The organism is Nocardia higoensis NBRC 100133 (assembly GCF_000308595.1).
GTDB lineage: Bacteria > Actinomycetota > Actinomycetes > Mycobacteriales > Mycobacteriaceae > Nocardia > Nocardia higoensis.
The window spans coordinates 1-46,597 of record NZ_BAGA01000057.1 but is presented as its reverse complement, the minus strand read 5'-3'; the positions used below and the strand labels follow the sequence as shown (position 1 = coordinate 46,597).

Annotated in this window: 44 protein-coding genes, 1 tRNA gene and 2 pseudogenes; 21 read left to right on the top strand and 26 right to left on the bottom strand. The window is 69.7% G+C overall.

The annotated features are described in order from the left end of the window. Positions 1-233: pseudogene (locus ON26_RS07155) on the top strand (hypothetical protein); the annotation flags it as partial. 93 nt (positions 234-326) lie between these two features. Here ON26_RS07155 and ON26_RS07150 read toward each other — a convergent pair. Genes ON26_RS07150 through ON26_RS07125 form a run of 6 tightly spaced genes read right to left on the bottom strand, consistent with a single transcriptional unit; the run spans position 327 to position 6,447 of the window. After that, complete coding sequence (locus ON26_RS07150) at positions 327-803, bottom strand: nucleoside deaminase (protein ID WP_040795198.1); 477 nt, start codon at positions 801-803, stop codon at positions 327-329. Next, entirely contained in the window at positions 800-1,783 is a 984-nt protein-coding gene (locus ON26_RS07145) for an ornithine cyclodeaminase family protein (RefSeq protein ID WP_040795197.1), read from the bottom strand. Before ON26_RS07145 ends, ON26_RS07150 begins: the two co-directional genes overlap by 4 nt. Before the next feature lie 24 nt (positions 1,784-1,807). Next, complete coding sequence (locus tag ON26_RS07140) at positions 1,808-2,734, bottom strand: ABC transporter permease (protein ID WP_040795196.1); 927 nt, start codon at positions 2,732-2,734, stop codon at positions 1,808-1,810. Then, a complete protein-coding gene (locus tag ON26_RS07135) occupies positions 2,731-3,834 on the bottom strand; it encodes an ABC transporter permease (protein WP_040795210.1) in 1,104 nt (367 codons plus the stop codon). Before ON26_RS07135 ends, ON26_RS07140 begins: the two co-directional genes overlap by 4 nt. A 38-nt stretch (positions 3,835-3,872) precedes the next feature. Then, a complete protein-coding gene (locus ON26_RS07130; RefSeq protein WP_040795209.1) occupies positions 3,873-5,423 on the bottom strand; it encodes an ABC transporter ATP-binding protein in 1,551 nt (516 codons plus the stop codon). Between the two features lie 31 nt (positions 5,424-5,454). Continuing rightward, positions 5,455-6,447 (bottom strand): BMP family ABC transporter substrate-binding protein, encoded by a 993-nt coding sequence (locus tag ON26_RS07125; protein WP_040795195.1) that lies wholly within the window; start codon positions 6,445-6,447, stop codon positions 5,455-5,457. Positions 6,448-6,612: 165 nt separating this feature from the next. On the opposite strand from ON26_RS07125, the gene ON26_RS07120 reads away from it, so the two are divergent. Further along, positions 6,613-7,332, top strand: a complete 720-nt coding sequence (locus ON26_RS07120; RefSeq protein ID WP_245545755.1) for a GntR family transcriptional regulator — start codon at positions 6,613-6,615, stop codon at positions 7,330-7,332. Positions 7,333-7,414: 82 nt separating this feature from the next. Continuing rightward, entirely contained in the window at positions 7,415-7,756 is a 342-nt protein-coding gene (locus tag ON26_RS07115) for a hypothetical protein (protein ID WP_040795193.1), read from the top strand. 11 nt (positions 7,757-7,767) lie between these two features. Here the strand turns inward: ON26_RS07115 and ON26_RS07110 are convergent. Next, a tRNA-Ile gene (locus tag ON26_RS07110) sits at positions 7,768-7,841 on the bottom strand. Between the two features lie 221 nt (positions 7,842-8,062). Between ON26_RS07110 and ON26_RS33190 the strand changes: the two genes are divergently transcribed. From ON26_RS33190 to ON26_RS07100, 3 genes are all read left to right on the top strand, one after another. Further along, entirely contained in the window at positions 8,063-8,359 is a 297-nt protein-coding gene (locus tag ON26_RS33190) for a hypothetical protein (protein ID WP_157171809.1), read from the top strand. A gap of 489 nt (positions 8,360-8,848) precedes the next feature. After that, positions 8,849-9,367 carry a glycine-rich domain-containing protein gene (locus ON26_RS07105; protein WP_040795208.1) on the top strand — a complete coding sequence of 173 codons (519 nt, stop codon included), beginning with the start codon at positions 8,849-8,851 and terminating at the stop codon, positions 9,365-9,367. A gap of 24 nt (positions 9,368-9,391) precedes the next feature. Beyond that, entirely contained in the window at positions 9,392-10,789 is a 1,398-nt protein-coding gene (locus tag ON26_RS07100) for a WS/DGAT/MGAT family O-acyltransferase (RefSeq protein WP_040795192.1), read from the top strand. 42 nt (positions 10,790-10,831) lie between these two features. Here ON26_RS07100 and ON26_RS07095 read toward each other — a convergent pair whose 3' ends face one another. From ON26_RS07095 to pcaH, 14 genes are all read right to left on the bottom strand, one after another. Further along, positions 10,832-11,737, bottom strand: a complete 906-nt coding sequence (locus ON26_RS07095) for an alpha/beta fold hydrolase (RefSeq protein WP_051026772.1) — start codon at positions 11,735-11,737, stop codon at positions 10,832-10,834. A 236-nt stretch (positions 11,738-11,973) separates the two neighbouring features. Further along, the gene (ppnP, locus tag ON26_RS07090; RefSeq protein WP_040795191.1) at positions 11,974-12,285 is read right to left on the bottom strand and encodes a pyrimidine/purine nucleoside phosphorylase; all 312 of its coding nucleotides are present in this window, start codon (positions 12,283-12,285) and stop codon (positions 11,974-11,976) included. Between the two features lie 83 nt (positions 12,286-12,368). After that, positions 12,369-13,049, bottom strand: a complete 681-nt coding sequence (locus ON26_RS07085; protein WP_040795190.1) for a response regulator — start codon at positions 13,047-13,049, stop codon at positions 12,369-12,371. Continuing rightward, positions 13,046-15,592: a sensor histidine kinase gene (locus ON26_RS07080; RefSeq protein ID WP_373280927.1), complete on the bottom strand. Its 2,547-nt coding sequence runs from the start codon at positions 15,590-15,592 to the stop codon at positions 13,046-13,048. The genes ON26_RS07085 and ON26_RS07080 overlap by 4 nt, the downstream gene beginning before the upstream one ends. Then, positions 15,585-16,241, bottom strand: coding sequence for a potassium-transporting ATPase subunit C (locus ON26_RS07075; protein WP_040795189.1), 657 nt, complete (start codon positions 16,239-16,241; stop codon positions 15,585-15,587). Before ON26_RS07075 ends, ON26_RS07080 begins: the two co-directional genes overlap by 8 nt. 6 nt (positions 16,242-16,247) lie before the next feature. Further along, positions 16,248-18,368 carry a potassium-transporting ATPase subunit KdpB gene (kdpB, locus tag ON26_RS07070; RefSeq protein ID WP_040795188.1) on the bottom strand — a complete coding sequence of 707 codons (2,121 nt, stop codon included), beginning with the start codon at positions 18,366-18,368 and terminating at the stop codon, positions 16,248-16,250. After that, positions 18,365-20,065, bottom strand: a complete 1,701-nt coding sequence (gene kdpA / locus ON26_RS07065) for a potassium-transporting ATPase subunit KdpA (protein ID WP_040795187.1) — start codon at positions 20,063-20,065, stop codon at positions 18,365-18,367. The genes kdpB and kdpA overlap by 4 nt, the downstream gene beginning before the upstream one ends. 7 nt (positions 20,066-20,072) lie before the next feature. Next, the gene (kdpF, locus tag ON26_RS32110) at positions 20,073-20,171 is read right to left on the bottom strand and encodes a K(+)-transporting ATPase subunit F (RefSeq protein WP_083883841.1); all 99 of its coding nucleotides are present in this window, start codon (positions 20,169-20,171) and stop codon (positions 20,073-20,075) included. Then, complete coding sequence (locus tag ON26_RS33185) at positions 20,168-20,338, bottom strand: hypothetical protein (RefSeq protein ID WP_157171808.1); 171 nt, start codon at positions 20,336-20,338, stop codon at positions 20,168-20,170. Before ON26_RS33185 ends, kdpF begins: the two co-directional genes overlap by 4 nt. Positions 20,339-20,517: 179 nt before the next feature. After that, the gene (locus ON26_RS34880; protein WP_281032369.1) at positions 20,518-20,646 is read right to left on the bottom strand and encodes a hypothetical protein; all 129 of its coding nucleotides are present in this window, start codon (positions 20,644-20,646) and stop codon (positions 20,518-20,520) included. Further along, positions 20,643-21,992 carry a bifunctional 3-oxoadipate enol-lactonase/4-carboxymuconolactone decarboxylase PcaDC gene (gene pcaDC / locus ON26_RS34445; RefSeq protein WP_040795186.1) on the bottom strand — a complete coding sequence of 450 codons (1,350 nt, stop codon included), beginning with the start codon at positions 21,990-21,992 and terminating at the stop codon, positions 20,643-20,645. The genes ON26_RS34880 and pcaDC overlap by 4 nt, the downstream gene beginning before the upstream one ends. Next, on the bottom strand, positions 21,989-23,296 hold the full coding sequence (locus ON26_RS07055; protein WP_083883839.1) for a lyase family protein: 1,308 nt from the start codon (positions 23,294-23,296) through the stop codon (positions 21,989-21,991). The genes pcaDC and ON26_RS07055 overlap by 4 nt, the downstream gene beginning before the upstream one ends. Next, positions 23,296-23,853 carry a protocatechuate 3,4-dioxygenase subunit alpha gene (pcaG, locus tag ON26_RS07050; protein WP_040795185.1) on the bottom strand — a complete coding sequence of 186 codons (558 nt, stop codon included), beginning with the start codon at positions 23,851-23,853 and terminating at the stop codon, positions 23,296-23,298. Before pcaG ends, ON26_RS07055 begins: the two co-directional genes overlap by 1 nt. Continuing rightward, positions 23,850-24,638 (bottom strand): protocatechuate 3,4-dioxygenase subunit beta, encoded by a 789-nt coding sequence (gene pcaH, locus ON26_RS07045; protein ID WP_040795184.1) that lies wholly within the window; start codon positions 24,636-24,638, stop codon positions 23,850-23,852. The genes pcaG and pcaH overlap by 4 nt, the downstream gene beginning before the upstream one ends. A gap of 83 nt (positions 24,639-24,721) precedes the next feature. Between pcaH and ON26_RS07040 the strand changes: the two genes are divergently transcribed. The 12 genes from ON26_RS07040 to ON26_RS06985 all read left to right on the top strand — a co-directional run bounded on the left by ON26_RS07040 (position 24,722) and on the right by ON26_RS06985 (position 37,151). After that, the gene (locus ON26_RS07040; protein ID WP_040795183.1) at positions 24,722-25,483 is read left to right on the top strand and encodes an IclR family transcriptional regulator; all 762 of its coding nucleotides are present in this window, start codon (positions 24,722-24,724) and stop codon (positions 25,481-25,483) included. 65 nt (positions 25,484-25,548) lie between these two features. Then, positions 25,549-26,745: a 4-hydroxybenzoate 3-monooxygenase gene (locus ON26_RS07035; protein ID WP_040795182.1), complete on the top strand. Its 1,197-nt coding sequence runs from the start codon at positions 25,549-25,551 to the stop codon at positions 26,743-26,745. Further along, a complete protein-coding gene (locus ON26_RS07030) occupies positions 26,742-27,437 on the top strand; it encodes an HD domain-containing protein (protein WP_245545754.1) in 696 nt (231 codons plus the stop codon). The genes ON26_RS07035 and ON26_RS07030 overlap by 4 nt, the downstream gene beginning before the upstream one ends. A gap of 48 nt (positions 27,438-27,485) precedes the next feature. After that, the gene (locus ON26_RS07025) at positions 27,486-28,271 is read left to right on the top strand and encodes an IclR family transcriptional regulator (protein WP_040795181.1); all 786 of its coding nucleotides are present in this window, start codon (positions 27,486-27,488) and stop codon (positions 28,269-28,271) included. 119 nt (positions 28,272-28,390) lie between these two features. Beyond that, complete coding sequence (locus ON26_RS07020) at positions 28,391-29,650, top strand: cytochrome P450 (RefSeq protein WP_040795180.1); 1,260 nt, start codon at positions 28,391-28,393, stop codon at positions 29,648-29,650. Positions 29,651-29,654: 4 nt separating this feature from the next. Then, positions 29,655-30,740, top strand: coding sequence for a PEP/pyruvate-binding domain-containing protein (locus ON26_RS07015; protein ID WP_040795179.1), 1,086 nt, complete (start codon positions 29,655-29,657; stop codon positions 30,738-30,740). 25 nt (positions 30,741-30,765) lie between these two features. Next, entirely contained in the window at positions 30,766-32,583 is a 1,818-nt protein-coding gene (locus ON26_RS07010; protein ID WP_040795178.1) for a PEP-utilizing enzyme, read from the top strand. Between the two features lie 4 nt (positions 32,584-32,587). Then, a complete protein-coding gene (locus tag ON26_RS07005; RefSeq protein ID WP_040795177.1) occupies positions 32,588-33,328 on the top strand; it encodes an SDR family NAD(P)-dependent oxidoreductase in 741 nt (246 codons plus the stop codon). A 32-nt stretch (positions 33,329-33,360) separates the two neighbouring features. Continuing rightward, positions 33,361-33,681: a 2Fe-2S iron-sulfur cluster-binding protein gene (locus tag ON26_RS07000; protein WP_040795176.1), complete on the top strand. Its 321-nt coding sequence runs from the start codon at positions 33,361-33,363 to the stop codon at positions 33,679-33,681. Between the two features lie 6 nt (positions 33,682-33,687). Beyond that, complete coding sequence (locus ON26_RS06995; RefSeq protein ID WP_040795175.1) at positions 33,688-34,956, top strand: NAD(P)/FAD-dependent oxidoreductase; 1,269 nt, start codon at positions 33,688-33,690, stop codon at positions 34,954-34,956. Between the two features lie 9 nt (positions 34,957-34,965). Continuing rightward, the gene (locus tag ON26_RS06990; RefSeq protein WP_040795174.1) at positions 34,966-35,637 is read left to right on the top strand and encodes an HD domain-containing protein; all 672 of its coding nucleotides are present in this window, start codon (positions 34,966-34,968) and stop codon (positions 35,635-35,637) included. Between the two features lie 59 nt (positions 35,638-35,696). After that, on the top strand, positions 35,697-37,151 hold the full coding sequence (locus ON26_RS06985) for an aldehyde dehydrogenase family protein (RefSeq protein ID WP_040795203.1): 1,455 nt from the start codon (positions 35,697-35,699) through the stop codon (positions 37,149-37,151). A gap of 31 nt (positions 37,152-37,182) precedes the next feature. On the opposite strand, the gene ON26_RS31505 is transcribed toward ON26_RS06985, so the two are convergent. Further along, a complete protein-coding gene (locus tag ON26_RS31505) occupies positions 37,183-37,833 on the bottom strand; it encodes a HutD/Ves family protein (protein WP_083883837.1) in 651 nt (216 codons plus the stop codon). A gap of 116 nt (positions 37,834-37,949) precedes the next feature. Here ON26_RS31505 and ON26_RS06975 point away from each other — a divergent pair, with 116 nt between their 5' ends. Next, positions 37,950-39,101 carry a PQQ-dependent sugar dehydrogenase gene (locus ON26_RS06975; protein WP_083883835.1) on the top strand — a complete coding sequence of 384 codons (1,152 nt, stop codon included), beginning with the start codon at positions 37,950-37,952 and terminating at the stop codon, positions 39,099-39,101. Between the two features lie 28 nt (positions 39,102-39,129). On the opposite strand, the gene ON26_RS06970 is transcribed toward ON26_RS06975, so the two are convergent. Then, positions 39,130-39,987, bottom strand: coding sequence for an SDR family NAD(P)-dependent oxidoreductase (locus ON26_RS06970; RefSeq protein ID WP_040795173.1), 858 nt, complete (start codon positions 39,985-39,987; stop codon positions 39,130-39,132). Positions 39,988-40,156: 169 nt separating this feature from the next. On the opposite strand from ON26_RS06970, the gene ON26_RS06965 reads away from it, so the two are divergent. Both ON26_RS06965 and ON26_RS33180 read left to right on the top strand, forming a co-directional pair. After that, positions 40,157-41,035: a helix-turn-helix domain-containing protein gene (locus ON26_RS06965; protein WP_040795172.1), complete on the top strand. Its 879-nt coding sequence runs from the start codon at positions 40,157-40,159 to the stop codon at positions 41,033-41,035. Positions 41,036-41,279: 244 nt separating this feature from the next. Beyond that, positions 41,280-41,446: pseudogene (locus tag ON26_RS33180) on the top strand (aldehyde dehydrogenase family protein); the annotation flags it as partial. A gap of 234 nt (positions 41,447-41,680) precedes the next feature. Here the strand turns inward: ON26_RS33180 and ON26_RS06960 are convergent. The 3 genes from ON26_RS06960 to ON26_RS06950 form a co-directional block, all read right to left on the bottom strand. Next, the gene (locus tag ON26_RS06960; protein ID WP_083883833.1) at positions 41,681-42,901 is read right to left on the bottom strand and encodes an amidase; all 1,221 of its coding nucleotides are present in this window, start codon (positions 42,899-42,901) and stop codon (positions 41,681-41,683) included. Positions 42,902-43,008: 107 nt separating this feature from the next. Further along, on the bottom strand, positions 43,009-44,829 hold the full coding sequence (locus ON26_RS06955) for a hydantoinase B/oxoprolinase family protein (RefSeq protein WP_040795171.1): 1,821 nt from the start codon (positions 44,827-44,829) through the stop codon (positions 43,009-43,011). Then, positions 44,826-46,597, bottom strand: a 1,772-nt coding sequence (locus tag ON26_RS06950) for a hydantoinase/oxoprolinase family protein (RefSeq protein ID WP_040795170.1), incomplete at its 5' end; no start/stop codon positions are given. The genes ON26_RS06955 and ON26_RS06950, both read right to left, overlap by 4 nt.

Sequence of the window (46,597 nt, the reverse complement as noted above, 5' to 3'; positions counted from 1 at the left end):
TGCGCGTACTCGCCGGGCGACGCACCGACCGCTTCCGTATCGGCACCGACCAGCAGGTGATCGACGCAACCGGCCGCAGCCGCATCTCCATGGAGGACGCCGCCGTGGCGCTGGTGGACGAGGCCGAACTACCCCGGTTCGTCCAACGCCGCCTCACCATCGGTTGCCAGCGGCTCCCGACCTGGCTGGGATCTCGACGGGTTCGTCATCGCCCGACGACCGGACCGAAGTGAGCGGAGCGGTAACTTCGCGGGTGCTCCTCCACCGATTCTCCAGCGCGGGAACAGTATTAGGACCATCACCCCGGAGAGTCCGACTGTCTCGGGCTACCCGGAGGTGATCGAGCTGCGCATGGCCGCGAGCGCTTCCTGCTCGTGGACGGGTCCGGTGACGTCGATTTCGGCATCGGTGGCGGCGACGAGATCCGCGCAGCCGAGGGTGAAGTGGGGGCCGTCGGTGAGGATGGCGGAGAACGCCTCGGTCGATGCCGCGAACACGATCCGGGTGACACCCGCCCACACGCACGCCGCCGCGCACATGGGACACGGCTCGCCGCTGGCATACATCGTGGAGCCCGCGAACCGGTCGGCGTGGCCGTCGGCGGTGGCGCGGCGGATGGCGGCGAGTTCGGCGTGCGCGGTGATGTCGCCCGCGGAGGCCACTTCGTTGCGGCCTTCGGCGAGCACGGTGCCGTCGGCCGCGACCATGACCGCGCCGAACGGGCGGTTGCCCGCCGCCGCGGCTTCCACGGCTAGTGCGATGCTGCGGGTGAGGAAGCCGAATTCGGCTGTGGGGACGGTCATGCGCTCATCTCTACTCGGGTTCCGAGGTCGGCGGCGAGTGCCGCGTCGACGAGGGTGCGGGCGGTGGCGAGATCCTGCAGGCCGATGCCCACGGAGTTGAACAGGGTGATGTCCTCGTCGTGCTCACGGCCGAGTCCGGGATCGAGGATGACGTCGCCGAGTTCGACGGTGATCGCTTCCTCGGTCAAATGCCCTTCGCCGATGGCGAGCAGGACGTCACCGGACTTCGTCAGCGCGGTGGGGCGGCTGTCGACGACGAGCCGGGCCGAGCCCATTCCCGGGCCGTCGATCTCGCGGTGGTCGGCGCGCGGCGGGGCGCCGACGGCATTGAGGTGCAGGCCGGGACGGAACCACGCGCCCTGGACGATCGGGTCCTTCGACGGTGTCAGCGTGCAGACGATATCGGCGGCCCCGAGCACGTGGCGAGGTGATTCGGCCGGCTCGACGCACAGGTCGAGGTCCCGGACGCGGCGGCGGAACTCCTCGACGGTCGCCTCGCTGCGCGACCAGACGAGCACTTTGTCGATCGGCCGGATACGGGCGATCGCGCGGGTGTGCTCGACCGCGAGCGTGCCCGCGCCGATCAGGCCGAGGGAGGTGCTCGAGGTCCGGGCGAGGTGGGCGGTGGCGACGGCACTGGCGGCGGCGGTGCGGATGGCGGTGATGAGCCTGCCGTCGAGGACGGCTTCGCATTCGCCGGTCAGCGCCGACATCAACACGATGGTCGAGCGTTGGGTGGGCAGGTCCGCGGCTCGGTTGCACGGCATGTCGGACAGCATTTTCACCGAGCTGGCTCGCTGCCGTGTCGAGGCGGCGACCATCGGCAGCACCGCTCCCCCGTTGTCGAGCGGGAGGACCGGTGGCGCGGGATTGCGGGCGATGCCGGTGGACAGGTCGGCGTGCGCGCGTTCGACGGCCTCGTAGACGGTGGGCCGGTCGATCAGTGCGGCGATGTCGGAATGGGTGAGCACGAGGGTCATCTGCGTTGCCTCTCGGATAAGTGGTCAGACGCGGCCGACGTAGGGGACGGTCAGGCACGAGGGGGCCTTGCGTCCGCCGACGAAGCCGCTGATGGCGACGATCGCGATGAGGTAGGGCAGCATCACGAGCACGGCGTAGGGGATGTTCACCCCGACCGCGGGTAGTGCGAACTGCATGGCCCTGGCGATGCCGAAGAACACCGCGGCCCAGAGGATTCCGGTGACGCGCCAGCGGCCCGCGATGACCGCGACCACGGCGAGATAGCCCATGCCCGCGGTCATGTTCTCGCTGAACGACCGGACCTCGGAGAGCGCGAGCTGGGCGCCCGCCAGACCACCGGCGCCGGAGGCGATGAGCACGCCGACGACGCGGGTGCGGTTGACGGCCAGTCCGGTCCAGCCCGCCGAGACGGCGTCCTCGCCGACGGCGTCGAACCGGATGCCGATCATCGTGCGCTTGGCGAAGATCACCGCCAGGGCGGCGATGACCGCCAGGCAGAAGTAGCCGAGCACGGTTTGGCCGAACAGTGCGGGCCCGATGATCGGCAGATCGCTCAGGACCGGGATCTCGATATCGGCGAAGGCGGGCACGTTCTGGCCCTTGCCGCCGTCGAGCAGCACCCGCGCCCCGAAGGTGGTGAGCCCCAGCGCGAGTGCGTTGGCCGCCACGCCGACGACGATCTGGTCGGCGCGCAAGCGCACGCTCAGCAGCGCTTGGACAACTCCGAAGATCAGTCCCGCGACGATTCCCGCGACGGCGCCCAGTACGGCCGATCCGGTGCTCACCGAAGAGAGCACGGCCGCGAACGCGCCGGTGAGCATCATCCCCTCCATGCTCAGGTTGAGCACCCCGGCGCGCTCGGAGACCGATTCGCCGGTGGCGGCCAGCAGCAGGGGGATGGCGAATGCCACTCCGCTGGTGACTACTTCGGTGATCATGTCGGTGCTCATGCGAGGACCTCCTGGGCGGGGGTTCCGGTGCGAGCCGCACGGCCGGCTCCGCGTCGAGGTTCGGCCGTGCTCGTCCACCACGCGGCGCCTGCGATGAGGATGATCAGCACGCTCTGGACCACGGTGATCGTGGCGGCGGGCACGCCGGCGGCGAGCTGGAGGTTGATGCCACCGGAGACCAGGAAGCCGAACAGCAGGGAGACCGCGATGACGGCGGTCATCGATCCGCGGGCCAGCAGCCCGACGACCAGTCCGCTGAAGCCGAATCCGGAGGAGAATCCGTCGGCGAGGATGAACGGCGCCGAGGCGACCAGCAGTCCGCCGGACAGCCCGGAGAACCCTCCCGCCGCGGTGAGTCCGAGGAACGCCGTGCGATCGACCGGGATGCCCAGGCGAGCCGAGGCAGTGCCGGACAGCCCGACGCTGCGCAGCCGCAGGCCGGTGGCCGTGTGGCGCAACATGATTCCCACCGTGATCACCGCGATCACGGCGATCACGATCGCGATCGTGGCCGGATTCTTGTGGAGGCCGAGCAGCGGCAGGTGCGCGGAGGCGGACAGCGGTTGCGATTGCGGCAGCGTCTCCGAGGAGGTCATCGGCTGACGCAACAGCGACGGTTCCTGGACCATCAGCACCACCAACGCCAGGCCGACGAAGTTCAGCAACAGGGTGGTGATGATCTCGCTGGTGCCGCGGCGGATCCGCAGCCAGGCGGCGATCGCGGCCCACCCCGCACCGGCGAGGACGGCGGCGAGCAGGGTCACCGTGAGACCGACGGGCAGTGGCACGGAATCGGGAACCGACACACCGACAGCGGTGGCGGCGATTCCGCCCAGACATATCTGGCCTTCGCCGCCGACATTGACCGGTCCGGCCCGGTAGGCGACGGTGAATCCCGCTGCCACCAGCATCAGCAGTGCGGCATTGTTCAGGGAGGTGCCGATCGCGAACGGCGATCCCAGGGTTCCTTCGACGAGCGCGTCGACGACCGATGCCGGGTCGGCTCCGGCCGTGGCTGCCAGGGCCAGGCCGACGACGGCCGAGACGGCCAGGGCGGCCGAGGCGATCACCAGGGGGTGGCGGGCGTGCAGGTTCGGCATCGACGCGGCGATGCGCAGCCGGGGTGCGAGGGAGTCGGTCATGCTGGTACTCCGGTCATGAGGACGCCGATATCGGTCGCGGCGGTGGGCGAATCGGTGCTCACCGACCCGAGTAGCGCGCCGCGGTAGGCCACGACGATCCGGTCGCACACGGCGAGCAGTTCGTCGATCTCGCTGGAGGTGATCAGGACCGCGGCGCCGTCGTCGGCCGCGGCGCGCAGCCGGTCCAGGACGAACGCGACCGCACCGGCGTCCAGGCCGCGGGTGGGTTGCGCGGCGACCACGGCACGGAGCCCGACGGTGGACAGTTCGCGGGCGAGCACGACTTTCTGCTGGTTGCCACCGGAGAGCGAACCGATCGGGGCGTCCGGGCCGGGCGCGCGGATCGAGTAGTCGGCGATCACGGCGGCGGCGTCGGCGCGCATCCGGGCTCGATCGAGCAGGCCCCACCGGCGGTAGTGCGACAGCCGGGGCAGCGCGAGGTTCTCGGCGATCGACAGCTCACCGACCATCCCTTCGGCGTGGCGGTCCTCGGGGATCACCGCCAGGCCCGCGGCGGTCCGTTGCGCGGGCGAGGCTCCGGTGAGATCGGCGCCGTCGAGTGTCACCGTGCCGCGGTCGGCGGCCAGCGCGCCGGACAGCACGGCGGTCAGTTCCGACTGCCCGTTGCCCTCGACGCCCGCGATTCCGACGATCTCGCCGCGCCCGATGCTCAGTTCCACCTCCGACAGTGCGGTACTGCCGTCCGGGCGGGTGACATCGAGGCCGCTCACCCGCAGGACCGCCGCGGTGCCGGTGCTCGTGCGCCTGCGCGGGGTGGCGGTTCGGGCGATCGGCCGGTTGTCGCCGAGCATGAGTTCCAGCAGCGAGGACAGCGGTACATCCGCGAGCCGTCCCCCGCCGACGACGGTGCCCCCGCGCAGGACGGTGGCCTCGTCGGCGGCGCGGGACACCTCACCGAGTTTGTGGGTGATGAGCACGACCGACCGGCCGTCGGCGGCCAGGGCGGCGCAAGTGGCGATGAGCGCGTCGATCTCGGTGGGATCGAGCACCGCGGTCGGTTCGTCGAGCAGGATCAGCCGGGGATCGCGCAGCAGGGCCTTGACGATCTCGACTCGCTGGCGCGCGCCGACGGTCAGCTCGCCGACGACGGCTTTCCGGTCGACGCGCAGGCCGTAGCTGTCGGCGATGCGGTCCAGGTCGGCCGACAGCCGGCCGCGCGGCGGACGGAAACCGTCGCGTCCGAGCAGCAGATTGTCGGCGACGGTCATCGTGGGGATCAGCGAGAAGTGCTGGTGCACCATCGCGACCCCGGCCCGCAGCGCGTCGGCGGGATTGCGTGGCCGATAGTCGGCGCCCGCCAGGGTCATGCTGCCGGTGTCGGGCGAGACGGTGCCGTAGACGCTGTTGCACAGCGTCGACTTCCCCGCGCCGTTCTCCCCCAGGATGCAGTGCACCGAGCCCGGTTTCACGGTCAGCGTCACCGCGTCCAGGGCGCGCACCGTGCCGAACGACTTCCCGACCCCGTTCATCGACAGCAGTGCGGTGGTGGTGGCGGCGGAGATCGCGGTGTCTTCGGTGATGGTCATCGTCATCGCCTCTCGTCTCGGCCCCGGTGCGTCAGTAGGGTTCGACCGCGCCGGAGACGATGGCCGCCTCCGCGTTCGCCAGCGCGGCGGTGACGGCCGGATCGGTCGAGCACACGATGAAGTCGCTGCCGCCCTTGTCGGTGGTCACGCCGAAGGGCACCTGCGCGGCCGTCCACGTGCCGTCCAGCACCGCGGACACGGCGTACTCGATCTCGGTGCCGATGTCGGTGCGCACGAAGCCGGCGTAGACGGTGTTGGCGCAGTCGCCCGGGATGGGCCCGCCGTTGAGTCGTTTGCCCGATTCCTGGGCGGCCTGCTCCATGCCCTGCTTGCCGAGGTTGACGATCTGCCCCAGCACATCGGCGCCGCCCGCGTATGCGGCGCCCGCGGCCTGCTTGGCCTTGGCCGGGTCGTTGAAGTCACCGACGTACTGCGGCGCGAGCACCTTGGCGTCGGGCCGAACGAACCGGGCGCCGTTGCCGAAGGCCTTGGCGGCGTTCACGATCGCAGGCAGCTCCACTCCGCCGACGAATCCGACGGTCCCGCTCTTCGACGACATCGCGGCCGCGGCGCCGGACAGGAATTCGGCCTCGGCCTGCTGCGGGTCGTAGTAGGCGAGGTTCGGCAGCGGCTCGGCATCGGCGGGTCCGCCGATCTCGACGAACTCGACATCGGGGAACTGCGGGGCGATCGCGCGGACATCGGCGTCGGTCTGGCCGCCGACCGAGATCACCAGATCGTTCTGTGCGGCGAAGCGCTGCAGCGCCTGCTGGTAGTCGGCCGCGGCGACCTGCTCGACGTAGCTGATGTCGACCCGGTCGCCGTACGCGGCCCGGATGCGCTCCACACCGGCGTATCCCGACTGCATGAATCCGGTGTCGTTGATCGATCCCGGCAGGAAGACGCCGACCGACAGGGCTCCGTCGGCCGAACCCGAATCCGACGCCGTGCAGGCACTCAGCCCCAGCGCCAGCAGACCGGCGGCTGCGGCGGACAGAACCTTGGTGGCGGTGGTGACCTTCATAGGACTTCTCCCGAATCAGGGCTACCGATTAGCGGTATACCGTTATGAGAAGGGTCGGCCCGCTCTATTTCCATCCCGTTGCCCGCCGGTAATGATCCGATTACCGGTATACCGCTATATCCGGGGTGTCTATGCTGGTGAGACAGCGCCGAGAGGAAGAGGTCGATGGTGACACCCGTGATGGCCGGGGCGGATCGGAAGTCCTTACGCGATGTCGCCTACGACGAATTGCGCTCGCGCATAGTCAATCTGCAGCTCGCACCCGGCACCCGCCTGATCGAGCGCGACTTGGCCGAAGACCTGGCGGTCTCACGCATCCCGCTGCGCGAGGCGATGCAGCGGCTGCAGCGCGACGGTCTGGTCGTGGTGGTGCCGCGCCAAGGCGCCATCGTCTCCCCCTTCACCGCCGACGACGTCCGCGACCTCTTCGACGTCCGCGAGAACCTCGAAGTACTCGCCGCGCGCCTGGCCGCCGAACGCGCCGACGACGAGGGCCTGGCCGCCCTGACCGCCCAACTCGACACCGCCCGCCGCGCCACCGAACGCCGCGACGAGGCCGCCATCGCCGCCGCGAACGCCGGATTCCACGCCATGATCGTCGAACTCGCCGCCAACCCCCTGCTCGAGTCGCTCCTCCAGCCCCTGGAAGCGCGCACCCAGTGGCTGTTCCACCTCACCAAAGACCGCGACGCCGCCGTGCAATGCCGCGAACACGAAGAACTCCTGGCCGCCATCGCCGCCCACGATCCCGACCGCGCGGCCGAATCCGCCTTCCACCACGTGCATTCCGGGCGCGAGGCCAGCGTGCAGATGGCCGCGCAATGGTCGAATACCGACATCGACCCGATCCACCTCACCAAGAGCCGCCGCCGCGGCGGAGCGTAAGGCCCGCCGCCTGATCGTCGGCCCGCCCGGCCGGCTCTCGTGGACCTTCGAGGGGACCTTCGACCAGGACGGGCACGGGGCGGTGGATCAGGTCGAGCCGAATCAGGGCCCCTGGGGGTTCCTGGTCGAAGAACTGGCCACCGACATGGCGCATCAGGACCCCTTTCCCGACACTCGGGCACTGGCGGCCTGCCTCCACCTCGCCGAGGGCGGCGGCTGGGGCCACGTGAGCAAGGAGGACTGTGCCGAGATGGCGGACGAGTGGGAGACCGGCCTCGGCGAAGAGCCCGACGACCGCGATTGGTTCGGCCAACCGATCGCCGATTGGGTTCGTGAATCGAAGCGGCCGACAAGGACCTCATCGGCTTCCGGGTCGGAGGATCGGCAGACACGCACGGAAGCGCTCGGGCATAAACGCAGGTGAAAGGCTATTTGTGGGGCGGGCGGGGCTCGAACCCGCGACCAATGGATTATGAGTCCACGGCTCTAACCGACTGAGCTACCGCCCCGCTTCCGCGGCGGGACCGCGGCGTCTGGATGTTACCGGCTGCGGCGGGGCGGGCACCACTCGACCACCGTCGAGACCGGGACGGGCAGGCGACGCGGGGCGCGGGAAATGGCGTACGGCGGCATTGACGTACGCGCTCGTTACAGAGGGGCGGTGGCGGATGGACGCCGGGAGCCTGTGCGGCGAATGGTCGCCGGGAATCGTTGCGCGGAGGGTTTTCCGATGCGGATCACGCTCGAAGAGCGCAGTTCGGCGAACCGGCTCGCGCATATTCAGGCTTGTCGAGCGGTCGGATCAATCGGCGCGATTGCCGACGGTCGTGCCGGCGCGGGAAGCGGCGGCGGTGTAGCGACTTTCGTCGCGCGGGGGTCTGCTGGCGAATTGGACTACGGCGAACACGAGCATGAGGACGAGGGCGACTACGGCGACAACGATCAGCGTTTCCACGCAGAGACCATAACCTCACTCACGTTCGGGAGCGTCATAGAGCGGGCCAAGTCACAGTTTACAGGTGATTGAAACTTGAACAGCTCCAAAACCATTGCGGCGCACGGTTGGTCGATTTCAGCTATGGCGGCCACGAATGCGGTCGTCGCGGCTGGTCACGAGCCTCCGCCGCAACCTCCGCCGCCACCGCAACTGCTTCCTCCGCCACAACTGCTACCCCCGCCGCAGCCGCTCGATCCACCGGAACATCCGGTCGCACCCGAACATCCACTGTCGCCGAAGTCGGAGCCGCTGCCACCACTCCCGTCGCCGAAGTCGTGGTTGTGATGGTGGCCGTCTCCCCCACCGATATCGGCGGCCGACCACAGCGCGGGGTCGTATCCGCCGCCGCCGCTTCCGTAAGGAGGTGGCGGGAGTTGCCCGTTGAAAGAATTGATCATTCCGACGACGAACGCGACTATTCCCCCGCCGATGAGCAGAACGAGAACGACGACCAACACGATCACGGCCACTGTCATCGGTGAATCGTAGCGGCGCAGCGCCGTACAGTGAATCGTGCGGATTTTTCCCTTCCGGGCCCGGCAGGCCGCTCCGATCGACCTGCGCGATGTGGAGCAAGTGGTGGCCGCGCTCGAACTGCCCGAGGCGGTGTTCAAAACCTGCCCGTGGCAGCCGCGGGAACTGGTGGAGTCCGGGCTTCGGCAGTGGTTGCGCTGCTGCGGCGCGGCGATGCGCGACGGCCAGGTGATCGGGATGCCCTCGCACGCGGTCGACGAGGCGTGGCACGGATTGATCTTGTGCACCGAGCGGTATGCGGATTTCTGCGACAAGGCCTATGGACGGTTTCTGCATCACTATCCGGACGGCGGCGGGGCACCCCCCGGCGTCTCGCACGGCTCGATGGCCGAGCAGTTGGGGCGCACGGTGGTGGCCTGGTCGATGGTCGCACAGCCCGGCGAGCGATGCGTGTTGTGGGATCTGGATCGCGCGGTCGACGTGGAGCACCCCTGGGGCATTCCGGCGGAGCGGGTCGCGGCGATCGAGGCGGAACTGCACAAGGTGGCGCCGAGCGGCGACTAGAACAGGTTCTAGTAGCATGTCGCTATGGAACGCCTGACCGGATTGGATGCCAGCTTCCTGTATCTCGAGACGAGGACGCAGCATCTGCACGTATGCGCGCTGATCATCCTCGACCCGACGGCCGAGGGGTGCGACTACTCCTTCGAGTCCTTCAAGGCGGAGTTGGGGCGGCGCATCGCCCACGTGCCGCAGATGCGCAGGCGGCTGCGGACCGTGCCGCTGAATCTGGACCATCCGCTGTGGGTGGAGGACGCGGATTTCGATCTCGACTATCACATCCGCCGCTACGGGCTGCCGCGACCGGGCGGCCGCAAGGAGCTGGCCGACCTGGTCGGCGACATCGCGGGCACCCCGATGGACCGCGACAAGCCGCTGTGGCAGATGCGGGTGGTGGAGGGGGTCGACGGCGACAAAGTCGCGGTGATCGCCAAATACCACCACGCGGCCGTCGACGGGATCACCGGCGCCGACATGATGATGCACCTGTGCGATCTGGAGCCGGGCGTGACGGAGGCCCCGCCCGCCGAGCCGCCACGCGCCGATGCCGAGCCGGGCGATCTGCGATTGATGGCCGAGGCCGCGATCCGGTTTCCGGCGCGAGCGGGCGTGCTGGGCATGGTGCCGAAGACGGTCGGGATGCTCGCCGGGTTCGCGCGGCGGCGGCGCAACGACGAATCGGGCATGGCGCTGCCGTTGACCGCGCCGCGCACGCCGTTCAACAGGACGATCACGCCGCACCGGGCGGTGGCGTTCACCGAGGTCGATCTCGACACCGTCCGCGAGATCAAGGACGCGTTCGGGGTGAAGGTCAACGATGTGGTGCTCGCCGTGGTCGGCGACGCGCTGCGCGATTATCTGATCGCCCGCGATGCGCTGCCGGACCGCTCGCTGCTCGCCTCGGTCCCGGTCTCGGTGCACGAATCGACCAGGCACACGAAGGGCACGAACAAGGTCTCCTCGCTGTTCTGCGCGCTCGGCACCGATATCGCCGATCCGGTCGAGCGGCTGGCCACGGTCGCGGAGGCGAACAAGGACGCCAAGGACGAGCACGAGCACGTCGGCTCCGATTTCCTGCAGGACTGGACGCAGTACGTGCCGCCGAACACCTTCCGGCTCGCGATGCGGCTCTATTCGTCATTCAAACTGGCCGAACGCCATCCGGTGGTGCACAACCTGGTCGTCTCGAACGTGCCCGGACCGCCGATGCCGCTGTACTTCCTCGGGGTGAAGATGGTCAGCATGTTCCCGTTCGGGCCGGTCTTCCACGGCGCGGGGCTGACCATCACGGCACTGTCGACCAACGGTCGGCTCGACTTCGGGCTGATCGCCTGCCGCGAGCTGGTGCCGGACGTGCAGGAGCTGGCCGACGCGATTGCGGAGGCGGTGCAGCGGTTGCGAGTGGCCGCCGCCCAGCACGATTGAGCCTTGTCGCGCGGGCAGGGCCGGACGCCGGGAAAGACCTGCTCACAGCCGCGCCGCGACCGCATCGGCGGCCACGAGCACCGCGGGCACGAATCGGTCGGCGCCGAAGACGCAACCGGTGTGACCGGTGCGGGCGAGGTGGATGGTGGCGCCGGGGATCATGGTCGCCATCTCGACCTGCCGGTACACCGGGACGGCACGGTCGCGGGTCGTGATGACGACGGCGGTCGGGGTGTCGAGGGTGTGCAGCCACGCGCTCGCGTCGAAGCGGCCGATCTCGGCGATCACCTGGGTCAGCGCCCAGGGGCTCGTGCTGCGGAATTCGGCCATCGCCCAGCGCTCGAAATCGCCCGGCACCCACGGGTCGCCGGCCGCTTCGGGCAGTCGCCGGGCGAGTTTCTCCGCTCGGCGCAGCGAGAACGGCGCGACCAGGTCGGCGGCGAGACCGAACACCTGATGGAACACCTTCTCGCGCCGGGTCTCCCGGAACTTGTAGGGCGTCGCGCACAGGACGAGTCCGGCGACGCGGTCGGGGTACAGGTGTGCGGCGTTCAGGGCGACCGCGCCACCCAGCGAGTAGCCGGCACAGATCGGGTTCGGGAGGTCCAGCGCGTCGGCGACGGCGATCACGTCGTCGGTGCAGTCGGCGATCCGGAAGGCGCCGGAGCGGATGCCACGACCGTGCCAGCGCTGGTCGAACAGGATCAGCCGGAATTTCTCCGACAGCCCTTCCAGGACCGGGAACCAGTTGAGCAGTGCGGTGCTGGCGGTGCCGTGCAGCAGGATCATCGGCGGCGCGCCCCTGGGGCCGGGGATGTCGACGATGTAGGTACTGCCGCGCCCCGGCAGGTCCAGCTCACGGCCGCCGGGCACGCCCGCGATGTCGGGCACGCCCACCCGCCGCACCAGCCGGTGGATTCGCCGCGCGCGCACATCGGGTCCGGCCATCGTCGTCCACCTTCCGCCGCACGATCCGGCACCGGAAATAGAACACGTTCCACCAGCCAGCGTAGCGCCTCACCCCCGGTGTGAACGGCGGCGTCGCCGTCGGCCGGGCCGGCCCGGACTGCTGTAGGCGGGAACACGCCGCTCCCGGGCTTCGGCGGCGCGCGCCCGGACACGAGAGCGGCCCGGACTCCGACGAGTCCGGGCCGCATCGTGCGGGCTTCTCCTGCGTGCGGGTATCAGCCGTAATGGCAGACGTAGTGCAAGGTTTCGAGCACCTCGATCTCGAAGGAGCTGTCACCCGGCACGCTGAACGACTGGCCGCCGGAGTAGGTGACGGCCTCGGTCTCACCGTCGAGCGTGACGCGGCAGCTGCCCTCGATCAGTTCCATGGTCTCGGGCGCGGCGGTGCCGAAGGTCAGGCTCGCGGGCTGGATGACGCCGACGGACTTCGACGTGCCGTCGGGCAGCTCGAGGCTGTAACTCACGCACTTGCCGTCGAAGTACACATTGGCCTTCTTCGCGACGGTGACGTTCTCGAACTTCGACATGCGCCTTCTTTCTGCTCACCGGTCCGGGGGATTCGCAGCGTACTGGAGGCCGTGCTGCGACCGGGGTCACAGGTCGGCGGCCGTCACGGCTCGAAACGGTAGCCGCGTCCTGATTCGGTGATGAGGTAGCGCGGGCGGGAGGGTTCGGGTTCGAGTTTGTGGCGCAGCTGGGTCAGGTAGACCCGCAGGTAGTGGGTCTGGTCGACGTAGGCGGGCCCCCACACCTCGATGAGCAGGTCGCGCTGGGTGACGAGCCTGCCCCGGTTGCGGACCAGCATCGCCAGCATCCCCCATTCGGTCGGGGTCAGGTGCACGTCCACACCGTCGCGGGTGACCTTCTTGGCCATCAGGTCGACGACGAACGCGTCGGTCACCACCCGGGGCTCGGAGAGCTCGGGTGTGGCGGTGGCGCGCCGGACGGCGGCTCGGATGCGGGCCAGGAACTCTTCCATCCCGAACGGCTTGGTGACGTAGTCGTCGGCGCCGGTGTCCAGCGCCGCGACCTTGTCCGCGGCGTCGGTGCGGGCGGACAACACGATCACCGGCGCCGCGCACCAGCCGTGCAGACCGGCCAGCACCTCGATGCCGTCGATATCGGGCAATCCGAGATCGAGCACGATGACATCCGGGTGCTGCTGCGCGGCGGCGCGCAGTGCGCCACGACCGTCGGCAGCGGTGACGACCTCGTAACCGCGGGCGGTGAGGTTGATGCGCAGCGCCCGCAGCATCTGCGGTTCGTCGTCGACGACGAGAATGCGCGTCATGGCCGCACTGCCCTCGGGGCGGGCAGGTCGATCACCATAGTGGTTCCGCCGCCGGGAGTTTCGACAGCGGTCAGGGCACCGCCCATCGCTTCGACGAACCCGCGGGCGACGGTCAGGCCGAGCCCCGCTCCCCCGGTGCGCTGGTCGCCGGTGCGGGGGAAGGCCGCGAAGACCGTGTCGGCGACGGCGTCACCGAGACCGGGCCCGTGATCGGCGACGGTGATGACGGTGCGCTGACCGGAGGTGTCGGCGCACACCCGGATCGGACCACTCGGCGCGTAGCGCAGGGCGTTGTGGAACAGGTTGGCCAGTACCCGTTCCAGCAGCGCGCCGTCGGCACTGACCAGGGTGTCGTCGTCGACATCGATCGCGAATCGGGCGATCACCGACGGCTCGGGCCGGGCGCCGGTGAGGGTCAGCAGCGCCGAATGGACGACTTCGTCGACGTAGACCGGCCGCGGGTGAGCGGTGACCACCCCGGCGGCCAGCCGGGACGAGTCGAGCAGATTCGCCACCAACCGGGAGAGCTGGTCGGTGGATTCCTCGATGGTCGCCAGCAGTTCGGCGGTGTCCTCCGGGGAGAAATCGACGTCGGTGCTGCGCAGGCTGGAGACCGCCACCTTGACCGCGGCCAGCGGGGTGCGCAGATCGTGGCCGACCGCGGAGAGCAGCAGCCTGCGCAGGCGGTCCGTCTCGACGAGCTCACGCGCGCGGGCGGCTTCGGCGGCGAGTTCGCGTTCGCGCATCAGGCCGGCGGCCTGACCGGCGACGGCGAGCAGGATGCGCCGGTCGCGGGGGCGCAAGCGCGGACCCGACAGCAGCAGCGCGTACGAGCTGTCGTCGAGTTCACCGACGGTATCGGCGGTTTCGACGGTCGCCGGGGGCGAGGCGCCCGCCGTGCCGAGCACCTCCGGGCCGTTCTCACCGGTGCGCACCAGCGCCACCCCGCGCTGGGCATAGGTTTCGCGCACCTTCTCCAGCAGGGCGGGCACATCGGCGCCACGCAGCACGGCTTCGGCGAACACGGTGAGCAGGTCGGCCTCCCTGGCGGCGATCCTGGCCTCGCGCGCACGGGCGGCGGAGGTGTCGACCAGTGCGGCAACGGCGACCGACACCACCAGCAGGACCACGGTCGTGACGAAATTGGCCGGCTCGGCGATCGTGAGGCTGTAGCGCGGCTCGGTGAAGAAGAAGTTGAGCAGCAGACCCGACAACAGCGCCGCCACCATCGCCGGGCCGACGCCGCCGAACATCGCCACGGCCAGCACCGCGATGAAGAACAGCGCGGTCATCCCGACCATCTCGGTGAAGTGCACCACCGCGGCCATCAACAGCGTGACCGCACAGGGGATGACGAACGCCGCGACCCAGGCGGTCAGCCGGTGGTCCCGGCGGCCGAACAGCGCCGGACGCGGTCCGCGCATGCGGTGCTCGTGGGTGACCATGTGCACGTCGATCCGCCCCGACCGGCGCACGACGGCCGCGCCGATGCCCTCGTCGATCATGCGGGCCCAGCGTGAGCGCCGCGAGGTGCCGAGCACCAGCTGGGTGGCGTTCACCTGCCGCGCGAAATCGAGCAGCGTGGCGGGCACGTCGTCGCCGACCACGGTGTGCAGGCCCGCGCCGAGGCTGATGGCGAGCTCGCGCACCTTGCCCATCTCCGGCGCCGATACCCCGGCCAGGCCGTCGCCGCGCACGACGTGCACCACCAGCAGTTCGGCGCTGGCCTTGGCCGCGATCCGGCTGGCGCGGCGCACCAGCGTCTCCGATTCCGGGCCACCCGTCACCGCCACGACGACACGTTCGCGGGCTTCCCAGGTGGCGGTGATGGCGTGTTCACCGCGGTACTTCGCCAATGCCAGGTCGACCTGGTCGGCGAGCCACAGCAGGGCGATCTCGCGCAGGGCGGTGAGGTTGCCCTCGCGAAAGTAGTTGCGCAGCGCGGCATCCACTTTCTCCGGCGCGTAGACATTGCCGTGGGCGAGGCGGCGGCGCAGCGCCTGCGGGGTGATGTCGACGAGTTCGATCTGGTCGGCGCGGCGCACGACCTCATCGGGGATCTTCTCGCGCTGCACCACGCCGGTGATCTGCTCCACGACGTCGACGAGCGATTCGAGGTGCTGGATATTGACCGTGGACAACACGTCGATGCCCGCCGCCAGCAGTTCCTCGACGTCCTGCCAGCGTTTGGCGTACCTGCTGCCGGGGATGTTGCTGTGGGCGAGTTCGTCGACCAGCGCGACGGCGGGCTTGCGGGCCAGCACCGCGTCGAGGTCGAGTTCGTCGAACGTCACCCCGCGGTAGGTGATCCGGCGCGGTGGGACGATCTCGAGACCTTCGAGCTGTTCGGCGGTGCGCGCCCTGCCGTGGGTGTCCACGATGGCGACCACCACATCGCCGCCCCGGCTGCGCCGCCGATGCGCTTCACCCAGCATCGCGTAGGTCTTGCCGGCACCGGGCGCGGCGCCGAGATAGATCCTCAGCTGCCCGCGCCGCGGTGCGGACACCTCCCGGTCGGCAGTGCTCACCCCGACATCATCCACCCGAACGGCTACCGCAGTCAGGAGCTGTCCGTCCCAGCGCAGCGTTGAGCGTGGGCACCGTGACCCGCTCGGCCCCGAGGAAGCCCCACTGGCGGCCCTCGGTGTGTTCGGCGACCAGCTCGCGCACCCGGTCCTCGCTCAACCCGTTGGCCCGGGCGACCCGCGGCACCTGCAGGGCCGCGTAGGCCGGTGAGATGTCCGGATCGACACCGGAGCCCGACCCGGTGACCGCGTCGACCGGCACCTGGTCCGGACCGACGCCCTCGCGTGCCGCGATCGCCGCGCGCCGCTGCTCGATCCAGCTTGCCAGCAGCTCGCTGCTCGGCCCCTGGTTCGAGGGCAGCGCCGCCGCCGGGTCACCGGTGGCGAAGGCATCGCCGGCGGCGACCGAGCCGACCGAACGCGGGTGGAAGTACGGGTCGGGCCCCTTGGCCGGCGCCGCCGGATCCACCCCGATCAGCTCGCTGCCGATCACACAGCCCGCGGTGTCGGTCAGCGCCGACCCCTCGGCGGAATCGGCGCCGAGGCGCGAGATCGTCCACACCGCCGCCGGATACACCCCGCCCACCACGACGGTGAACAGCAACAGCACCACCAGACCCGCCCGGGTCTGCCTGGCCAGATCCCTCGATACCGTGCCGAACCGCATGGCCGATCACCCGATTCCCGGAACGAGGCGCACCACGAGGTCGATCAGCCAGATCCCGAGGAACGGTGTGATCACCCCGCCGACGCCGTAGATCATCAGATTGCGGCCGAGCAGCGCCGAGGCGCCGGACGGCCGGTAACGGACCCCTCTGAGCGCCAGCGGGATCAAGGCCACGATCACCAGCGCGTTGAAGATCACCGACGACAGGATCGCCGATTGCGGCGTGGCCAGGCCCAGGACGTTCAGCGCCGACAGCTGCGGATAGACACCGCTGAACAGCGCGGGCAGGATCGCGAAGTACTTGGCGAGATCGTTGGCCAGCGAGAACGTGGTCAGCGCGCCCCGGGTGATCAGCAACTGCTTGCCGATCTCCACGATCTCGATCAGCTTGGTCGGATCGGAGTCCAGATCGACCATGTTGCCCGCCTCTTTGGCGGCCGAGGTACCGGTGTTCATCGCCACGCCCACGTCGGCCTGGGCCAGCGCGGGGGCATCGTTGGTGCCGTCACCGGTCATCGCGACCAGGCGACCGGACTGCTGCTCGGCGCGGATGAGCGCGAGCTTGTCCTCCGGGGCGGCTTCGGCGAGAAAGTCGTCGACACCCGCTTGTGTGGCAATGGATTTCGCCGTGAGCGGATTGTCGCCGGTGACCATGACGGTGCGGATGCCCATGGCGCGCAACCGCGCGAAGCGCTCGGCCATACCGGGTTTCACCACATCCGACAGTTCCACCACGCCGAGTACGCCGGTGCCCGCCTGGTCGGCGCGCGCGACCACCAGCGGCGTGGCTCCGGCCCGGGCGATCGCCTCGACGGCTTCGGTGATCGTCTCGGGCACCGGGCCGCCACGTTCGCGCACCCAGCGGATCACCGCGTCGGCGGCGCCCTTGCGGACCAGGACCGGCGCGCCGGCGGCGTCGAGGTCCAGACCGCTCATCCGGGTGTTCGCACTGAACGCGACGAACTCGGCGCGGTTCTCGGCGGCGTCGGCCGTCGGATCGAGCCCGTAGCGATCGGCGCACAGTTCGACGATGCTGCGGCCTTCGGGGGTGTCGTCGGCCAGGCTGGACAGCCGGGCAGCGGCGGCCAGCTCGGACTCCTCGACGCCGGGCGCCGGATGCAGGGCGGTGGCGCGCCGGTTGCCGAAGGTGATCGTGCCGGTCTTGTCCAGCAGCAGCGTGTCGATATCACCCGCGGCCTCGACCGCGCGACCGGACTTGGCCAGCACATTGCGCTGCACCAGCCGGTCCATGCCCGCGATGCCGATGGCCGAGAGCAACGCGCCGATCGTGGTCGGGATCAGGCACACCAGCAGGGCGATCAGTTCGATCGGCCCCTGCTGGGCCCCGGCATAGGCGGTCATCGGGCCGAGCGCGACGACGGCGAGCACGAACACGATGGTCAGCGCGGCCAGCAGGATGTTCAGCGCGATCTCGTTGGGTGTCTTCTGCCTGGACGCGCCCTCGACGAGCGCGATCATGCGATCGACGAAGGTCTGTCCCGGCTGCGCGGTGATCCGGACGACGATGCGGTCCGACAGCACGGTCGTGCCGCCGGTCACCGCGCAGCGGTCACCCCCTGATTCGCGGATCACCGGCGCGGACTCGCCGGTGATCGCGGATTCGTCGACCGTGGCGATGCCCTCGATCACGTCGCCGTCGCCGGGAACGGGCTCACCCGCCTCGACCACGACCCGGTCCCCGAGGCACAGCTCGGTGGCGGACACCCGTTCCTCGCCGTCGCCGACGAGCCTGCGCGCGGTCATCTCGCGTTTTGTCCTGCGCAGTGTTGCGGCCTGCGCCTTGCCGCGCCCCTCGGCCACCGACTCGGCGAGGTTGGCGAACAGGACGGTGAACCACAGCCAGGCGGCGATGGACCACGCGAACACACTGGGTTCGACGATCGCGGCAACAGTGGTGATCACCGAGCCGGCGAGCACGACGAACATCACCGGATTGCGGGCCATCCGGCGCGGATCCAGTTTGGCGACGACACCCGGTAGCGCGCCGGCCAGCTGTCGCGGCTCGAGCATCGCGCGGCCCGCGGGTACCGGTCGCGCCCGGATGGATTTCCGCTCGGGAGCCGTGGTCTGCTCCGAGACGGGTTTCTCCTTGGACAGAGGGATCATTGCAGTGCCTCCGCGATCGGCCCCAGGGCTAGGACGGGGAAGAAGGTGAGTGCCGCGACCAGCACGGTGGTACCGGTGAGCAGTCCGGTGAAGGCCGGCCCCGCGGTGGGCAGGGTGCCCGCGCTCGCCGGTGTGCGTTGCTGCGAGGCCAGCGAACCGGCCAGCGCGAGCACGAACAGGATCGGCAGGAACCGGCCGAGCAGCATGCTCACGCCCAGTGCGGACTGGAACCAGTCGCTGGTGACCGTCAGGCCGCCGAAGGCGCTGCCGTTGTTGTTCGACGCCGAGGCGAAGGCGTACAGGACCTCGGTGAACCCGTGGATCGCCCCCGGTGTTCCCTGGTCGCCGGAATTGCCGAGCGCCGCGGAGGTCGCGGGCATGATCACCGTGATCGCCGTGCCGACCAGCACCAGCGCCGGCATCACCAGCACCGACAGCGCGGCCAGGGTGATCTCGCGCCTGCGCAGCTTCTTGCCCAGGAACTCCGGGGTACGCCCGACCAGCAGGCCGCCGACGAACACCGCGATCACCGCGAACACGAGCATGCCGTACAGCCCGGTGCCGACGCCGCCGGGCGCGATCTCCCCGAACAGCATGTTCAGCAGCACCGCGCCGCCACCCAGGGGCGACATGCTGTCGTGCGCGGAATTCACCGCACCGGTACTGGTTCCGGTGGTCGCCACGGCGAACAGGGCGGAGCCCGGGATGCCGAAGCGGACCTCCTTGCCTTCCATCATGGCTCCCGCCGCGTTGGCGGCGACGCCGCGTGCGCCGGATTCGGCGGCCAGGGTGACCGCGAGCAGACCGCCGAACAGCATGGTCATCACGGCGAGAATCGTCAGGCCCTGGCGGCGGTTGCCGATCAGGGTGCCGAAGGTCCGGGTGAGGGCGACGGGAATGAGCAGGATCGCCAGGATTTCGACGATATTGCTCACGGGAGTCGGGTTCTCGAAAGGATGCGCCGAGTTGGCGGCGAGGATGCCGCCGCCGTTGGTGCCCAGTTCCTTGATCGCCTCCTGCGAGGCGACCGGGGCGAGCGCGATGGTCAGCGGCGCGCCGTCCGGGCCGGTGGCGGTGAAACCACTGCGGTAGGACTGGATGACGCCCTGGCTCAACAGGATCAGCGCGATGACGAAGGCCAGCGGAAGCAGGATGCGCAACGTCCCCCGGGTGAGGTCGACCCAGAAGTTGCCGAGCTCACCGCCGCGCCCGACCCGGACGAGCCCGCGGATCAGCGCGACAGCCACGGCCATGCCGACCGCCGCCGAGACGAAGTTCTGCACGGCCAGCCCGGCGGACTGGGTGAGGTGACTCATCGTGGTCTCGGGGACATAGGACTGCCAGTTGGTGTTGGTGACGAACGACGCGGCGGTGTCGAACGCCATCGCCGGGCTCACCCCGCCGAGCCCGTGGCCGAACGGCAGTACCCCTTGAATCCGTTGCAGGAGATAGAGGAACAGCACACTCGCCAGCGAGAAGCCGAGCACCGCGCCCGCGTAGCCGTACCAGGTCTGCTCGGACCGTGGATCGATGCGGGCCAGCCGGTAGATCAGCGTCTCGATCCGCAGGTCCCCGGATCTGAGGTCACCGTCGGTGGTGTACACCCTGGCCATATAGTCGCCGAGCGGCACATAGAGGATCGCGAGGACTGCCACGACGAAGGCGATCTGCAGTCCCGCGGCGAGAGCGGGAGACATCGGGGCCTCAGAACCTCTCCGGGTCGAGCAGGGCCACCAGCAGGTACACCACCAGAGCGCCCGCGATCAGCACCAATGCCACACTCGTGACTCCGGCGATCGTCATCGGCCGGGCTCCTCGTCACCGTGGGCGCGCCCGTACGGCCCCTGCCCGTCGAGAACCCCGTCCTCCACCGCCCGGCTGTCCGTCGCGCGGCCGTTGAGACCGCGCAGCACCAGCGCACAGGCGAGGAAGGTCGCGAAGATCAACACCACGTAAGCGGCATCGGCCATCTCAATTCCTAGCGTCGAAACACAGACGCCGGTCGGCGCCTCGTTCACACGATGCGCCCGGCCCCGGCGGCCGCCGCGGTTTCATGCGGAATCTTGATGCCGACGCGGATGGTCCTTACGAGTTCTTGATGCCGCGCCGGGCAGGCTCGGCCCCTCCCGGGGAGCGGGCCGCGCAGGCATCAGTCCTTCGAGACCGGTCCGATCCGGCCGCCGTCGACGACGTCGTGCTCGGCAACGCCGACGGCGCGGGGGCCGAAACGACCGAACGGCGTGCGTACCGCGTCGGAGACGTACGCCCGCGGGGTCATCGGGGGTTCCTTGCGTCGGGGTCGGTCAGCGTCTGCCGCGCGATGCGGAAGGCGGTGTTCGCGTCGGGCACACCGCAATAGATCGCCGACTGCAGGATCACTTCCTTGATCTCGTCGTCGGTGAGTCCGTTGGTGCGGGCCGCGCGCAGGTGCATCGCCAGTTCCTCGTGGTGCCCGCGGGCGATCAGCGCGGTGAGCACGGCGACCGAGCGGCTGCGGCGGTCCAGGCCGGGCCTGGTCCAGATGCCGCCCCAGGCGTAATCGGTGATGAATTCCTGGAATTCGCGGGTCAGGTCGGTGATGGCGGCCGTCGCGCGGTCGACGTGCTCGTCGCCGAGAACGGCCCGGCGCACGGCCATTCCGGCTGCCCGCCGCTCGGCGATCGTGCGGGAATCCCCCTCTTTCGCCGACTCCACGACGGCGGTCGCGCCCGCGGCGAGCGTCCCGGGATCTCCGAGGCCGGCGGCCCCGTCCGCGGCGCGAGCAGCGCCTGCGAGCGAGGAGCCGCCCGAAGCCGACGCGGCATCCGCCTCCGGGCCGACGCGCGCGGATTCGATACCGGCTGCCCGCAGGATGATTCGAGCCGTGTCGGCAGGCGCCTCGGCCGGGGCCAGGTGGGCGACCCGGTCGAGCACGATCAGCCGGCCGTCGCCGACCCCGTGCGCGAGTTCGGCCATCGCGGCGACCGGAGTGGCCTGGTCGTAGGCGCCTGCCAAGGCGACTACCGGCGTGTCGATCCGCTGCAGCTCGGCGCGCACGTCGAAGGTCGCCAGCGCCTGGCACACTGCGGCGTACCCGTGACGATCCGTGTGCTGCAGTGAATGCAGCAGTGCGACAGCCCTTTCCGGATGCGCGTCGACGAAGCCGGGCGCGAACCAGCGCTTGGCGGAACCCTCCACCATGACCGGCGTGCCCGCGCCGCGGACGAGTTCGGCGCGCTCGCGCCACATCGCCTCGTCACCGATGCGGGCGGCCGTGCAGGCCAGGACGGCCGCGGTGATCCGCGCGGGGTGGTCGAGCAGGAGTTGCTGGCCGACACATCCGCCGACGGAATCACCCGCGTAGACGAAACTGCCGCCGGGCGTTCCGCGTTCGGCGAGCACGCCGTCGACGAACACGCGCACTCCCTCGGCGAGTTCGGCCATGGTGAACCCGCCGGTGATCTCGGCGGTGTTGTGGCCGTGGCCGGGCAGATCCCAGCCGATCACGTGGAAGTGCTCGCCGAGCAGTTCGGCGGCGGCCGACCACAGGGCCACGGCGGAGGTGCCGAGCGAGGGTCCGCAGACCAGTAACGGCAGCTCGGCGGACCCGCCGAGCTGCACGCCGGTGATGGCAGGGATCGTCATCGCGCACCTCCGAGGCGCGTGCGGCCATCGGAGCGGGCGCGGTCACCGGATCTGCCGGTGGTGAGCAGTTCACCGGAACGGGCCCGGCCGAGGATCTCGTCGATCAGCACGTCGGCGCTGCCGAGGTAGTGGGCCGGGTCGAAGTCGGGCTCCCCGGAGCTCTCGACGAGTTCGGTGAGGCTGCGTTGTTCGGCGAGCAGCGCGGATCCGGCGGTCTGGACCAGGCGGGCCATGCGGCCGGTGTCGACGTGCAGGCCGGCCAGCAGTTCGGCGGTCTGGTCCGCGGCGGTCACCGCGTGCCGGGCGAGCTGGGCCAGGGCGGGCCATTCGGTGTGCCAGGCGCCGTCGGGGCGTTCGTCGGCGGCGCAGGCGGCGGCGAGATGGAGCTGAGCGGCCAGGCCGGGACTGGTCGTCGCGGCGCGACGGATGAGGACCGACAGGATCGGGTTGGCCTTCTGGGGCATGGTCGAGGAGCCGCCGCGGCCGGGGCCCGCCGGTTCGGCGAGTTCGGCGATCTCGGGTCGGGCCAGGATCAGCACGTCGCCCGCGATGCGACCCCAGGCGTCGGTGGCCGTGGTGAGGGCGTCGGCGATGCGGGTGAAGGGGGCGCGCGCGGTGTGCCACGGGGGTGTCCAGGCGAGGTCGAGCCGGGCGGCCGTGACACGGGCCAGGGCGATGGCGTCGCCGTGGCCGCCGGTCAGGCGCAGCAGTTCGGCCGGTGCGGCCAGAGTGCCTGCGGCGCCACCGATCTGGACGGCCAGCAGGTCGCGGGCGCGGAGCAGGTCGTCGCGGGCCTCGAGGACACCGTGCAGCCACTGGGCGGCTTTCAGGCCGAAGGTGATCGGGACGGCGTGCTGGGTGAGGGTGCGCCCGGCCATCGGGTCGGCGCGATGCCGTTCGGCGAGCTGGACGAGCGCTTCGACCTGCCGGTGCAAGCCCGCGAGCACAGCGTCGGCGGTATCGCGCAGACCGAGCGCGAGGGCGGTGTCGAGGACGTCCTGACTGGTGAGCCCCCGATGCAGCCACCGTGCGGCGTCCGGGTGCTCGGCGGACAGCCGCTCGCGCAACAGGCGCACCAGCGGGATGACCGGGTTGCCGCCCGACTCCGACGCCACGGCGAGTTCGGCCGTGTCGATGTCACCGGCGACCTGGCCGAGCTCGACGGCGGCGGCAGGCGGGGCGATCCCGGCATCGCAGAGCGCTGCCAGCCAGGCGGATTCGACGCGCACCATGTCGCGGACGAGCCGACCGTCGGACAGATGGTCACCCGCGCGGTCGTCGCCCGGCCACAGCAGCGATGGCATCAGCGGTCCCCGTAGTCGAGGAAGACTGTCTCGCCGGGGCCCTGTAGGTGGATGTCGAAGACGAAGCCGTGCGCGTCGGCCCGGGTGACCAGGGTCGCGCGCCGGTCCCGCGGCAGCGTGGACAGCAGCGGATCAGCGGCCGCGGCCTGCTCGTCGAGCGGCAGGTAGGCGCGGGTGAACAGCCGGTGCAGCAGGCCGCGGGCGAACACGGTGATCGCGAAGAACGGCGCCCGGCCGGATTCGGTCGCGCCGGGGCGCACGGTGGTGAAGGAGTAGTGGCCGGTGTCGTCGACCGGAACGCGGCCGAATCCGGTGAAGGTCCAGCCGTCGCGGGCACGCGAGCCCTCGACCTGCGGCACAGTGCCGTTCTCGTCGGCCTGCCACAGTTCGATCAGGGCGTCGGGCACCGGCGCGCCCGCACCGTCGAACACCGTGCCGTGCAGGCGGATCGCGCGGGGATGACCGGCGGGGACCAGGTCGCCGCCGCCGTCGAAGGGCAGGGCGTAGCCGAAGAACGGGCCGACGGTCTGGCCGGGGGTGGGTGCGAGCATGCTCATGCGGTCTCCTCCATCGGGGTACGGCGGCTGCCGGTGAGCACGATGTCCCAGGTGTAGCCGGTAGCCCATTCGTGCCGGGTCACGTCGTGGTCGTAGGTCGCGACCAGGCGTTCGCGGGCGGCGGGGTCGACGATGGACTGGTAGATCGGGTCGAGCGCGAACAGCGGGTCGCCGGGGAAGTACATCTGAGTGACCAGGCGCTGGGTGAAATCGGTGCCGAACAGCGAGAAGTGGATGTGTGCGGGACGCCAGGCGTTGTGGTGGTTCTTCCACGGATACGGGCCGGGCTTGACGGTGGTGAAGCTGTAGCGGCCCTCGTGGTCGGTGAGGGTGCGGCCGACGCCGGTGAAGTTCGGGTCGATCGGGGCCGGGTGCTGATCGCGTTTGTGGATGTAGCGGCCCGCGGCGTTGGCTTGCCAGATCTCGACCAGCTGGTTGCGCACCGGGCGGCCGTCGCCGTCGAGCACCCGGCCGGTCACCACGATCCGCTCGCCGACGGGCTCGCCCGCGGCCTGGATGGTGAGATCGGATTCCAGCCGGGCCACGTCGCGATGGCCGAAGACCGGAGCGAACAGTTCGATCGTCTCGGGGTCGGCGTGGTGCGGGTCCTTGGTCGGGTGCCGCAACAGGCTGCTGCGGTAGGGCGCGTAGTTCAGCCGTGGCTGGTTCTCGACGGTTCCCGCGGCAGCGTATTCGGCGCTGATCACGGCCATCTCCGCATTCATGTCGGCCTGACTCGCCGACGCCGAATCCGGGTCGGGCAGCGGGGCCGCGGGGGTTCGCATGCTCTGGGTCACAGTCCGCACCGTAGCCCCGCCGCCAGGACGCTGACTTGCCTGCGCTTCCGCTGAGCGGAAGGATATTCGCCATGGCAGGCAACTCGAGCCGGCCGGGGCTGTCGGTGACCAGCCGCGCGCTGGCGATTCTCGGCGCGTTCGACCAACGCCACCGGCGGCTCACCCTCACCGAGCTCGCCGACCGCGCCGACCTGCCGTTGCCGACCGCGCACCGGCTGGTCCGCGAACTGCTCGACTGGGGCGCGCTCAGCCGCACCGAGTCCGGCCATTACGTGGTCGGTCGCCGGCTCTGGGACATCGGGCTGCTCGCCCCGGTGCAGTCCGGCCTGCGCCAGATCGCCTCGCCGTACCTGCACGACCTCTACGGCGCGACCCTGGCGACGGTGCATCTCGCGGTGCGCGACGGCCGCGAGGTGCTCTACGTCGACCGGCTCTCCGGCCACACCTCGGTGCCCGTGGTCAGCACCATCGGCTCCCGGCTGCCGCTGTACGCGACCGGGGTCGGCAAGGTGCTGCTCGCGCACGCCCCCGAGGACGTCCGTTCGGCGGTGCTCGCCCACCTGCCGCGCATCACCCCCTACACCGTGAGCCAACCGGGAGTCCTGCGCCGCCAGCTCGACAAGGCGCTCGAGGACGATTACGCCACCACGGTCGAGGAGATGAGCCTGGGGGCGTGCTCGGTGGCGGTTCCGATCCGGTCGGGCGGACAGGTGGTGGCGGCGCTGGGAGTCGTCGTGCCGAGTCTCGACCGGGATCAGGCGCGGCTGGTGAGCGCGTTGCAGGTGGCCGCGCGCGGCATCGGACGCAACATTCCAGGACCGATCACGGCGTGAAGCCGGTTCCGCTGGACGGAAGCGCGGCGTGGTAGTGGCGCCGGTCATAGGCCCAGAATTCCGGCATGTCGCCCTCACGCACCCAGAGCCGCACCCAGATCGCCATCGTTGGCGCGGGCCCCGCCGGGCTCATGCTCTCGCACCTGCTGGCCAGGGCCGGGATCGATTCCGTCGCGATCGACCTGCGCGGCCGCGACGAGATCGAGCAGACCCACCGCGCGGGCATTCTCGAACAGGACTCGGTGGACCTGCTGGTCGACACCGGTGTCTCGGACCGGGTGCACCGCGACGGCTATCGCCACGACGGCATCGAACTCGCCTTCGGCGGAGGCGGGCACCGCATCGACTTCAAAGCCCTGGTCGGCGCCTCGACCCAGCTCTATCCGCAGACCGACGTCTTCGTCGACCTCGCCGACGCCAGGGCCCGCGACGGCGGTGACGTCCGGTTCGGCGTCACCGACGTCTCCGTCGGCGACCTCACCTCCGATTCCCCGTTCGTGCGCTTCACCGACGCCGACGGCGCCGCCCACGAGATCCGCGCGGATTTCCTGGTCGGCGCGGACGGCTCGCGCAGCCTGTGCCGCCACGAGGTCCCCGAGGACCGCAGGCAGCAGTACTTCCGCGAATATCCCTTCGCCTGGTTCGGCATCCTCGTCGAGGCGGCGCCCAGCGCGCCGGAGCTGATCTACAACCACTCGCCGCGCGGCTTCGCCCTGATCAGCCAGCGCACCGAGACGCTGCAGCGCATGTACTTCCAGTGCGACCCCTCCGAGAACGTGGCGGACTGGCCCGAGGACCGGATCTGGGAGGAACTGCAGGCCCGTGTCGGGGCGAACGGCTACTCCCTCGTGGAAGGCAGGATCACCTCGCGGACCGTTCTGCCTTTCCGCAGCTTCGTCCAGGAACCCATGCACTACGGCAGGCTCGTGCTCGCCGGCGACGCCGCGCACACCGTGCCGCCGACCGGCGCCAAGGGTCTCAATCTCGCGCTCGCCGATGTGCGAGTCCTCGCCGAAGAGCTCGAAAGAGCACTCGCTGCAAAGGATCTCGCGCCGCTGGCGAACTACGGTGAACGCGCGCTCAGCCGCGTCTGGAAAGCCCAGCACTTCTCCTACTGGATGACCTCCATGCTGCACACCCTGCCCGAGGCGACCCCGTTCGACGTGCGCAGGCAGATCGGTGAACTGGCGTCGGTCACCGGCTCCACCGCCGGATCGACCTACCTCGCCGAGGCCTACACCGGCTGGCCGGGAGGTCGATGACCATGACACTGCCCCGCCAAGCACCCACCGCCAACCAGCTCGGCACCGACGTCACCGGCTTCCTTCCCGACCCCGCGAGCGTGCCGGGCACCGCGGGCTTCCGCCCCGAGGACGAGCCGGTGTGGCGGCTGGCCGTGGAGAATCTGCACGTGCGCAGCAACGACGTGCACACCGCCTACTCCTACGGCCTGGCCACCGCGCTGTGCGATCTGCACCCGGAGGCCGACCGCGATATCGTCCTGCCCGCGATCATCCTGCACGACACCGGCTGGTCGAAGGTGCCCGAGGCCGAGGTGCTCGAGGCGATCCGCCCCGGCGGCGGCCGCAAAGACCTGGTCATCGCGCACGAGAAGGCGGGCGCGGCGATCGCCGCCGACATCCTGGGCGAGCTCGGCCACGCCCCGGCGAAGATCGACGCGATCGTGGCCATCATCGACGGCCACGATTCCCGGCTCACCTCGCTCTCGCTGGAGGACTCCCTGGTGAAGGACGCCGACAAGCTGTGGCGTCTCACCCCGCACGGGGTCGACACTGTGATGGACTGGTTCGGCCTGACCCGGCGGCAAGCGCACATCCTGATCGGCAGCCGGGTGCACGACCACCTGTTCACCGACGCGGCCAGGACCATCGCCAGGGCCCTCGCCGCGATCGCGACGATCGACAGCACTCCCCAGCGGATCGCGCTCGATTGAGAAAGCGCCCGCGGTCCGCGCGACGACGGCCTCGACTCAGGAGACGTGATGCGCGGTGACGGCCGGACGGTGACCTCCAAGGCGCTCGCCCTGCTCGGCGCCTTCGAATCCGGACCCAACGCCCTCTCGCTCAGCGATCTGGCCGAGTTCGCCGACCTGCCGTTGCCCACCGCGCACCGGCTGGTCGGCGAACTGGTCGAATGGGGTGCGCTCGAACGCGACAACCAGGGCCGCTACACCGTCGGCCTGCGCCTGTGGACCGTCGCCCAGAACGCCGGGCGCCACCTGCGCGACACCGCCCGTCCCTACCTGCAGGACCTGTTCTCCCTCACCCACGAGACCGCCCACATCGCCATCCGCGACGGCGACGAGGCCCTCTACATCGACCGCATCTACGGCTCGACGCGCGTTCCCCGCGCGAGCCGCGTCGGCGGCAGGCTTCCTCTGCACGCCACCGCCGTGGGCAAAGTGCTGCTCGCCTACGAAGAGGACTGGTTCCGCGAGGCCTATCTGGCCCATTCGCTGGAAGCGGCCACCAAGCACACCCACATCAACCCCGGCCGGCTGACCGCCGAGCTGCGCCGCGTTCGCGACGAGGGTTACGCGACCACCATGGAAGAAGTCAGGGAAGGCTCCTGCTCGATCGCCGTGCCGGTGCGCCTGGATCCACACCCCGCGGCGATCGGGCTGGTCATGCTCTCCACGCACGCCGCGACCATGACCAGGCACCTGCCCACGCTGCGCGGCATCGCGCAGCGCATCGAGGCCGCCGCCGCCCGGCCACAGCCCAGTCTGGCCCGCTTCCCCACCCGTTCCGCCCGGCGAACGCGCTGATCAGGGGCCCCGCCCATGCACTTCCGTTGGACGGAAGTGGCGCGTGGACTCGCACAGTGACCCCGAGCACTATGAGGTGACCGTCACACAACGAGGCGTGGCACATGACAGGAGGCCTGATGACGTCGACACACAGCCCGGCCGGCCCGGCCACCGGCTGCCCGGTGCACCACGGCTACGAGCCGTTCGCCCAGAACGACCCGTTCCCCGCCTACGCCGCGCTGCGCGCCGAGGAGCCGGTGATGTTCGACGAGCGGATCGGCTACTGGGTGGTGACCCGCTACGACGACATCAAGGCCGTCTTCGAGGACTGGGAGACCTTCTCCTCCGAGAACGCCCAGGCGCCCGTGCGCGAACGCGGCCCGGAAGCGAAGCGGATCATGGAAGAGGGCGGCTTCACCGCCTACTCCGGTCTGTCCGCCCGGGTTCCCCCGGAGCACACCAGGATTCGCAAGGTGGCCGCCAAGGCGTTCACCCCGCGCCGCTACAAGGTGCTCGAACCGCAGATCCGCGCCAATGTCGTGCGCCTGCTCGAGACCATGCTGGCCCGTCCGGAACGCCGCGGCGACCTGGTGCGCGACCTGGCCTACGACGTCCCCACCATCACCATCCTCACGCTGATCGGCGCGGACGTGAACCAGATCGACACCTTCAAGCGCTGGTCGGACTCCCGTGCCGCGATGACCTGGGGCGATCTGTCCGACGAGGAGCAGATCCCGCACGCCCGCAATCTCGTCGAGTACTGGGCCGAATGCCGCAGGCTGGTCGCCGAGGCGCACGAGACCCGGCCGGACAGCCTGGTCGGCGACATGATCCGCATGCAGGCCGACGGCGACCCGATCACCGATCACGAGATCGCCTCGCTGTGCTACTCGCTGCTGTTCGCCGGCCACGAGACCACCACCACGCTGATCTCGAACGCCCTGCGCGTGCTGCTCTCGCATCCCGATCAGTGGCAGCAGATCGTCGAGGACCCCAGCCGGATCCCCGCCGCCGTCGACGAGGTGCTGCGCTACAGCCCCTCCATCGTCGGCTGGCGCCGAAAGGCACTGCGCGACACGGAGATCGGCGGCGTAACAATCCCGAAGGGCGCCGACATCCTGCTGCTCATGGGATCGGCCAACCGCGACGAGACCCGCTTCGAAGACGCCGACAGCTTCGACATCACCCGGCCGAACGCCCGCGAACACCTGGCCTTCGGCTTCGGCATCCACTACTGCCTCGGCAACATGCTGGCCAAACTGCAGGCGAAGGTCGCGATCGAAGAGGTCGCCCGTCTGGTTCCCGGCCTGCGCCTGGCCGACGACGCCGACATCCGGTTCGGCGACAACCTGTCCTTCCGCGCCCCCGTCGCGGTCCCGGTCACCTGGGAGGTCTGACCCCGTGAACGCCCACTCCGACACGGATTACATCGTCTTCTTCGACAGCGGCCACGAGCCCACGCTCGAACTGCTCGGCGGCAAGTGCGCCTCGCTGGTCTCGATGACCTCCGCCGGTATGCCGGTGCCGCCCGGATTCGCCATGACCACCGCCGCCTACGACGCCTTCGTCACCGGCACCGGCCTGCGCGAGAAGATCACCGCCGCGCTCGCCGAGATCGATCCCGATGATGTCGAGTCCATCGACCGCATCTCCGCGCAGATCCGCGAGTCCATCGAATCCCGCGACGTCCCCGAGGACATGCACGGCGTGTTCCGCGCCGCCTACGACGCGCTGATGTCGCGCTTCCCCGGCGGCGAGGTGCCGGTCGCGGTGCGTTCGTCGGCCACCGCCGAGGATCTGCCCGACGCCAGCTTCGCGGGTCAGCAGGACACCTACCTGTGGCTCACCGGCTACGAGAACGTCCGCGAGCACGTCCGCAAGTGCTGGGCCTCGCTCTACACCAGCCGCGCCATCACCTACCGGCTGCGCAACAACATCCCCGAAGAAGACCTGTCGATGGCCGTGGCCGTGCAGAAGATGGTCAACGCCCGCGCCTCCGGCGTCGCCATGACCCTGGACCCCGCCAACGGCGACCGCTCCAAGATCGTCGTCGACGCCTCCTGGGGCGTCGGGGAGATGGTGGTCTCCGGCCAGGTCACCCCCGACAACATCCTGCTCGACAAGGTGCTGCTGGCGATCGTGCGCCAGCACATCGGCGACAAGCACGCCGAACTCGTGCCCGACCCGGCCACCGGCGCGCTCGTCGAGCGCGAGGTCGAGGCCGGCCGCCGCGAGGTGCGTTGCCTGTCGGACCTCGAACTCCAGGCCGTCGCCACCATGGCCAAGCGCGCCGAAAAGCACTACGGCTGCCCGCAGGACATCGAATGGGCGCTCGACGCCGACCTGCCCGACGGCGAGAACCTGCTGCTGTTGCAGTCGCGCCCCGAAACCGTCCACTCCTGCGCGGCGCCGGCCCCGGCCGCCGCGCCTTCGAAAAGTTCCACCGGCTTCTCCTTCTCCGGACTCTCCGCCCTCAGCGGCCGCTGACCCGAACTCCCGCAAAGGAACACGCATGACCATCGAGCAGACAATGAAGTCTTTCCCGAAGCCCTCGGAGATCGAGGTGCCCGCGGGAGCGGAAGGATGGGAACAGCTCTACCCCTACAACCTCGTCTTCGACAACGCCCCCGGCGGCGACGAGAAGTTCTGGTTCTGCGACAGCCAGCACTGGCCCACCGTGTTCAAGCCCTTCGAGACCATCGGCGGCGAGTTCGCGGTCAAGTGCCTCGGCCAGTACAACACCCGCCACCTGCTCATCCCGCCGGCCAACGGCATCGAGTTCAAGATCCACCTCGGCTACCTCTACATGAGCCCCGTGGCCGTGCCCGAGGATCAGATCGCCGCCCGTGTACCGGAATTCGAGCGCCGCGCCGGTCACTACTTCCAGAACTGGGACGCGCTGCTCGAGGGCTGGCGCAGCAAGGTCAAGGCCACCATCGACGAGATGGAGACCCTCGAGTTCGAGGCTCTGCCCGACGTGGTGCCCTTCGACGACATCGTCTCCGGCAAGGCCATGGACGGCTCGCAGGTGCTCATGGAGAACTACGACCGCCTGATCGCGCTGCTCTACCGCAACTGGCAGTACCACTTCGAGTTCCTGAACCTCGGCTACCTCGCCTACCTGGACTTCTTCGGCTTCTGCAAGGAGGTCTTCCCCGGCATCCCCGACCAGGCCATCGCCAAGATGGTGCAGGGCGTCGACATGGAGCTGTTCCGGCCCGACGACGAGCTCAAGAAGCTCGCCATCGCGGCCGTGGAGATGAACCTGCAGTCCGCCTTCGCCGACACCGACGATGTCGAGGGCACGCTGAACGCCGTGCGCGCGGCCGGTGGCGAGGAATGGCTCGCCGCCTACGAGGCCGCCCAGGACCCGTGGTTCAACTTCACCGTCGGCAACGGCTTCTACGGGCACGACAAGTACTGGAAGGAAAACCAGGAGATCCCGCTCGGGTTCATCGCCGACTACATCCGCCGCGTCGACGAGGGCCAGGACATCATGCGCCCGGTCGAGGAACTGATCGCCGAAAAGGAGCGCATCGTCGCGGAATACCGCGAACTCCTCGCTCCCGACCTGGTCGAGCAGTTCGACGCCAAGCGCGGCCTGGCCGCCACCGCCTACCCCTACGTGGAGAACCACAACTTCTACATCGAGCACTGGACCATGGGCGTGTTCTGGCGCAAGGTCCGCGAACTGGCCCGCGTGTTCACCGAGGCGGGCTTCTGGTCCGACCCCGCCGACATGCTCTACCTCAACCGCAACGAGGTCCGCGACGCCATCTTCGACCTGGTCACCGGCTGGGCCGTCGGCGCCGAGGCGGTCGGCCCGCACTACTGGCCCGCCGAGATCGAACGCCGTCGCGGCATCATCGACGCGTTGAAGACCCGCCGCCCGCAGCCCGCGCTGAACACTCCGCCCGCCGAGATCACCGAGCCCTTCACCATGATGCTCTACGGCATCACCACCGAACAGGTCGAGCAGTGGCTGGCCGGCGACGACAGCGAGGACGGCGCCATCACCGGCATGGCCGCCTCCCCCGGCGTCGTCGAGGGCCCGGCGCGCGTGGTCACCTCCGCCGACCAGCTCTCCGAGGTGCGCGAGGGCGAGATCCTCGTCGCCACCATCACCGCGCCCTCGTGGGGCCCGATCTTCGGCAAGATCAAGGCCACCGTCACCGACATCGGCGGCATGATGAGCCACGCCGCCATCGTCTGCCGCGAATACGGCCTGCCCGCGGTGACCGGCACCGGCTCGGCGTCGACGACGATCACCACCGGCCAGCGCATCCGCGTCGACGGCAACACCGGCCGCGTCGAGATCTTGGAGAACTGAGCCGATGACCCGAACCGTCCTGATCACCGGCGCCGCGGGCGGGCTCGGCCGCGCCTTCGCCGTCGGCTTCGCCGAGCGCGGTCACCGCGTCGCCGTCGCCGATCTCGACACCGACGGCGCGGCCGAGACCGCCCGCCTGGTCGAGAAGGCAGGCGTCGATGCCTGGCACGGCCGCGTCGACGTGACCGATCCCGGCTCCACGGCCGAACTCGCCGCTCAGGTGGCCGAATTCGGCGGCGGCCGCATCGACGTCCTGATCAACAACGCCGCCGTCTACGGCACCGTCACCCGCTCCCGCTTCGAGGACATCGACCCGGCGGAATGGGACCTGGTGATGTCGGTCAACCTCAAGGGCCCCTGGCTGATGACCCGCGCCGCCAGCCCCTACCTGCCCGACGGCGGCCGCGTCGTCAACCTCTCCTCGGCCACCGTCTACAGCGGCTCGGAGAACTGGGCGCACTACGTCGCGTCCAAGGGCGGCGTCATCGCGCTCACCCGGGTCCTGGCCAAGGAGCTGGGACGCCGCTCGATCACCGTCAACGCCATCGCCCCCGGCTTCACCCTCACCGAAGCCAGTCGCGGCCTCATCGACGACGCCGAGTCCTACGGCGTCGACCGCGGCGCGCTGCGGCGCTCCAGCGAACCCGAGGACATCGTCGGCGCCGCGCTCTATCTGGCCGGCCCCGACAGCGGGTTCGTCACCGGACAGACCCTGGTCGTCGACGGCGGCCGCCAGTTCATCTGACCCCGTTCACCTTCCGACCCAGGAGGAACGACATGCCCCAGGTCACCTACACCGACCACACCGGCCGGTCCCGCACCATCACCGCCAAGGTCGGCGACTCCGTCATGGAGACCGCCGTGCGCAACGGCGTGCCCGGCATCGTCGCCGAATGCGGCGGCTCGCTGTCGTGCGCCACCTGCCACGTCTACGTCGACGAGGCCGAGCTGGATTCGCTGCCGCCCATGGCGGAGATGGAGGACGAAATGCTCTGGGGCACCGCCGAAGACCGGCAGGACAACTCCCGGCTGTGCTGCCAGCTGAAGGTCACCGAGAACTTCGACCTGCACGTCACCACCCCCGCCACCCAGGTGTGATCGGTCATGACCCACGGACTGCTGATCATCGGCTCCTCACAGGCGGGCGTCGCGCTGGCCACCTCCCTGCGCGCCCTCGGCTACGAGGACCCGATCACCATGCTCGGCGACGAGAACCACCGCCCCTACCAGCGCCCCGCGCTGTCCAAGGAGTGGTTGCAGGGTGAGATCACCAACGAGTCGCTGATGTTCCGATCCCAGGAGTACTGGGCCGAGCACCGCATCGACGTGGTGAAGAACGAGCGCATCATCCGCATCGACAAGCGCGACGACGGCTCCGGCGTCGCGCACTCCATGTCCGGCGCGCAGTTCCCGTTCGACCGGCTGGCCTTCGCCGTCGGCGCGCGGCCGCGCAGGTTGCTCATCGAAGGCGTCGACCTGCCCGGCGTGCTCTATCTGCGCAATGCCGACGACGCGCTCGAGCTGAAGGCCCGCGTGCCCGACGTGCGTGAGGTCGTCATCATCGGCGGCGGCTTCATCGGCATCGAGGCGGCGGCGTCGCTGAACGTGATGGGCCGCAAGGTCACCCTGCTGGAGGCGGCCCCGCGCCTGGTCGCCCGCGCCGTCGGCGAACAGACCTCGGCCTACCTGCTCGACCACCACCGCGCCGCGGGCATCGACATCGAACTCGGCGTCTCGGTCCGCCGCATCGTGGCCCGCGGCGACCACGTCGGCGGCGTCGAACTCGCCGACGGCCGCGTCGTGCCGGCCGACCTGGTGCTCGTCGGCGTCGGCGTCATCCCCAACACCGAACTCGCCGAATCCATCGGCCTGGAGTGCGACAACGGCATTCGCGTCGACGACGCCGCCCTGGCCTCCGACGGTGTCACCGTCGCGGTCGGCGACTGCGCCAACCTGCCCAACCCGCTGCGCGGCGCCCCCGCGGGCGATCGCGTCCGTTTCGAGAGCGTCAACCACGCCATCGAACAGGCCAAGGTCGCCGCCTACGCCATCACCGGCCGCCGCGAGGAATACGCGGGCATCCCGTGGTTCTGGTCCAATCAGGGCACGATCAAACTCCAGATCGCCGGGCTTTCCCACGGCCACGACCGCACCCTCGTGCGCGCCGACCCCGAGCGCGGCAAATACTCGGTCCTGTACTACCGCGGCGACCGCATCCTGGCCGCCGACTGCATCAATCACCCCCTGGACTTCATGGCCGTGCGCAACGCCCTCGCCAAGGGCGCATCCATCCCCTTCGACGCCGCCACCGACCCATCCGTCCAGCTCAAATCAGTGACCGTCGCACCGGCGACCCTGGTCGCGGCCGACTGAGGAGGCCCCATGCCCACCGCCCTGCCCGCCGAACGCCCGATCCCAGGATCGGGCCCGGTCGACACCTCCCCCATCACCCTCACCCCCGCGCTGGACCCTGACCTCGACCCCGTCTGGAAGGCCGTCGTCCCCGAGACCCGTGCCCGCTCCAACGACATCCACCTGCCCATCTCCCTCGCCTACGCCGAGCGCCTGTGCAACGCCTTCCCGCACGCCGACCGCCAGCTGGTGCGCGTGGCCATCCAGCTGCACGACACCGGCTGGGGCCGCGTCGACGAGGAACGCATTCTCTCCGAGGGCTTTTCGGGCGAATGGCGCAAAGCCGAGATCCGCTTCGAACACGAGCGCCAAGGCTGCCTGATCGCGCGCGAAGTTCTCCCGCCGCTCGGCTACAGCGACGAATTCGTCGAGCACGTCTGCGCCATCATCGACGGCCACGACACCCGGCCGGAAGCCCACACCCTCGAAGACGCCCTGGTCCGCGACGCCGACCGGCTGTGGCGCTTCGACCACGCGGGCATCGCGCTGGCGTCGGGCTGGTTCCGCATGGACCCCGCCGCCTACACCGACCGGCTGGAAACCCAGATCATCCCCGAACTGCTCACCGCGCCCGCCGTCACCATGGCCACCGCCGACCTCCAGCGCTCCCGCGCGCTGCTCAAGACGGCGGTGATCCGTTGAACCTCAACGACATCGACACCGGCACCGTCCTGTCCGGCGACGATCGGCCTCGCGGCGCCGTGCCCGAACCGCGGTGGACCTTCGTCGACGACTACTACATCGACGGCAGCTGGGCGGCCTCCACCAGTCCGGTGCGCATCCCTCTGATCGACCCCGCCACCGGCCGCGAGTGGGGCGCGGTCCCCGACTGCTCGGCCCAGGACATCGACGCCGCCCTCAGCGCCGCCGACCGCGCGTTCCGTAACGGACCCTGGCCGCAGACCACCCCGTCCGAACGTGCCGCACTGCTGATGCGGATCGCCGACGAGGTCGAGGCCAGGGCCGCGGACACGGCCGTCACCAACACCCTCGAAAACGGCTCGCCCATCAGCGAAACCCGCGGCGCCGCAGCCAATGCCGCCGGCATCTTCCGGCACGTCGCCGGGCTGGCCTCCTGGCTGGAGGACGAAGACGTCCGCCCCTTCCCGGCGGGCGGCGCGGAAACCGTCGTCCGCAAGGACCCCGTCGGCCCGTGCGTGCTGATCGCCCCCTGGAACTTCCCCATCAACCTGATGGTCGTGAAACTCGCGCCCGCGCTGCTCGCCGGCTGCACCGTCGTGATGAAGCCCGCCCCCAGCACGTCGCTGTCCATCCGGTTCGTCGTCGAAGCCTGTGCGGCCGCGGGGATTCCGCCCGGTGTGATCAACCTGGTCACCGGCGGCGGTGAAGTCGGCGACCGCCTCGTCCGCCACCCGCTGACCGCGAAGGTCGCCTTCACCGGATCGACCCCCGTGGGCCGTCGCATCGCCGCCGCCTGCGGCGAACTGCTCCGGCCAGTGACCCTGGAACTCGGCGGCAAGTCCTCGGCCATCGTCCTGCCCGACGCCGACCTCGGGCAACTGTCCTCGGCGCTGATCCGCACCTGCCTGCGCAACACCGGCCAGACCTGCTACATCTCCACCCGCATCCTGGCTCCGTCGGAGCGCTACGACGAGGTCCTCGACGCGATCTGCCGCACGGTTTCCGCCGCGCCGCAGGGCGATCCGTTCGACGAGCGCACGGTCTTCGGCCCGATGGCCTCGAAGGCGCAGTTCGACATCGTCCGCGGATACCTGGAGTCCGCTCATGAGGAAGGCGCGCGCGCAGTCCTCGGCGGCCACCCGCTGCACAGCGACGGCGGCTGGTTCATCCAACCGACGGTCTTCGCCGACGTCACGCCCGAGATGCGCATCGCCCGGGAAGAAATCTTCGGCCCGGTCATCAGCGTGCTGCGCTACGACGACATCGACGAGGCCGTCGACATCGCCAACAACACCCCCTTCGGTCTCGGCGGCGTCGTGTTCTCCTCGGATCCCGTTGCCGCACAGGCGGTCGCCGAACGCGTCGACAGCGGCTCGGTCGGCGTGAACTTCTTCGCCTCCAACCACAACGCCCCCTTCGGCGGGCGCCACGACTCCGGCCTCGGCGTGGAGTACGGCATCGAAGGGTTGTCGCAGTACGTCGCCTACAAGTCCATCCACCGCCGCACGAGCTGACTTCCGAATGGCCGCAGGACGATCTGCGCTATCAGCAGCTCGAGATCCAGCGGAAACCCTTTGCGGGACAGGCGTGGCCGGTACCGGCACCGTCGATTCGCACCCACACCGCGCATGTCCCGGCAGCCGGGACAACCGCGTCCGGTGCCGCGTCGAACAGCGCGACGTCGCCCGACCCGATCCGCTCACCGGCGGCCACCAGCGATCCCGCGACGACCAGCACGGCTGTCACCACCGTCCCCCGCAGCTCCGCGAGTTCCACCACCCCACCGGTCTCGTAGCTTCCGACGGCCACCTGCGTGCTGAACGAAGAGCCGTCGGCCATCACATTGAGCGCCTCGGCCTTCTCCCCGACGACCACGCAGGAGGGCGGACGCCCGCCGTCGAACCGCAGCGGCGACAGCGGCGGCACCGACACCGCCTCGCCGTCGAAATCGAGCACCACCCCGTCCCCGCTCACCACCGTGAACACGCGATCGAGCCCCGGCAGCGGCGAGAAGTCCGATGCCCCGGACAGCGAAGCGACACTCAGCCGCCACCGGACCCGGCCGTCGGGTGCCGACCGCCGCACCGCGATTTCGGAGGTACTGCCCTGGTCATTGGCCCACGGCACCGTGGTCCGCTCGGATCGCCGGACGATACGCACACTCGGCGGACCCACCGGCGCCTCGTTATTCAACATTGTTGAATGGTATTAGACGGGCGGGGTCAGGCGAGATTCCTGCGGTACTCGTCCGGCCGACGCGAGTACCGTCGGTCGGGCAGACCGATAGCGATGCCGCCCGCCCCGGAGCGCCGATGACGAGAACCGAACGATGCGCAGCCGCCCGTTCACGGCGTACAGCCACGCGCCCCGGCGGGCGAGGGCGCGCGTTCTGCCGAGCCGTCGTAGCGGCGGTCGCGGCACTGACAGTCCTGACATCGTCGTGCTCCTCCTCGGACGAGAGTTCCGGACCCACCTCCACGTCGGCCCGCCCCACCGTCCGCGTCCCCGGATTCGACCCGGCGACGGAAATCGCGCGCAACCTGGACACCCCCTGGGGCCTCGCGATCCTCCCCGACGGCACGGCACTGGTCGCCGAGCGCGACACCGCCCGCATCCTGCGCGTCGGACCGGACCGGCCACCGCAGGAGGTCTACCGCGTCCCCGAAGTGACCCCCCAGGGCGAAGGCGGGTTGCTCGGCCTCGCCGTCTCTCCCTCCTACGCCGCCGACGGCTACGTCTACGCCTACTTCACCGCCGCCGACGGCAACCGCATCGTCCGCTTCCGTCCGGACGGCGCCCCGCAACCGATCTTCACCGGAATAGCCAAGTCCGGCAACCACAATGGCGGCCGCATCGCCTTCGGCCCCGACGGCATGCTCTACGCCGGAACCGGCGACGCCGAGAACCCGCCGCTCGCCCAGGACCCCGCCTCACCGAACGGCAAGATCCTCCGGCTCACCCCGGAGGGCTCGCCTGCCCCCGGGAATCCGACGCCGGGTTCCCCCGTCTACAGCCTCGGCCACCGGAACGTGCAGGGCATCGCCTGGGACAGCGACGGCCGCATGTACGCCTCGGAGTTCGGCCAGAACCTTTTCGACGAGATCAATCGCATCGAGCCCGGCAAGAACTACGGCTGGCCCGCGGTGCAAGGCATGGGCGGAGCCGACGAGGGATACACCGAACCGCTGCTGACCTGGACGACCGGGGAGGCGTCGCCGTCGGGCATCGCGATCGCCCAAGGAACCCTGTACGTGGCGGCATTGCGGGGCGAGCGACTGTGGACGGCACCGATGACCGAGGGCGCCATAGGTAAGCCGCGACCGGTCCTCGACTCGGTGCTCGGCAGGCTCCGCACGGTAGCCATCGCCCCGGACGGCGCCCTGTGGCTGACCACCTCGAACACCGACGGCCGGGGCGAGGTCAGGGAAGGGGACGACCGAATCCTCCGCTTCCCTCCCCTGTGACATCCTGAAGCCGTGCAGCCGCGGCGAATCACTCCTGCGGAATATCGGTCGTGACCGCCAGTGCGCGCGAGGCCTCGATGTCGGCCGCCAGCCTCTCGACCCGCGCGTCCGCGAGTTCGAGCGAATCCGACCCGAGGAGCTGATGCAGCGGAGCGTTCCCGGTGGTAGCGACCGCGATGATCGCGGCCGCGGCCCGCACCGGATCGCCGAGCTGCGTGCCCGGCATGCCTTGGTGCGCCTCGGTCATCTCCCGAATCGCCGGATAGGCGTCGACCGTGGCGCTCGGCAGCCCGAGCGACTGCGGCCGCAGGAAATCGGTGCGCATATACCCCGGCTCGATCAGGTGCACCGCGATCCCGAAATCCGCGACCTCGGCCGCGAGCGACTCGGTCAGCCCTTCCAGCGCGAACTTGCCCGCGCAGTACAGACCCCAACCGGGGAACGACGTGAGCCCGAGGATCGACGAGATGTTGAGAACGTGCCCGCCGCGGTTCTCCCGGAACCCCGGCAGCACCGCCCGCAGCACATTCCACGCACCGAAGATCTGCACGTCGAACATCTCCCGCGCTTCGGCATCGGTGACTTCCTCGACCGCGGCGAGGAACCCGTAGCCGGCATTGTTGACGACCACGTCGAGCCCGCCGAACCGCTCCTTCGTCGCCGCGACCGCAGCGCGCACCTGCTCCTCGTCGACCAGGCTCACTTCCAGCGGCAGCAATCGGCCGGTGTCGACTCCGTCCAGAGCAGCGGTGAGTCGGTCGACCGAGCGAGTGGTCGTGGCGACATTGTCGCCACGCCGCAGCAGCTGGGTGACCAGTTCGAGCCCGAGGCCGCGGGACGCTCCGGTGACGAACCACGTCGCGGGGCCGGTGGTGGGGTGAGACATGAGGTCCTCCTCGAGAGAATTCCGACCGGCCGATCCAGGCCGGTGCACTCAGAATCGCCCACGAAATCACCTGGTAGGGGCCCATAAATGGCCCTACCGCACCCTGGTCGGCACAACCTGGGACTCGGCGACCCAGGTTCGAACCGAGCACTTCCGGGATCATGAGGAAATGGCCGACCCCCACCGAGAAATCGCGGACTTCCTCCGCCACGCGCGCGCCGCCCGCGACCCGCAGGACACCGCCCTGCCCGCCGACGCCCGCGTCCGCCGCGTCCCCGGCCTGCGCCGCGAAGAGGTCGCCCAACTGGCCGGCGTCTCCACCGACTACTACACCCGCCTGGAACAGGGCCGCCGCATCGTCCCCTCCCCCCAGGTACTCGACGCCATCGCCCGAGCCCTCGGCCTCGACGACACCGGCCGCGCCCACCTCCACCACCTCGTCGGCGCAGCGGGAACCCCACGCCCACGCACCCGCGCCACAGTGCAGCGCGTCCGCCCCGGCCTCTACCAACTCCTCGACAGCCTCGACGACCACCCGGCACTCGTCCTCGGCCGCCGCACCGACGTCCTGGCCGCCAACCGGATGGCCCGCGCCCTGTTCACCGATTTCGAGCGCATGCCGCCCCGCGAACGCAACTACGCCCGCTGGATACTCCTGTCCGAACAAGCCCGAGCCCTGTTCCTCGACTGGGAACTCCAGGCGCGCAACGCAGTCGAGAATCTGCGCTTCGACGCGGGCCGCACCCCGGACGATCCCGAAACACAGAAACTGGTCGGCGAACTCTCCCTCGCCAGCCCCGAGTTCCGGCAATGGTGGTCCGAGCACCAGGTCCACCAGCGCACCTTCGGCTCCAAACGCCTCCATCACCCGGTCGTCGGCGAACTCACCGTCGAATTCGAGACCCTCACCCTGCCCGGCGACAGCGACCAGACGGTGTTCCTCTACACAACAGCCCCCGACTCGTCCTCCCGAGAGGCCATGGGGCTGCTCGCCGCCTGGACGCAGCCGCGGCCCGACACACCGGCCGCGCACCCACCGACTCGGTGACCTGTGGCCACACCTCACCGAGCGATCGCTACGCCGCACGCCGATCCTGCGATGCAGTCAGGAGCCACTCCACCGCCCGTTTCGGCGCCCGAACGGATATGACAAGAAATTCGACATGTTCAGGGAACGTGTAAAAAATCCGAAAAACTCTACATGTCGGACGATGCATGGCACTTCGTGCGCATGACCACGTGGCAACCCGAGGTGCCCTACAACGATCTTCCGCCCGTGCCGCATGCGTCGGCCCTCCATGCGGATCGCGCGAGAAGAGATCTTCGGCCCCGGCCTCAGCGTCCTGCGATACGACGACGTCGACGAGGCCGTCGAGATCGCCGACAACACCGAGCACCCTTCGGTGGCCGGCACGACTCGGGCCTCGGCGTGGAGTACGGGATCGAGGGATTGTCGTAGTACATCACCTACAACCGGAACAGCGAAGTCGGACCACCACAATGGTGGCCGCACCGCATTCGGCCAGAGTCTGTTCGACGATATCGATCACATCGAACCTGGCAAGAACTGCGGCCGGCTCCCGGTGCAGGGCGCGAGCGGGGCGGACGAGGGATACACCGAACCGATGCCGCGCTGGACTACCGGGGAAGCGTCACCGTCGGGGATCACGATCGCCGGAAACACTCTGAGCGTCTACGAAGCCGGCCCTCCGACGCCGGAAACTCGACGGCAAGACGGCTGCGCCATGTGCCAGTCGGTGAACTGCTGATATCTCGCGCCCACCGCGAAGAGCGTGGACTCGTGATGCGCGGCGGCGGTGAGCTGTGCGCCGATGGGCATCCCCGAATCCGGATGGAAGCCGACCGGAATCGCGAGGGTGGGTCCATCGTGTAGCGACCAGGGGTAGCTGAACTGGCCCATCCGGCGAGACTGCGCGATCACGTCGGCGCCACCGTCGATCAGCGGCACATCGATCGGCATAGCCGGCGTCAGAACGACATCCACGGTGTCGAACACGGCGGCCAGGCCGCGCCGGAATTCGGTTCGCCGGGCCGATGCCTCGGCACGCTGGGCTGCCGAGATGCTCAGTCCCAGTGAGATCCGCTCGAGCGTGGCGGGCTGGAAAAGCTCGGGAGACCGAGCCAGCCGCTCGCGATGCAGTTCGGCGAGATCGGAGTAGATCAATGTGTAGACGACGTCCTGCGCGACATGCGCCCCGGGGATATCCACCGGAACCACCTGGTAGCCGCAGGTCGCGAGCACCCGCGCAGCGGAGTGCACCGCATCGGCGACGGCCGGATCGACATCCTCGGTGATGAAGACCGCGGGCACGCCGATCCGTTGCGCTGCAACAATATGCGGTACAGGACCGGTGCGCAGCACGTCGAAGATCCTGGCCACCTCGTCGACCGAGCGAGCCATCGGGCCGACCGTGTCGAAAGATTCGCTGACCGGGAAGACGCCGGCATTGCTGATCACACCCGTGGTGGGGCGCAGACCGGTCACACCGCAGGCCGATGCGGGCAGCCGCACCGAGCCGCCGGTGTCGGTGCCCAGCGAGGCATCCACCGCGCCCACGGCTACCGCCACCCCCGAACCGCCGCTCGAGCCTCCGGGCACTCGGGCCGGGTCCCACGGATTCAGGGTGGGACCCGCCGCGGAGTTCTGCGAGGTGACCCCGACAGCGAACTCGGCCATGTTCAACTTCGCGGTCACCTGAGCACCCGCGTCGAGCAACTTGCGCACCACCTCGGCGTGCGCGCTCGCGACCCGGTCGGCGAAGAACACCGAAGCACAGGTGGTTGCCGTACCCGCGACGTCGATATTGTCCTTGACGCCGATCCGAAGCCCCCGCAACGGGCCATCGGCCGCGGCGGACGCGGGCGGATCGACCCAGGTGACGACGCTGCCCAAGGTATCCGGGATCGGCGAGGACTCCGCGGATCCCGAAGCGGCGGACGCCTCGTCGAACGAGCGCGGGGCCGGCCCGCGACGATGCGCGGCCCGGCCCCCGGTCTCGGTCAGGACGCACTCCCGGCGGCGCGGAGCGCGGCGGTGGCTGCTTCGTCCACGGTCCAGGCGTCGGTGTCCACGACCACGCCGTAGTCGCGACGCGCGTCCTCGGCGGTGAGGTACTCGTCCCACACATCGCTGAGCACCTGGAACGGATCACGGGCGAACGGATCGCCGAAGCCGCCGCCGGAGGGCAGCTTGATCTCCAGCGTCTCGCCCGCGCGGATCGTCTCCTGGGTGACCTTCGAGAACAGCAGCTCCTCCCGGTCGGTACCCGCGTTGCGAATGAACGAACCGGCCACGCCGTCGCGACCGCCGAGCACGCCCGCGGGCGGGTCGGTGCGGTTGTCGGCCTCCGAGCCCAGGAAGGTATCGGTCTCCATCAGCCACTTGCGCACGCTGCCGATGCCACCGCGCCACTGGCCGGGCGCGGGCGGCTCGTCACGCAGTTCGTAGCGCAACGCGCGCATGGCGTGATTGAGTTCGAGCTCTTCGATCGGATTGTTGCGGGTGTTGGCCATCAGCGAGTCGACGGCGTCCATGCCGTCCTTGCCGTTGCGACCGCCGTAGGAGCCCTCGTTGATCTCGATGTAGACCCAGTAGGATTCGCCGTCCGGCGCGAGACCGGAGTAGGCGATCGCGCACAGCGCCGCCGAGGAACCGGCCACCGCGTTGTCGGGCAGCACCGGGGCGAGCGCCAGGTTGATCGAGTCGAACACCCGGTTCACCTGCGAGAACCGCGCGAAGCACGAGGCGGGGAAATCCGGGTTGAAGATCGTGCCTTCGGGGGCGTAGGCGCGCACCGGCCGGAAGCAGCCGTCGTTCTGCGGGACGAAATCGTCGGTGAGATCCTCATCGAGCAGGATGGTGCGGATCGCCGCCACCGCCACCGGCAGCACCGAGCCCTCGAAGGGTACGTTGAAGGCGGTGGGCACCTGGTCGTTGGAGCCGGTGAGGTCGATGAGGATGTCCTCACCCTCGACCTGCACCCGAACCGCCACCTTCAGCGGCACGCCACGGTTCTTGCCGTCGTCGTCGAGGTAGCCGATGGGCGCCTCGTAGCTGCCGTCCGGGATCTCCCTGATACGGCTGCGCAACATATTCTCCGAGTAGTCCATCCACCGTTCGGCGGCGCTCATGACGGTGTCGAGACCATACTTCTCGAGCAGCTCGAGGAACCGCTTCTCACCGATGCGCGAGCAGGCGATCAGAGCCTCGAGATCACCGCGGTTCTGTTCCGGCGTGCGGACATTGTCGAGGATGTGCTGGATGAGGTACTCGTTACGGACACCGGCCTCGTAGATCTTCATCGAGTCCATGAGCTTGCCCTCGGCCCAGACGTCGACGACATCCATGCACAGGCCGGGGAAGTTACCACCGACATCGGAGACGTGACCGGTGCAGCCGGCGAAGCCGATGTGCTGGCCCTCCCAGAAGATCGGGATGATCACGCCGTAGTCGGGCGAGTGCGCGGCGCCGTGATACGGGTGGTTGTGCAGGATGACGTCGCCGGGCTGGTAGGTGCCCGCCAGCCTGCGGTTGACCCCACGGATGTAGGCCGGGATCGAACCACAGTGCATGGGCGTCGAGTCGGACTCACACAGTTCGCGGCCGTTGATGTCGAAGATGCCCGCGCCGAGGTCCTCCGATTCGCGGATCAGACTCGAGTAAGCCATCCGGTACAGGACCTGCGCCATCTCCTTGGCCATCGACTGCAGGGCGCCGCCGATGACCCGGAGGGTGATCGGGTCGACCTCGACATCGTTCCAGGTCCGGGTGGATTCGCCCGCGAGGGAGACTCCGGTCTTGGGCATCAGTGCCTTGCTCATGCGGGCTTCCTCTCGATGATGATGTGGCCGACGGCATCGACGGTGGCCTGCTGATTCATGCCGACGATGGTGGTGGAGTCGAACTGCTCGACGATCGCGGGACCGTCGAACTTGTTGCCCGCCAGCAACAGCGTCCGGTCGTAGACCGGGGTCGCGACCCATTCGGGCTCGGCGGTGTCGTCCTGCCAGAACAGCGCCTTGGTGGTCGCCTTGATCGCGGCCGAGGAGTCTTCGCTGCCCTTCCCGATCTCGGCGATGCGCACGTGCGGCACGGCGCCGACGCCGGTGACTCGAATGTTGATCAGCTGAACCGGCTTGTCGTCGAAGCGCTGCGAGTAGGTGCGGCCGTGCGCCCGGTGGAATTCCTCGGCGACGGTCTTCACCCAGACATCGTCGATATCGCCGTCCGGGGCCGGGACGCGCAGTTCGTAGCCCTGGCCGACGTAGCGGCAGTCCACGCTGCGTTCGAGCGAGATGTTCTCCGCGGCAACGCCGTCGGCCTCGAGCTGCTCGACGGCCTCCTTCGACAGGCGCGCCATCTGCTCGGTGAGCAGTTCCAAGTTCGGATCGGCCGAGGAGGTCCACACAGTGGTGGGCACTTCGTAGCGGATGTCGGTGGTCAGCAGGCCGACCGCCGAGGTGATGCCCGGGTGACCGGGGACGATGACGCGCGGGATGCCGAGCTGCTCGGCGATCTGCCAGGCGAACAACGGGCCCGCCCCGCCCTCGGCGATGAGCGAGAAATCGCGCGGATCGTAGCCCTTACGCACCGAGTGCAGGCTGATCGCCTCGGTCATCGAGTGCGCCAGGATCTTGAAGATGCCCATCGCGGCCGAGTCGAGGGTGGTGCCGAGCTTGTCGGCGATATGGGTCCGGATCGCGGTGTGCGCCAGTTCCGGCTTCACTTCCATCGTGCCGGACAGGAAGCTGTCTTCACGCAGCCAGCCCATCGTCACCATCGCGTCGGTGGAGGTGGGCTCGGTGCCGCCTCGGTTGTAGCAGGCCGGTCCGGGCACGGCGCCGGCGCTGCGCGGTCCGACGCGGAACATGCCGCCCTCGTCGACCACGGCGATCGAGCCGCCGCCCGCGCCGATGGTGTCGACCTCCGCCATCGGCACCATCGCGTGGTAGTCGCCGATCCGGGTGTCGAGCAGGTGCTTCATCCGCAGCGCGCCGTCGGGGGCGACACCGATGTCGGCCGAGGTGCCGCCGACATCGAGGGTGATGACGCTGGGGTAGCCCGAGGCCTTGCCGATGGCACAGCCGCCGAGCAGACCGGCCACGACGCCGCTGGTCAGCAGGGAGACCGGAATCTCGCTCGCGCTGCGCGCGGTGACCAGGCCGCCGGCCGAGGTCATCAGATGGACGTCGTCGCCCACCTGCGCGGCGGCCGCCTTCGCGGCGAGGTTCTCGATGTAGCTCGAGGTCTTGGGGCCGATGAATGCGTTCAGCGCGGCAGTGGAGAAGCGCTCGTATTCGCGGTACTGCGGGGCGACCTCGCTGGACAGCGAGACGAAGACCTCTGGGTATTCCTCGGCGATGATCTCCTTGACCCGGATCTCATGGGCCGGGTTGCGGTAGGAATGCAGGAACGCGACCGCGATGGCGTCGACGCCGCGCTCGCGCAGCAGGCGGACCTGTTCACGCACCGCGTCCTCGTCGAGCGGGATCAGGACAGTGCCCGCCGCATCGATGCGCTCGGGCACGACCCGGCGGTTGCGGCGCGGCACCAGCTGCCACTTCTGCCAGGGCAGATCCTGGTAGTTGG

Coding starts and splice junctions, on each gene's coding strand:
- ON26_RS07150 (WP_040795198.1), bottom strand. CDS start 803: ATGACCGTCCCCACAGCCGAATTCGGCTTCCTCACCCGCAGCATCGCA.
- ON26_RS07145 (WP_040795197.1), bottom strand. CDS start 1,783: ATGACCCTCGTGCTCACCCATTCCGACATCGCCGCACTGATCGACCGG.
- ON26_RS07140 (WP_040795196.1), bottom strand. CDS start 2,734: ATGAGCACCGACATGATCACCGAAGTAGTCACCAGCGGAGTGGCATTC.
- ON26_RS07135 (WP_040795210.1), bottom strand. CDS start 3,834: ATGCCGAACCTGCACGCCCGCCACCCCCTGGTGATCGCCTCGGCCGCC.
- ON26_RS07130 (WP_040795209.1), bottom strand. CDS start 5,423: ATGACCATCACCGAAGACACCGCGATCTCCGCCGCCACCACCACCGCA.
- ON26_RS07125 (WP_040795195.1), bottom strand. CDS start 6,447: ATGAAGGTCACCACCGCCACCAAGGTTCTGTCCGCCGCAGCCGCCGGT.
- ON26_RS07120 (WP_245545755.1), top strand. CDS start 6,613: ATGGTGACACCCGTGATGGCCGGGGCGGATCGGAAGTCCTTACGCGAT.
- ON26_RS33190 (WP_157171809.1), top strand. CDS start 8,063: ATGCGGATCACGCTCGAAGAGCGCAGTTCGGCGAACCGGCTCGCGCAT.
- ON26_RS07100 (WP_040795192.1), top strand. CDS start 9,392: ATGGAACGCCTGACCGGATTGGATGCCAGCTTCCTGTATCTCGAGACG.
- ON26_RS07095 (WP_051026772.1), bottom strand. CDS start 11,737: ATGGCCGGACCCGATGTGCGCGCGCGGCGAATCCACCGGCTGGTGCGG.
- ppnP (WP_040795191.1), bottom strand. CDS start 12,285: ATGTCGAAGTTCGAGAACGTCACCGTCGCGAAGAAGGCCAATGTGTAC.
- ON26_RS07085 (WP_040795190.1), bottom strand. CDS start 13,049: ATGACGCGCATTCTCGTCGTCGACGACGAACCGCAGATGCTGCGGGCG.
- ON26_RS07075 (WP_040795189.1), bottom strand. CDS start 16,241: ATGCGGTTCGGCACGGTATCGAGGGATCTGGCCAGGCAGACCCGGGCG.
- kdpB (WP_040795188.1), bottom strand. CDS start 18,368: ATGATCCCTCTGTCCAAGGAGAAACCCGTCTCGGAGCAGACCACGGCT.
- kdpA (WP_040795187.1), bottom strand. CDS start 20,065: ATGTCTCCCGCTCTCGCCGCGGGACTGCAGATCGCCTTCGTCGTGGCA.
- kdpF (WP_083883841.1), bottom strand. CDS start 20,171: ATGACGATCGCCGGAGTCACGAGTGTGGCATTGGTGCTGATCGCGGGC.
- ON26_RS33185 (WP_157171808.1), bottom strand. CDS start 20,338: ATGGCCGATGCCGCTTACGTGGTGTTGATCTTCGCGACCTTCCTCGCC.
- ON26_RS34880 (WP_281032369.1), bottom strand. CDS start 20,646: ATGACCCCGCGGGCGTACGTCTCCGACGCGGTACGCACGCCGTTCGGT.
- pcaDC (WP_040795186.1), bottom strand. CDS start 21,992: ATGACGATCCCTGCCATCACCGGCGTGCAGCTCGGCGGGTCCGCCGAG.
- ON26_RS07055 (WP_083883839.1), bottom strand. CDS start 23,296: ATGCCATCGCTGCTGTGGCCGGGCGACGACCGCGCGGGTGACCATCTG.
- pcaG (WP_040795185.1), bottom strand. CDS start 23,853: ATGAGCATGCTCGCACCCACCCCCGGCCAGACCGTCGGCCCGTTCTTC.
- pcaH (WP_040795184.1), bottom strand. CDS start 24,638: ATGCGAACCCCCGCGGCCCCGCTGCCCGACCCGGATTCGGCGTCGGCG.
- ON26_RS07040 (WP_040795183.1), top strand. CDS start 24,722: ATGGCAGGCAACTCGAGCCGGCCGGGGCTGTCGGTGACCAGCCGCGCG.
- ON26_RS07035 (WP_040795182.1), top strand. CDS start 25,549: ATGTCGCCCTCACGCACCCAGAGCCGCACCCAGATCGCCATCGTTGGC.
- ON26_RS07030 (WP_245545754.1), top strand. CDS start 26,742: ATGACCATGACACTGCCCCGCCAAGCACCCACCGCCAACCAGCTCGGC.
- ON26_RS07025 (WP_040795181.1), top strand. CDS start 27,486: ATGCGCGGTGACGGCCGGACGGTGACCTCCAAGGCGCTCGCCCTGCTC.
- ON26_RS07020 (WP_040795180.1), top strand. CDS start 28,391: ATGACGTCGACACACAGCCCGGCCGGCCCGGCCACCGGCTGCCCGGTG.
- ON26_RS07010 (WP_040795178.1), top strand. CDS start 30,766: ATGACCATCGAGCAGACAATGAAGTCTTTCCCGAAGCCCTCGGAGATC.
- ON26_RS07005 (WP_040795177.1), top strand. CDS start 32,588: ATGACCCGAACCGTCCTGATCACCGGCGCCGCGGGCGGGCTCGGCCGC.
- ON26_RS07000 (WP_040795176.1), top strand. CDS start 33,361: ATGCCCCAGGTCACCTACACCGACCACACCGGCCGGTCCCGCACCATC.
- ON26_RS06995 (WP_040795175.1), top strand. CDS start 33,688: ATGACCCACGGACTGCTGATCATCGGCTCCTCACAGGCGGGCGTCGCG.
- ON26_RS06990 (WP_040795174.1), top strand. CDS start 34,966: ATGCCCACCGCCCTGCCCGCCGAACGCCCGATCCCAGGATCGGGCCCG.
- ON26_RS31505 (WP_083883837.1), bottom strand. CDS start 37,833: ATGTTGAATAACGAGGCGCCGGTGGGTCCGCCGAGTGTGCGTATCGTC.
- ON26_RS06975 (WP_083883835.1), top strand. CDS start 37,950: ATGACGAGAACCGAACGATGCGCAGCCGCCCGTTCACGGCGTACAGCC.
- ON26_RS06970 (WP_040795173.1), bottom strand. CDS start 39,987: ATGTCTCACCCCACCACCGGCCCCGCGACGTGGTTCGTCACCGGAGCG.
- ON26_RS06965 (WP_040795172.1), top strand. CDS start 40,157: ATGGCCGACCCCCACCGAGAAATCGCGGACTTCCTCCGCCACGCGCGC.
- ON26_RS06955 (WP_040795171.1), bottom strand. CDS start 44,829: ATGAGCAAGGCACTGATGCCCAAGACCGGAGTCTCCCTCGCGGGCGAA.